General features: G+C 66.1%; 45 protein-coding genes, 1 pseudogene and 1 riboswitch (1 of these 47 running past the window's edge). Of the genes and pseudogenes, 30 read left to right on the forward strand and 16 right to left on the reverse strand.

Translation table 11 applies throughout. The annotated features are described in order from the left end of the window. Positions 1–159: 159 nt before the first annotated feature. The gene (locus tag HF885_RS07655) at positions 160–1,005 is read right to left on the reverse strand and encodes a hypothetical protein (RefSeq protein ID WP_170104355.1); all 846 of its coding nucleotides are present in this window, start codon (positions 1,003–1,005) and stop codon (positions 160–162) included. Positions 1,006–1,047: 42 nt separating this feature from the next. Next, positions 1,048–1,584: a MerR family transcriptional regulator gene (locus HF885_RS07660; protein ID WP_170104356.1), complete on the reverse strand. Its 537-nt coding sequence runs from the start codon at positions 1,582–1,584 to the stop codon at positions 1,048–1,050. A 328-nt stretch (positions 1,585–1,912) separates the two neighbouring features. On the opposite strand from HF885_RS07660, the gene HF885_RS07665 reads away from it, so the two are divergent. Beyond that, positions 1,913–3,178 (forward strand): CapA family protein, encoded by a 1,266-nt coding sequence (locus HF885_RS07665; RefSeq protein ID WP_170104357.1) that lies wholly within the window; start codon positions 1,913–1,915, stop codon positions 3,176–3,178. A gap of 62 nt (positions 3,179–3,240) precedes the next feature. Here HF885_RS07665 and HF885_RS07670 read toward each other — a convergent pair whose 3' ends face one another. From HF885_RS07670 to HF885_RS07690, 5 genes are all read right to left on the reverse strand, one after another. Further along, a complete protein-coding gene (locus HF885_RS07670; RefSeq protein ID WP_170104358.1) occupies positions 3,241–4,470 on the reverse strand; it encodes a chloride channel protein in 1,230 nt (409 codons plus the stop codon). An 85-nt stretch (positions 4,471–4,555) separates the two neighbouring features. Continuing rightward, positions 4,556–4,630: riboswitch (Fluoride riboswitch) on the reverse strand. 39 nt (positions 4,631–4,669) lie between these two features. Next, entirely contained in the window at positions 4,670–6,451 is a 1,782-nt protein-coding gene (locus HF885_RS07675) for a hypothetical protein (protein WP_170104359.1), read from the reverse strand. Then, positions 6,441–7,328, reverse strand: a complete 888-nt coding sequence (locus HF885_RS07680; protein ID WP_170104360.1) for an ATP-binding cassette domain-containing protein — start codon at positions 7,326–7,328, stop codon at positions 6,441–6,443. Before HF885_RS07680 ends, HF885_RS07675 begins: the two co-directional genes overlap by 11 nt. Beyond that, a complete protein-coding gene (locus HF885_RS07685; RefSeq protein WP_170104446.1) occupies positions 7,325–7,684 on the reverse strand; it encodes a GntR family transcriptional regulator in 360 nt (119 codons plus the stop codon). The genes HF885_RS07680 and HF885_RS07685 overlap by 4 nt, the downstream gene beginning before the upstream one ends. Before the next feature lie 166 nt (positions 7,685–7,850). Next, positions 7,851–9,308, reverse strand: a complete 1,458-nt coding sequence (locus HF885_RS07690) for a lipopolysaccharide biosynthesis protein (RefSeq protein WP_206109852.1) — start codon at positions 9,306–9,308, stop codon at positions 7,851–7,853. A 513-nt stretch (positions 9,309–9,821) separates the two neighbouring features. Between HF885_RS07690 and HF885_RS07695 the strand changes: the two genes are divergently transcribed. The 14 genes from HF885_RS07695 to HF885_RS07760 all read left to right on the forward strand — a co-directional run bounded on the left by HF885_RS07695 (position 9,822) and on the right by HF885_RS07760 (position 26,832). Then, on the forward strand, positions 9,822–12,545 hold the full coding sequence (locus tag HF885_RS07695; RefSeq protein ID WP_328804358.1) for a phosphoenolpyruvate carboxylase: 2,724 nt from the start codon (positions 9,822–9,824) through the stop codon (positions 12,543–12,545). 177 nt (positions 12,546–12,722) lie between these two features. Continuing rightward, positions 12,723–13,319 carry a TetR/AcrR family transcriptional regulator gene (locus HF885_RS07700; protein WP_170104361.1) on the forward strand — a complete coding sequence of 199 codons (597 nt, stop codon included), beginning with the start codon at positions 12,723–12,725 and terminating at the stop codon, positions 13,317–13,319. A 1,128-nt stretch (positions 13,320–14,447) separates the two neighbouring features. After that, on the forward strand, positions 14,448–15,734 hold the full coding sequence (locus HF885_RS07705; RefSeq protein WP_170104362.1) for a thiolase family protein: 1,287 nt from the start codon (positions 14,448–14,450) through the stop codon (positions 15,732–15,734). Between the two features lie 34 nt (positions 15,735–15,768). After that, positions 15,769–16,236 (forward strand): Zn-ribbon domain-containing OB-fold protein, encoded by a 468-nt coding sequence (locus HF885_RS07710; protein ID WP_170104363.1) that lies wholly within the window; start codon positions 15,769–15,771, stop codon positions 16,234–16,236. 53 nt (positions 16,237–16,289) lie between these two features. Continuing rightward, a complete protein-coding gene (locus tag HF885_RS07715; protein ID WP_170104364.1) occupies positions 16,290–16,529 on the forward strand; it encodes an acyl carrier protein in 240 nt (79 codons plus the stop codon). A 174-nt stretch (positions 16,530–16,703) separates the two neighbouring features. Continuing rightward, positions 16,704–17,711: a phosphate acyltransferase gene (locus HF885_RS07720; RefSeq protein WP_170104365.1), complete on the forward strand. Its 1,008-nt coding sequence runs from the start codon at positions 16,704–16,706 to the stop codon at positions 17,709–17,711. Positions 17,712–17,713: 2 nt separating this feature from the next. Then, positions 17,714–18,832, forward strand: a complete 1,119-nt coding sequence (buk, locus tag HF885_RS07725) for a butyrate kinase (protein ID WP_170104366.1) — start codon at positions 17,714–17,716, stop codon at positions 18,830–18,832. 78 nt (positions 18,833–18,910) lie between these two features. After that, positions 18,911–20,116 (forward strand): MFS transporter, encoded by a 1,206-nt coding sequence (locus HF885_RS07730; protein WP_170104367.1) that lies wholly within the window; start codon positions 18,911–18,913, stop codon positions 20,114–20,116. Between the two features lie 125 nt (positions 20,117–20,241). Further along, the gene (locus tag HF885_RS07735) at positions 20,242–21,606 is read left to right on the forward strand and encodes a PucR family transcriptional regulator (RefSeq protein ID WP_170104368.1); all 1,365 of its coding nucleotides are present in this window, start codon (positions 20,242–20,244) and stop codon (positions 21,604–21,606) included. A 187-nt stretch (positions 21,607–21,793) separates the two neighbouring features. Beyond that, positions 21,794–22,768, forward strand: a complete 975-nt coding sequence (locus tag HF885_RS07740) for a flavodoxin family protein (RefSeq protein ID WP_170104369.1) — start codon at positions 21,794–21,796, stop codon at positions 22,766–22,768. A 181-nt stretch (positions 22,769–22,949) separates the two neighbouring features. Beyond that, positions 22,950–23,198, forward strand: coding sequence for an acyl carrier protein (locus HF885_RS07745; RefSeq protein WP_170104370.1), 249 nt, complete (start codon positions 22,950–22,952; stop codon positions 23,196–23,198). A gap of 11 nt (positions 23,199–23,209) precedes the next feature. Beyond that, positions 23,210–25,129, forward strand: a complete 1,920-nt coding sequence (locus HF885_RS07750) for a CocE/NonD family hydrolase (protein ID WP_170104371.1) — start codon at positions 23,210–23,212, stop codon at positions 25,127–25,129. A 166-nt stretch (positions 25,130–25,295) separates the two neighbouring features. Further along, complete coding sequence (locus tag HF885_RS07755; RefSeq protein ID WP_170104372.1) at positions 25,296–25,805, forward strand: hypothetical protein; 510 nt, start codon at positions 25,296–25,298, stop codon at positions 25,803–25,805. Between the two features lie 154 nt (positions 25,806–25,959). Then, positions 25,960–26,832: an MBL fold metallo-hydrolase gene (locus tag HF885_RS07760; protein ID WP_170104373.1), complete on the forward strand. Its 873-nt coding sequence runs from the start codon at positions 25,960–25,962 to the stop codon at positions 26,830–26,832. A gap of 557 nt (positions 26,833–27,389) precedes the next feature. Here the strand turns inward: HF885_RS07760 and HF885_RS07765 are convergent. From HF885_RS07765 to HF885_RS07775, 3 genes are read right to left on the reverse strand one after another with little or no spacing between them, the layout of a single operon-like run. Then, positions 27,390–28,658, reverse strand: a complete 1,269-nt coding sequence (locus HF885_RS07765) for an MFS transporter (protein WP_170104374.1) — start codon at positions 28,656–28,658, stop codon at positions 27,390–27,392. Further along, entirely contained in the window at positions 28,659–29,783 is a 1,125-nt protein-coding gene (buk, locus tag HF885_RS07770; RefSeq protein ID WP_170104375.1) for a butyrate kinase, read from the reverse strand. Positions 29,784–29,803: 20 nt separating this feature from the next. Further along, a complete protein-coding gene (locus HF885_RS07775; protein ID WP_170104376.1) occupies positions 29,804–30,817 on the reverse strand; it encodes a phosphate acyltransferase in 1,014 nt (337 codons plus the stop codon). A 166-nt stretch (positions 30,818–30,983) separates the two neighbouring features. Between HF885_RS07775 and HF885_RS07780 the strand changes: the two genes are divergently transcribed. The 5 genes from HF885_RS07780 (at position 30,984) to HF885_RS07800 (ending at position 38,735) form a co-directional block, all read left to right on the forward strand. After that, a complete protein-coding gene (locus HF885_RS07780) occupies positions 30,984–32,555 on the forward strand; it encodes a PucR family transcriptional regulator (RefSeq protein WP_170104377.1) in 1,572 nt (523 codons plus the stop codon). A 148-nt stretch (positions 32,556–32,703) separates the two neighbouring features. After that, positions 32,704–33,678 (forward strand): flavodoxin family protein, encoded by a 975-nt coding sequence (locus HF885_RS07785; protein ID WP_170104378.1) that lies wholly within the window; start codon positions 32,704–32,706, stop codon positions 33,676–33,678. Positions 33,679–33,903: 225 nt separating this feature from the next. Continuing rightward, positions 33,904–35,427: an FAD-dependent oxidoreductase gene (locus HF885_RS07790; RefSeq protein WP_170104379.1), complete on the forward strand. Its 1,524-nt coding sequence runs from the start codon at positions 33,904–33,906 to the stop codon at positions 35,425–35,427. 102 nt (positions 35,428–35,529) lie between these two features. Beyond that, positions 35,530–37,653, forward strand: coding sequence for an FAD-dependent oxidoreductase (locus HF885_RS07795; RefSeq protein ID WP_170104380.1), 2,124 nt, complete (start codon positions 35,530–35,532; stop codon positions 37,651–37,653). 11 nt (positions 37,654–37,664) lie between these two features. Beyond that, positions 37,665–38,735: an NADH-ubiquinone oxidoreductase-F iron-sulfur binding region domain-containing protein gene (locus tag HF885_RS07800; RefSeq protein WP_170104381.1), complete on the forward strand. Its 1,071-nt coding sequence runs from the start codon at positions 37,665–37,667 to the stop codon at positions 38,733–38,735. A 1,053-nt stretch (positions 38,736–39,788) separates the two neighbouring features. Here the strand turns inward: HF885_RS07800 and HF885_RS07805 are convergent. Beyond that, positions 39,789–40,598, reverse strand: a pseudogene (locus HF885_RS07805) (IS3 family transposase); the annotation flags it as partial. Between the two features lie 37 nt (positions 40,599–40,635). Continuing rightward, positions 40,636–41,346: a hypothetical protein gene (locus tag HF885_RS07810; RefSeq protein ID WP_170104382.1), complete on the reverse strand. Its 711-nt coding sequence runs from the start codon at positions 41,344–41,346 to the stop codon at positions 40,636–40,638. Positions 41,347–41,971: 625 nt separating this feature from the next. On the opposite strand from HF885_RS07810, the gene HF885_RS07815 reads away from it, so the two are divergent. The 3 genes from HF885_RS07815 to feoB all read left to right on the forward strand — a co-directional run bounded on the left by HF885_RS07815 (position 41,972) and on the right by feoB (position 45,384). Next, the gene (locus HF885_RS07815) at positions 41,972–42,247 is read left to right on the forward strand and encodes a FeoA family protein (RefSeq protein WP_170104383.1); all 276 of its coding nucleotides are present in this window, start codon (positions 41,972–41,974) and stop codon (positions 42,245–42,247) included. A 123-nt stretch (positions 42,248–42,370) separates the two neighbouring features. Next, a complete protein-coding gene (locus HF885_RS07820) occupies positions 42,371–42,607 on the forward strand; it encodes a FeoA family protein (protein ID WP_170104384.1) in 237 nt (78 codons plus the stop codon). 116 nt (positions 42,608–42,723) lie between these two features. Then, the gene (feoB, locus tag HF885_RS07825) at positions 42,724–45,384 is read left to right on the forward strand and encodes a ferrous iron transporter B (RefSeq protein ID WP_170104385.1); all 2,661 of its coding nucleotides are present in this window, start codon (positions 42,724–42,726) and stop codon (positions 45,382–45,384) included. A gap of 252 nt (positions 45,385–45,636) precedes the next feature. Here the strand turns inward: feoB and HF885_RS07830 are convergent, their stop codons facing one another. Then, positions 45,637–46,032: a Fur family transcriptional regulator gene (locus HF885_RS07830; protein WP_170104386.1), complete on the reverse strand. Its 396-nt coding sequence runs from the start codon at positions 46,030–46,032 to the stop codon at positions 45,637–45,639. Positions 46,033–46,309: 277 nt separating this feature from the next. On the opposite strand from HF885_RS07830, the gene HF885_RS07835 reads away from it, so the two are divergent. Continuing rightward, positions 46,310–47,035 carry a ZIP family metal transporter gene (locus HF885_RS07835; RefSeq protein WP_170104449.1) on the forward strand — a complete coding sequence of 242 codons (726 nt, stop codon included), beginning with the start codon at positions 46,310–46,312 and terminating at the stop codon, positions 47,033–47,035. A gap of 113 nt (positions 47,036–47,148) precedes the next feature. Here the strand turns inward: HF885_RS07835 and gpmA are convergent, their stop codons facing one another. From gpmA to HF885_RS07850, 3 genes are all read right to left on the reverse strand, one after another. Further along, positions 47,149–47,910 (reverse strand): 2,3-diphosphoglycerate-dependent phosphoglycerate mutase, encoded by a 762-nt coding sequence (gpmA, locus tag HF885_RS07840; RefSeq protein WP_170104387.1) that lies wholly within the window; start codon positions 47,908–47,910, stop codon positions 47,149–47,151. A 226-nt stretch (positions 47,911–48,136) separates the two neighbouring features. Beyond that, positions 48,137–49,357 (reverse strand): cation diffusion facilitator family transporter, encoded by a 1,221-nt coding sequence (locus HF885_RS07845; RefSeq protein WP_170104450.1) that lies wholly within the window; start codon positions 49,355–49,357, stop codon positions 48,137–48,139. A gap of 136 nt (positions 49,358–49,493) precedes the next feature. Then, on the reverse strand, positions 49,494–50,036 hold the full coding sequence (locus tag HF885_RS07850) for a glutathione peroxidase (RefSeq protein ID WP_170104388.1): 543 nt from the start codon (positions 50,034–50,036) through the stop codon (positions 49,494–49,496). 299 nt (positions 50,037–50,335) lie between these two features. On the opposite strand from HF885_RS07850, the gene HF885_RS07855 reads away from it, so the two are divergent. From HF885_RS07855 to HF885_RS07880, 6 genes are all read left to right on the forward strand, one after another. After that, on the forward strand, positions 50,336–50,542 hold the full coding sequence (locus HF885_RS07855) for a FeoB-associated Cys-rich membrane protein (protein WP_170104389.1): 207 nt from the start codon (positions 50,336–50,338) through the stop codon (positions 50,540–50,542). Between the two features lie 276 nt (positions 50,543–50,818). Further along, positions 50,819–52,156: a glutamine synthetase family protein gene (locus tag HF885_RS07860; RefSeq protein ID WP_170104390.1), complete on the forward strand. Its 1,338-nt coding sequence runs from the start codon at positions 50,819–50,821 to the stop codon at positions 52,154–52,156. Between the two features lie 346 nt (positions 52,157–52,502). Next, a complete protein-coding gene (locus HF885_RS07865) occupies positions 52,503–54,719 on the forward strand; it encodes an ABC transporter permease subunit (protein WP_170104391.1) in 2,217 nt (738 codons plus the stop codon). Between the two features lie 3 nt (positions 54,720–54,722). Continuing rightward, entirely contained in the window at positions 54,723–55,586 is an 864-nt protein-coding gene (locus tag HF885_RS07870; RefSeq protein ID WP_235927372.1) for an amino acid ABC transporter ATP-binding protein, read from the forward strand. Positions 55,587–55,768: 182 nt separating this feature from the next. After that, complete coding sequence (locus HF885_RS07875; RefSeq protein WP_170104392.1) at positions 55,769–56,443, forward strand: winged helix-turn-helix transcriptional regulator; 675 nt, start codon at positions 55,769–55,771, stop codon at positions 56,441–56,443. Between the two features lie 206 nt (positions 56,444–56,649). After that, positions 56,650–57,671: the 5' portion of a S1C family serine protease gene (locus tag HF885_RS07880; protein WP_170104393.1), read on the forward strand. The gene runs 439 nt beyond the window's last position; 1,022 of the gene's 1,461 nt are visible here — the first part of the coding sequence; its start codon is at positions 56,650–56,652; the stop codon falls past the right edge of the window.

Below are 57,671 nucleotides of genomic sequence, written 5' to 3' on the forward strand. Positions count from 1 at the left end.
CCCCCCCCCCCCCCCCCCCCCCCCCCCCCCCCCCCCCCCCCCCCCCCCCCCCCCCCCCCCCCCCCCCCCCCCCCCCCAAGGACTTTTCAGTTAGTGCGTGCGGAGCCGGTCTATGGTGCGAGCCGGCTCCGCACGCGGATAGCGGGGTTGCGTCAGTCGCTACTTAGAGATCTTCTCGACGGAAAGCGTGATGGAGCTGATCGACTGGTTGATCGCCAGGTTCGAGTACTCCGTGCCGTCTTCGTCCTTCTCGTGCTCGAACGTGAGCTCGGTGTTGGGCTCCACGCTCTGGGCAGTCACCCTGTACTGGCTGAGGGATTTGCTGTCGGACACGTCCACGTAAGAGCCATCGCTCGCGTTGACGTCTAGCTGAACGTAGCTTCCGCCCACGTAGCCGTCGACAAACTTTCCGGTCAGCGACACGTATCCGCAATCGGCGAGGTTTCGACCCACGTAGTCTCGGATGTATGCCGTGGTGTTGTTGGGCGACGCCTTGATCTTGGTCATGTCGGTCGAATTACCGCTCTTGCCAACCTCGTCCACGGCAAGCACGATCTCGTCGATGCTGTTCCATGTGGTCAGGTTGTCATACTCCGTGCCGTCTTCGTCTTTGTCGAAGGTGGACTTGATCTTGGTGTTTGGCGCGACGTTTTGGTTCGACACCCTATACTTTCTCAGCAGCTTGGACTCGGAGTCGCTGGAGTCTATGTGGGTGCCATCCGGGGTCACGAAGACGATTACGGGGTGAACGCCGTTTCCGTACTCATCGTGCCTTCTGCCGTCCATCGCCATGTAGCCAACGTTGGCGGCGTTCATGCCCACGTAGTTCTTAACGTAGTGGGTGTACTTGTCCGGCGACTTCTTTATCTGCACGGTCTTCGTCTGCTGTGCCGGCGCGCTCGCCGTGGCCTTGCCCTGGCTTCCGGCTGGCGCATTGCCGCAGGCGCACAGCGCCACGAGGACGGCTCCGGTCGCAACCGCCGCCGTCAGTTTCGTCCTAAGCATTCGCTTTCCTTTCGCTCGTCTTCCCGCGTCGAAACGGACCTGCTACAGAAGTCCGCGTATGCCCTCGTAGCTGCCGGGTCCGTACATCAGCTCCACCAGCAGCTCCATCTCGGGGAGGTCCAGCGCGGAGTCCGTCCCGGCGTCCTCCGCAAACGTCAGCTCGAACGCGACGATGTGCCTGAACAGCCGCTCCAGTGCGCGGCGGTCCTTCGCGTGGCCAAGCGCGAGCGCCTTGTGGTACCTGCTCACGCTCTTCTCGATCTCCTCGCGCAGGAGCTCGACCTGCTCGTCCAGAATCGCGTCGACGTCCGAGTGCACCCTCTCGAACTCCCTCTTCACCTGGGGGAGGGTCTTGCCGCGCTCCCTCAGCAGGGACACCGCGTACAGCACCTTCAGGTCCTGCGCCGAGTACACGCGGTATCCCCACTTCGTCTCCTTTGGCGACAGAAGCCCAATGCCGCCTTCGCCCTGGTAGCAGACGCGCTGAATGTCCCTGCGGCTCAGCCCCGTCAGCCTCTCGACCTCAGAGATCTTCCAGCCGGCCTGACCCAGCTTCTTGCGTTGGCGCCTTGACTTCATGCTGCTTTCCCCCTGAGACCAATAAATCTGTTCAAGGGTTGAACAGCAATGCCCATTTGAATCGAATCTGCCCTTGGGGCCCTGTGCGTGGCTCATGCCAGCCTCCTCGCTCTTAGAAGCGACCGAACGCGCTTCTCCTATGAGGGGGCGTGTTTTTTTCGCGAGGTGGCGGACCGCATGGCGCCGCGGCAGACAGGGCAAAGGTATCGGCTCAAATCCTCAGGTGACATGCGGTTTGCGCCGCCGCCCGAAAGACAGCTGAAAGAGAGCTCCGCTGCGCCGCCCTTCGCCTACCATGTGGAAAAGACTTCTGACACAGGGGGTGCGCATGCGAGAAACGCAGGCCACGGGCACGGGGGCGGGCCATGGGCCCGGGCGCTACCCAAGCGTGCTTCTGCAGGCGGCCTGCGCCATCGTGATCGTGGTGGCGCTCGGAGCTGCGTCGATGGTGCTGCACGTGCTGGGTGCGCCGCGCAAGGTTTCCGTCGCGTCCGCGGCAGAGCTCGCGCCCCTGGGCACGGTGAGCGACCGGCCGTACGTGGCACAGCCCGGCGTGGACGTGGACCTGGTGATGGTGGGGGACGTCCTCATGCACGAGGGCGTGTACCAAAGCGGTGCCACCTCAGATGGCAACTACGACTTCGACCACGTGTTTGCGCACGTCAAGGGCGAGCTTAGCGGGGCGGACCTCAAGATCTTGAACCAAGAGACGCCCCTCGGCGGGGACGTCGCGCCCTTCTCGGGCTATCCGCAGTTCAACGGGCCGCAGCAGATGGGCGACGCGGAGGCGAAGGCCGGCTTCAACGTGGTGCTGAAGGCGTCGAACCACGCGATGGACGCGGGGTATCCCGCCATTGGGAGCGAGCTCAGCTTCTGGCACCGGCGCCATCCCGGCGTCGCCGTCGTGGGCATGCGCGACCCGGACGCGCCCGCGACGGACGTGCCAAACGGCGTGTACATATACGAGAAGGACGGCTTCCGCGTGGCGGTGCTCAACTTCACGTTCAGCCTGAACGGGCTTGCGGACCCTAAAGGTGCCGTCTCGATGCTTATGGAGGAGCACGTGCGCGATGCCATGGCGTACGCCCGCACGCACGCGGACATGCTGGTGGTGTGCCCGCACTGGGGCGCGGAGTACGTGAGCGAGCCCACCGCGTCGCAGCGGCAGTGGGCCCAGCTCCTTGCGGACGGCGGGGCGGACGTGATCGTGGGTGGGCACCCGCACGTGATAGGACCGGTGGAGACGTTCCAAACCGCCCGCGGCGGCACGGGCGTGTGCTTCTGGTCCGTGGGGAACTTCGTGTCCACGCAGCGCGACGACCCCACGATGGTGGGCGGCATGGCCAAGGTCACGCTGCACAAGGACCCGGACGGCGGCTGTCGCGTGGTGCGCTACGCGCTCGAGCCCGTCGTCACGCACAAGGGCAACGGGCACGACATGACCACGTATATGCTCCGCGACTACACGCCTGCCCTCGCGGCGACGTCGGGCAGCCCCGGCTGCACGCCACAGTGGGCTCAGGGCTACGTCGCCTGCGTGCTGGGACAGGGCTACGACCCGCTCACGAGCCGCCTTGCCGCAGAGCTTGGCTAGGCGCACCCCCGCCGGGGCGCAGGGGCGTCACCACGTGCGTCCCGCCGGTTTGGACCAGGAGGCTACCTGCTGCGGTAGCCAACCTCCTGCAGCGCATAGATCGACTTGTCCATGTTGAACAGGTACGCCACGGCGCACACCACAAAGAAGTGCGGCAGGTAGGCAAAGCCAAACACCTCCGCGCCTATGAACGTGGGCGCAAGCAGCGTGTTCGTGGCAGAGCCAAACACGGCGGCGTATCCCAGCGCCGCCACCAGCGGCACGGGAAGGCCCGTGAGGCCGCCCAGCACCACGCCGAGGCTCGCCCCGATGGAGAAGAGCGGCGTGACCTCGCCCCCCTGGAACCCCGCGGACAGCGTGAGCACCGTGAGCGCGAACTTGAGCGCCCAGTCCCACGGCCGGATGCCGGCGGCACCGTCCACGAAGCTCGCGGAGATGAGGTTGGTGCCAAGCCCGGAGTAGCGACCCTGCCACAGCAGCAGGAACACGACGGAGAGCGCCGCGCCCATGATGGCGATGCGCTTGACGGGATGCTCGATGCGCGCGGCGGCGATCTTCTTGCCCCACTTCAGGCACCAGGCAAACAGGCCTCCCACCACGCCAAAGCACACACCCAGCACGGCGAGAAGGGCGAGCGTCCTTGGATCCAAGGTCGTGCTCACGGCCAGGGGTACCTCGAACTTCTCGAACCCAAGGGCGCCCGACGTGGCGCTTGCCGCGATGGACGCCGTGAGCGCGGGGAAGAGTGCCTGCAGCTCCAGCCTGCCGGCCACCAGCACCTCGAGAGCAAACAGCGTCGCGGCGAGCGGCGTGCGGAACAGCCCCGCGAAGCCGGCGGCCATGCCCACCAGAAGGAAGGTGTTGCCGGGGTGCCTGAACGGCAGCTTGGAGCCGATCCAGTGCGAGAGCGTCGCACCGATCTGCACGGCGACGCCCTCTCGGCCGGCGCTGCCGCCAAACAGGTGCGTGATCCACGTGCCGCCCATGATGAGCGGGATGAGGCGCAGCGGTATCACGTTCTCGCGCCCGAGGCCCACGTCGAACACCAGGCTCATGCCACGGCCGGTGTTCTTGCCAAAGCGCAGGTAGGACCAGGCAATAAGCGCGCCCGCCGCCGCAAGGAACGGTATGAACCAGAACGGGTGCGCGTCGCGGATAGCTCCAATCGCTATGAGCACGCGGCCGAACACGGCGTCTATGGCGCCCACCGCAATACCGATGGGGATACCCACGGCACCCAGCACGATAACGCCCCCATAGCTTTGCCAAACCCTGCGAAGTCTCTCTTCCATGCACGTTCGCTTTCCGTCGCGGCCGTCCGGCCCGGGCTCGGGCGGCCTTGTCCTCGCGGCAAAAGAAAAGACCTCTGCCGCCGTAACAGTGGCAGAGGTCATCATCCCGAAGGCGGTTTGGGGCTTCTGCCCCACGGAGAACCTCATTCCGCGCGGAACATGGTAGAGCAAAAGGCGCTGGCGTGCGAGTGAGACGCGGCTATTCACGTAAAGCGGGCATCGTGGTTGCATAGCGCTCGCGTAGCCATGCCAAGGTCGACGGGGTAGTTTTCTCACTAAGGACCATGGTGATCGTCAGGTCTCCCTTGGAAGGAGAGGCGTAGCTCATAGAGAGGCTCAGGGCGGACTCATTCGGAACCGAGGTAATGCGAGCGGCACCGTTCTTGTTGATATCGGCGTCGAGCTTTTCCTGAAGGCTGGAGTAATCGGCTGACGAGACCCTGTACGACGTATCGGTGCTGTTGGAGGAGTCTTGGCAGTCCACGGACACCCATACCTCTTCCTTACCGGCGAGCATGCTGGAGACGGTTTGCCTCAGGTTGGCATCGAGGGCGCCCTTGGCTTTGAAGCGGCGCACCGCGATTGCTGCGTCGGTGTCCAGAATGGTTCCGTCTTCGGTGCAGGGCAACGAGTAGCTGCGGATGACGCTCGATCCATCCTTCATCTGGTATGCGATACCGAAGGAACTGTAGGCCTTCCACGTTGCGCCGTATGAGGATGTACGGGCCTCATTGAGCTTTGCGTGCAGGTTGCGAAGGGACTTGATGGCGCTCTTGCTGGTGATTGGCATGGAGAGTTCGGACATGGTCGCGCTCTTTATCTCGCTGGCGGGAGGGATGTACGAGGCATTGCTCGTGCCTGCCCAACCCAGCGCGACGCTGGCGACGAGCGCGATGGATGCCGTTGCGGCAAGGACGGGGATGTGTCCGCGTACCGAGCGCACGCTCCTTTTCGCCACCGCCGTGACCGTTGCGTAGGAGAGTGCGGTGAACGCCGTCGTTACCAGACAGATTAGGGGTGCCGGGACGCCCGAGAGCTGCCATTTGGCCGCCCCTATCACCATGAAGAAGAGTACGCATGCGAGGCCTGCCCCCATCGCAAGGCTGAGCAGTGCGACTACCAGCTCCTGTGCCGCCAAGTACACGAAGCCGTCTCCGGCGCGCTCGAGGTCGCGCCGTCCGAACAGCCACGCCGCAACGCCCATGCAGAGCGTGCTCGCAAGGGCGTACATACCAAGGGCGTGCCAAAGCTGCGACATCCATGGAACCTGGCTTTCAGCCGCGCCCGTAATGTGCAGGGAGAGCTGGTGCAGGCGCGCAAGTGGGCTCAGCCAGGTTGCGTTTGCGTGCACGCCCTGGAGAAAGAGCCCGAAGGTAGGGTCGACCAAGAAGTAGAGCGCATGTCCCAGCTGGCGCACGGCCTCGGCATAGATTCCTACCATCATGAAGCAGAGGAACGCAGTCCCCGCGCGTCCGGCGGCTTGCGTGCACAGCACCGAAAGACCGCTGAACGTGACGACGAGAAGAAGCTGCACCCCCAGCCAAGGGACCATCGGGGCGACATTCGGGCCGAATCCAAGAATCGCGCAGGAAACGAGCCATGCCACCAACAGGCCGACAAGGGGAGCCGAGACCGAAGAGAGCAGCAGCGCGAGGAACTGGGTCCTCCTGCGTACGGGTAGCGCCCCGTAGAGATCTGTTGCCTGGCGGTCGAACGTCCACGAGAAGGCCGTCGCGACGCTGTAGAACGAGAGGAGCGCCGTTAGGGGAACGAGTGGGTGTATGGTGGCGCTGAGCGCGGTCTCGAGGTTGGCCATCGAGTCAGGCTTCGTTTCGGACAGCGCCAAGGGAACGAGAAGTACAAGGTAGACGAGCAGACTCCCGAGCATGACGTGTGGCATCCTCGGGCACGTGTCCGCGAAGAGCCCAAGGCCGCATGATGCGTGCGTGCGGCGGATGGTACCCGTGTCCTTAAGCCTCATGATCATCGCCTCCAAGCTCGCAGACGAACCTTTCCTCAAGAGATAGCGGCACGATATCGAGGTACGTTGGGTGGACGGCGTCTAGCTCTTCTCGCACCCCGCCCGCATTGCCGCGCACCAGGAGGGTGAGCAGCCTTCCCTCGGGTCTCGCGTGGACGACCTCGAGTCCTGTGGGCAGTTCGGCACCCTCCGGCAGCATGACCTGAACCTTCACGATATCTGATGCGGGCTCGTTGAGATCAGCCTCGTCCCGCACGACGCCCCTGTCCAGAATCGCAAGGTGGTCGCACACGCCTTCCAGCTCGCGCAGGTTGTGGGTGGCCGCGACGACGGTGAGCCCTCGCGATGAGACCTGGTCCAGCACGACGCTCCACATCCGTTTGCGGGCGATGGGGTCTACGAGGTCCATGGCCTCGTCCAGCAGGAGCAGGTCGGCGGTGCAGGAGAGGGCGAGCAGGAGCGCGGCCTTCGCACGGGCACCGCGACTGAGCTTCCTGAGCGGACGGGTGCGGTCGACCTCGAAGAGCGGTGCGAGCTCCAGGTAACGGTCCACGTCGAAGATCGGCAGCACGGAGCGGTAGAACCGTGCCATGCCGTCCGCGCTTTCCGGCTTGAGGAAGTAGGGGTTTCCGGACGCGAGGGCGATGCGGCCCTTGACCGCGGGGTCGTCAAGCGGGGGCCTGCCAAAGACGAGGGCCTCTCCCGAGGTTGGGCGTACGACACCGCGCACGATGGACAAAAGCGTCGTCTTTCCAGAGGCATTTGGCCCCACGAGGCCGTACACGGAGCCTGCGGGCACGGTGAGGCTCGCGCCGTCCAACGCTCTGACGTCGCCAAATGCCTTGCGGAGCTCGTGCACCTCGATTGCGTTCGTCATGTCGTGCCTCCCTCAAGTCTCTGGCGGAGCTGCTCGGGCGTGACGCCCAGAGCCTGCAGCTCCTGGACGAGCGAGTCGAACCGCCCGAGGAGCTCCGCCTGGTGCGCCCGAGCGGCGTCCGACGCGTCCGCCACGAAGCTACCCTTGCCCCGAACGGAGTAGACGCAGCCCTCTTGCTCCAGCTCGCGATACGCCCGCTGCACGGTGTTGGGGTTCACCGCAAGCCTTGTTGACAGCTCGCGGACCGAGGGCAGCTGGTCGCCAGGGCGTAGCACGCCCCCCAGGATCTGCCGCCTGAAGCCATCGTGAACCTGCTGGTAGATGGGGCGAGAGTCTTGGTAGTTGACCTGGATCACGTCGTCTCCGATCCGACGTCGTGGCATATGCCAAAGGTAGCCGTGCGTCTCTGCGTCTTAAGTGTACTAGTGAAACTAATACAGTTAAGACTGTATGCGCTTCTCGCCCGCGAACGGGGCCAAGTGGGCGGTGGGAGGCGGGATGGGGGCGCCGCGCCCGGCGCTCCTAGAACTCCTTGGGGTTCAGGCGCACGCGCACGTACTGGAAGATCATGAGGCCCAGCAGCACGATCATCACCACCAGGTACGCCCACACTGCGCCATAGAAGCCCATCGTGCGCACGAGCACGATGGAGAGGATCGTGACCACGGCGAGCGCGATGCCGTAGGCGCTGGTGGCCTTCTCCTGCTGGCGCAGGACCGTCACGATCTGGTACAGGAAGTCGATGGCGGCGGTCATGCCGCCGGCCACGATCATCATGTACTGCGCCGTGCGGTACGGCTCGAAGTCGAGCCCATAGAGGAAGCTGGTGATGGGGATGCCGATCCACGCGGCAAAGCCCAGGTACACCACGGTGACGAGCGCGGTGAGCGCCAGCACCGCCACGATGATGAGGTCAAAGCGCCTGCGGCGGCTGGGGTCCGACCAGATGTTTGCCAGCCGCACCAGCTGCGGCTTGTACACCAGGCCGATCACCATGAGGATGCTCTGCGCGGGAAAGTAGATCGCGTTGAAGTACAGCTGGCTCTGGTAGGCGAGCGTGCCCTCCATCACGAACTTGGGGATGGACTCCACCAGCGTGAAGATGAACTGGGCGAGAAACGCCGGGAGGCACTCCTGGAAGATCTCCTTCACCTCCTGCAGCTCCCAGCCGCGGGACTTTGGCGTCTCGAACAGGGCGAGCGGTATGGTGACGACGACGAGCGACGCCAGCGCGACCACGGCGAGCGCGATGGACGCCACGGGGATGGAGCGCGTCACAAACAGCACCACGGAAAACACCACCACGCCGGCGACGCAGCGCACTGCCTGCGATACGCCCGCAAGGTACAGCTTGTCCATCTGCTGAAGCCTGCCCTCGTACACGTCCGCGAACGCGTCTATCACCCTGAAGGCAAACGTTCCCCAGCAGATGGTGAGCATTTCTCCCGCATAGCCCCTGACCAGGCAGAACAGCCATCCGGCAAGAATCATGAGCACGCATGCGATCACGCGGTGGATCTGGTAGGCCAGAAACGACTCGGTCTCGTCGATGTCGGACACCTGGTAGGTGCGCACGCCGTAGTTGCCGATGAAGATGAGCAGGTTCGCGATCACGAACGCCATGGAGAACATGCCGGCCTGCTCCGCGCCGGCCAGGCGCGACGCCACGATGGTGAGGATGGGGAAGAGCGCGCCCCAGACGCCCATGCCGATGGAGTTCATGACGTAGTCGAGCCGCGAGTCGTGTGCCGCGTAGCGCGCGGTCTGGCTCGAGAGCGAGCCCGAGTACACGGCGCCGATGAGACGGTCCCACCAGTGGTCGACCACGCGGCGAAGGAACCCTGGCTCCTGCGAGCCTGCCTTCGCCTGAGAGGGGGCGGCCGCGCGCGCACGTGCGTCGCGGAGGCGGGTGGAGACGCCGTCCGGCTGGTCGGCCGGCTGCGGGGCGGGACGTCTGAGGTTGCGGATGGGGTTGGTCATTGGTGGCACCTTCGTGTGGTGGTGGGCTGCTGTTGGCGGCGGGCATCTGCCTGGGGCGCGCGATCTTCTTGCCCGTGCGCCCGCGCCTGTCCGCGTGACACAAGCATAGCGGTTGCGGGGCGCTGCCGCGCGTCATGCGATAGTGGCTGAACTAGCGAGAAGGGCCGCCCATGTTGTCCAGAATTCGGCCAGAGGCGCGGTTTCTGCCTTGGGTGTCACGTATTTCTCGCCCGATAGGTGAATATTGAGTTTCGCGCGCGTGCCAAAGTGGTGGCGCGGGCCTCGCCGCGGTAATGTGTACTTGCAATATTCCTGCGAGCTAATGCGTTGGCGACTATCGTCGGACGGCAGAGGAGGAACGCAGTGTCAGAAGTCACGGGTGCAGGCGGCCAGGCGGCCGGCTGCGCGGGGGAGAAGGGCGCCGACCTCAAGAGCGCGGCCGAGGACTTTGCCCTGAAGAACCCCAAGACGATCGAGGAGCTCCTTAACTTCAAGCGCGAGGATCGCCCCACCATCTACCCGACGGCGGAGGAGGCGGCCGAGCTCGCGCAGGCGGCCACGATGCTCACCGGCGTGGACGTTCCCGATTCCATCAGGGCGAACATGACGCTGTTCCTGCGTCTGGTGCGCAAGGTGCTGAAGGAGTACGACCCGAGCCTGCGCGACGAGTTCGACCACATCCTGCACGACTCGCTGATCGCGACGCGCAGCGAGACCGAGGGCGACGACGGCCAGGAGGGCAAGGACGCGTTCGACGACTGCGTGAGCACCATCGACGAGATGTCCCTCGAGGACGAGACCCTAATCGTGCGCGCGCTGACCGCCTACTTCCACCTTGCAAACATCTGCGAGGAGAACTACCGCGTGCACGCGCTGCGCGCCCGCGAGGCCAGCGTGGACACGCAGTCCCGCGAGGATCCCGTGAACGAGATCACCGTTGCCTACGACAGGCTGGTTGACGAGTGCGGCCGCGCGAAGGCCCACGCGCTGCTGGAGCGCCTGGAGTTCCATCCCGTGTTCACCGCCCACCCCACCGAGGCGCGCCGCAAGGCGACCGAGGGCAAGATCCGCCGCATCGCGGACCTGCTGGAGCAGCGCCCGTTCCTGGGGCCGACCGAGCGCGCGGAGAACGAGCGCCGCATGCTGCAGGAGATCGAGGCCCTGCTGCGCACCAGCCCCATCGCCATCAAGAAGCCGACGCCGGTCCAGGAGGCCGACACGGTCATCTCGATCTTCGACAACACGCTGTTTGACACCGTGCCCGACGTGTACCGCCGCTTCGACGACTGGGAGCTGGGCGACAAGGCCGGCACCGTGCCGCCCGTGTGCCCCGCGTTCTTCCACCCCGGCAGCTGGATCGGATCGGACCGCGACGGCAACCCCAACGTCACCGCGAAGGTGAGCCGCGAGGTGTCCGAGAAGTACCGCGTCCACGTGCTGGAGGCGCTGCGTGACCGCACCGCGTGGGTGGGCCGCAACCTCACGCTCGACGCGCGCACCACGAAGCCGTCGAAGGAGCTCATGAACCTCTGGAGCCACCAGGTGGAGATGAGCGAGGCGCTGTCTGCCTCCGCGCTGCGCGTGTCCGCGTCCGAGCTGCACCGCGCCGCCATGATCGTGATCTCCAACCGCCTGGACGCGACGATCCAGCGCACGGCCGACATCATGTACCAGACGGCGGAGGACTACATCCGCGACCTCAAGACCGTCCAGGCGTCCCTCGCGAAGGCCGGCGCCGTCCGCACGGCGTACGGCCCGGTCCAGAAGGTCATCTGGCAGGCCGAGACCTTTGGCTTCCACCTGGTCGAGATGGAGTTCCGTCAGCACTCGCTCGTGCACAGCCGTGCGCTCGAGGACATCCGCGAGCACGGCCGCTGGGGCGAGCGCGGCGAGCTGGCGCCCATGACCAAGGAGGTGCTTGACACCTTCCGCGCCATCGGCTCGATTCAGCGCCGCAATGGCGTGAAGGCCGCGCGCCGCTACATCATCAGCTTCACGAAGAGCGCCCAGAACGTGGCCGACGTGTACGAGCTCGCCCGCCTTGCCTTCGCGCACCAGGAGGACGTGCCCGTGCTCGACGTCATCCCCCTGTTCGAGCAGGTGGAGGACCTCGAGAACGCCGTCGACACCCTGAACCAGATGCTTGAGCTCCCCGACGTCCAGCGCCGCCTGTCCCAGACCGGCCGCAAGATGGAGGTCATGCTGGGCTACTCCGACTCCTCTAAGGACGAGGGCCCGACCACCGCGACGTTCGTGCTGCACAAGGCGCAGGCGGCCATCGCGAAGTGGGCAAACGAGAACGACATCGACCTCACGCTGATGCACGGCCGTGGCGGCGCCGTCGGCCGCGGCGGCGGCCCGGCCAACCGTGCGGTCCTGGCGCAGCCCAAGGGCTCCGTGAACTGCCGCTTCAAGCTCACCGAGCAGGGAGAGGTCATCTTCGCGCGCTACGGCAACCAGACGCTGGCCCGTCGCCACATCGAGGAGGTCGCCGGCGCAACGCTGCTGCAGAGCGCGCCCTCGACCGAGCTCACCAACACGGAGTCGACCAAGGAGTACGAGGACGTCTCGGAGGCGCTGAGCGAGGCGAGCCGCGACCGCTACCTCGACCTGCTGAACACGGACGGCTTCGCGGAGTGGTTCAGCACCGTCACGCCGCTCACCGAGGTCGGCCTCATGCCCATCGGCAGCCGTCCCGCCAAGCGTGGCCTGGGCGCGAAGTCCCTGGACGACCTGCGCACCATCCCGTGGATCTTCTCGTGGTCGCAGGCGCGCATCAACCTGGCCGCCTGGTACGGCCTGGGCACGGCGTGCGAGAAGTTCAACAACCTGGAGCGACTGCAGAGTGCCTACCGCGAATGGCCGCTCTTCTCGACGTTCATCGACAACATCGAGATGTCGCTGTCGAAGACGGACGAGCGCATCGGCAAGCTGTACCTGTCGCTGGGCGACCGCGACGACCTGAGCCGGAAGGTCCTGGACGAGATGCGCCTGACGCGCAAGTGGGTGCTCGCGATCGTCGGCGACGACTGGCCGCTGCAGCACCGTCGCGTGCTTGGCCCCGTCATCCGAATGCGCCTGCCGTACGTGAACGCGCTGTCCATCGCGCAGGTCATGTCGCTTGCGCGCATGAGGCTGCGTGGCCAGGTGCTCACCGCGGACGAGAAGGAGCGCCTGATCTACCTCATCCTTTGCACGGTGTCCGGAGTCTCTGCCGGCCTGCAGAACACGGGGTGATGCTCGTGCGCGCACGGTGGCGCACGTTGGTCTGACATGCACGAGGCCCGTCGCGGAATCGACCGCGGCGGGCCTTTTCTTTGGGCGCGCCCGCGGGGTCCAGGGCCTCGTTGGGTGGGATCTTGCGGACGCTCGTCCGATATTGCAATATCCTAGGGTGGGGCGAGAGGGGTGAGCATGCCAGACGACATTGACGAAAAGATTGAGGCGGCGGTCTTCAAGCTGATGGAGACGACCGACATTCCCGACATCCGGGTGGCAGACGTCATTAGGCTGGCCAAGGTCTCGCGGTCTACGTTCTACCGGCACTTCGACTCCGTGGACGACGTCGTGAAGCGCTTCGAGAGCGAGCTTCTGCAGAACATGCGGCGCATAAACAACATGGCGCTCAAGGCACGGTTTGGTATTTCCGAGCTTGACCCCACGATTTCGATGGTGAGTCGCATGGAGCTGCTGCGGGGAAACCGCGACAAGGTCGTGGCGCTGAACGGTCCGCATGGCGACCCCTCGTTCGTGCACAAGGCGACCATTTTCATGCATGACTACTTTCGTGACAGGATAGCCTCGATCGGAGGGGACCCCGTTACGCGAGACCTGTATCTGTCCTTTGTGATTGCGGGTCACAACAACCTCATCCAGTACTGGCTCGAGGTGCATCCCGAGATCGAGCCGCAGAAGATCGCGGCCGTACTGAACAGGCTCTACTATGCCCCGTTCTTCCTTTCCGAGGAGAGCGTACGCCAGACCCCGAAAGCGCCGCAGGGCTGGGACTAGGCCAGCTTTAGCTGGCGGGCTCGAGCTCCATCTGACTTGCGCTCAAGTTCACGTTTGGGCCCGGGGCCGCGTGCGCAACCGTGGCTGATGACACCCGTTGACATGCCTGGAGCCTGTGTCTAGAACGCGTGAGGGCGCGCTGCACACACCTTGGGCGACCTTGCGAGCATATGCAAACTGGGGTCGGGTGTGTATCCGTATCTGGGGCGCTGCCGCACACACCCGGCCTGACCTTGCAAGATGGTGCAAACTCATGGCCGGTGCGTACCTACGGAAGAGGTCGCACCGCACACACCAGGGGCGACCTTGCAAAATCGTGCAAACTCGTGGCGGTTGTGTTGCGCCAGAGGGCGTCCTGTGGCGGAAATCGCGAGGTGTGTACCGGGCGCATAAATGATTTAGTATTATCGCTTAGCGTCTAGCTGCGATTATGTTTGATTGAATCAATAGGGCATGTCTCACACCCGGGGGTTTCTCTCATTTTGCGCAACACACCTGAGACTTCTTGACACTGGGGCCTGGTTCTCGCAACACACCGTGGGTGAGTTTACGGTGCTCTGCAAACTGGGTCCGCATGTGTGCGGCGCCCCGTACGCACCTTGGGCGACCTTGCGAAATCGTGCAAGGTGGGCTTGGGTGTGTACCCGCGAGTGGAGTGGCGCCGTACACACCGGGGGCGACTTTGCACAATCTCGCAAACATCTCTCGGGTGAGTGCCCGTGGGGCAAGATGGCTTCGCGCGCGCCTGCCTTGAGCTTGCAAGACCGTTGTTCCGTGGCTCCCTCGGTCCGCTGCGGCGGCTCGTCCCGTGGCGTCCGTTCGTGCGAGGCCGCATGGTCAAGGCAAGGTCGGTCGCATGCGAGGCCGGTGGGACTCTCTGTGGCCACTTCGTTTTGCAACATACCGCTCGCCTTGAATATCCTACCGCTCAGAAATGCTTCTTTTTATATCGACTGCCTGGAAAGCCGCATTGTGTTGAATCGTCTACCTGCAGAGAGAAACAAATTTCTACAGTTTTGTCTCGCAGACTGAAACGCATGTTGCGCCGTTGTTCTTAAGCTCCCGAGGGGCCGTCCATACGATACGTACTGTCAGGTGAAGGACAGCAAGCGCAAAGGACGTGAGCTAATGGTCAAGCTGGGCAAGCAGGCACGCAGCGTCTCCATCGTCGGTGTGGGCTGCACACCGTTCAAGAACTTCGAGGACCATCCAGAGACGAAGGGCATGAGCGAGGGCGACGCCTTCGGCTACGCCGCGCTCGAGGCCATCAAGGACGCGGGCCTTCGGCCGCGCGACATCCAGTACTTCTACCATGGCGCGGCCAACCCGTTCATGATTGGCGACTCCCTCACGCCCAACATGCAGGTCGCAGATTGGTTCGGCGTCCGCGGCATCGGCTCCGTCCACCACTCCGAGGCGTGCTGCACCGGCTACGTCGCCCTGCAGGAGGCCGTCCAGGCCGTCGCATGCGGAACGTACGACATCGTGCTCTCCGGTGCGGTCGACCTCGCGGCATCGCTTCCCGTCGTGGGCGCTCCCGGCTGCTACCGCCGCGACTTCCCGCTGGAGGAGATGCTTCCCTCCATCCCCATGGTGTACGACCGCGCCTACGGCCGTCCCCTGGATTCCGCCTTTGGCATCAGCTTCGACAACTGGATCAACAAGTACCGCTGGGAGTACGACCTCACGGCCGAGCAGATCGACGCGGCGCTCAACGGCATGTCCAAGAGCCTTCGCAGGAACGCCGTGCTCAACCCGCTCGCGTTCTACGAGTCCGACTTCGACGACGCCGCGAAGGCGAACGGCATGAAGACCGCGGACGAGTTCCTCTCCTCCATGTTCAACCCCAAGGTCACCCAGTACCTGCGCGTGACCGGCTTCGAGACCAAGTGCGACGGTGCCGCCGCGCTCGTCGTCATGCCCACCGACATGGCCGTCGCCCGCGGGCTTGACCACAAGATCATCGACGTCCTTGGCACCGGTGCCGCCGCGTACGAGGGCGCGACCCCAGACAACGAGTACAACGGCACGAAGGACGGCGCCAAGCAGGTGTACGAGTGCACCGGCGTGAAGCCCGACGAGCTCGACCTGCTGTTCGTGAACGACTTCTTCCTGGCCGGCGACATCGTCAGCGCCGAGGAGGTCGGCTACATCCCGCGCGGCGAGGCTTGGCAGTACGCAATCGACGGCCGCTGCGGCTTCGACGGCGACAAGCCCATCAACACCCACGGCGGACGCTGCAACTTTGGCCACGCCCACGGCGCGTCGGGCGTCGCGGACATCTACGAGGCCGTCAAGCAGATGCGCGGCGAGGCGGGCGCGACGCAGATGCCCAAGGTCCCGAGGACCACGTTCCTCCGCGGCTTCGGCGGTGGCCAGAACATCCGCTGCCAGATTCTGCGCACGCACGAGTAACGTCACGAAGACTTCCACGAGGAGGAACCAGACAATGCTTCTTGAAGACATGGAGCCGATCGTTAAGAAGTTCTACGACGGCGTCGCCCAGGGCAAGTACTACGGCCGCAAGTGCGTGGAGTGCGGCGCGATTGAGTTCCCGCCCCACCTGGGATGCAACACTTGCGGCTGCGCCGACACCGAGTGGGTCGAGCTCAGCGGCAAGGGCACCCTCGAGTCCTTTACCATTCCGGGCATCCAGAACGACAAGCCCTACCTCAAGGCCGTCGAGCCCTACGGCTACGGCAAGGTGAAGCTGGACGAGGGTCCGGAGTACACGTTCGTGATCTTCTGCGGCAAGAAGAAGGTCGTGAAGGGGCTGCAGGAGCGCCTGTACAAGAACCACGAGCAGATTCGCGTTCACGCCAAGCCCATCGAGCGCGTGACGCCGCTCAAGCCAGGCTCTGACAAGACCGTTACGTGGAGCGAGCTCTGCTTCGAGCTCGACGAGGTCGAGGCATAGCGCCCGGTCATAAAACAAGCAACTAGACAAGAGTTTGACGGAAAGGAACCACGATGGATAACAAGGAGCTCTTCGACAAGCTTGCGGGGTTCGCAAAGACCGCCTACCAGTACAACGGCGACATCACCGCCGACACCACCTTCGACGAGCTGGGCAAGGAGTCCATGAAGATGATCGCCCTCACCTCCCTCATCGAGGACGAGCTCGACGTCGAGGTCACGATCCACGAGGTCATGAAGATGAAGACCTTCGGCGAGCTCGTCGACCGCGTCGCGGAGGAGTACGAGGAGTAGCCGGCCGAGAAGGACGGCCGTCCGCGGCCCATGCGCGTGCGGACGGCGGGTCCGCCTTGGCCCGTGCACGGGGAATGACCCCGCCCGCACGGACAGACAACGAGAGATCAGACCCAGGGACGGGGCGACCCGCGCGGTCGCCCCGTCCCTTACCGAAGTGAGGGGAGAAAAGGCATGGGCCTTATGGATGACGTGCGTCGCAAGGCGGCGCAGAACCCCCAGCGGGTTGCGTTCTACGAGGGCGAGAACCCAAAGATCCTGGAGGTGGCAGCAGAGCTCACGAAGGGTGGCCTCGCACGGTGCGCCATCGTCGGCGACGCGGAGGCCGTTCGCGCAAAGGCGAAGGAGGTGGGCGTCGACCTCGCCGGGGTCGAGCTCGTGGACATCACCGACGAGGAAGGCAACGAGTCCTTCTCGAAGCGCTTCGAGGTCATTCCCAACTGCCCGTACAAGTCCAAGGGGGTCCGCCGCCACGCGGCTCGTGCCATGGACCGCGCGTTCATGATGCAGCGCATCGGGGACGTGGACGTGAGCTTCGGCGGCATCGACTGCTCCACGGGCGACGTCATCCTCGCCGGTCAGAAGATCATCGGCCTGGCGGACGGCGTCACCACGGTGAGCTCCGCCGGCATCTTCGACATCCCCGGCTGGGAGGGGAGCGAGGGCAACCTGCTGGGGTTCGCGGACTCCGCCGTGTGCGTGAACCCGGACTCGCAGAAGCTCGCGCAGATCGCCGTCACCTCCGCGCGCACCGTTGCCGCGCTCACGGGCTGGGAGCCGCGCGTCGCGATGCTGAGCTACTCCACCGACGGCTCCGGCGAGGGCGAGATGGTCGATAAGGTGCGTGACGCCGTCAAGGCTGCCCACGAGCTCGCGCCCGAGCTCAAGATCGACGGCGAGTTCCAGCTCGACGCGGCCATCCGTCCGGACGTCGCCGCAAAGAAGGTGCACCGTCCCTCCGAGGTCGCGGGCCGCGCGAACGTTATCGTCTGGCCGGACATCAACGTGGGCAACATCGGCGTCAAGCTCGTGCAGAACTTCGGTCACGCGAACGCATATGGCCCGTTCCTCCAGGGCTTCAAGAAGATCGTGTGCGACTGCTCGCGCTCTTCTCCCGTTCCCGAGCTTGTCGGGAACGTCGTGATGAGCTGCGTCCGCGCGCAGGCGCTGAAGGAGGACTAGGCATGGCAGACAACGAGAAGAGGGACTACCGGATCCTCGTGATCAACCCCGGGTCCACTTCGACGAAGGTGGGCGTGTTCGAGGGCGAGCGCCCCCTCATGGAGAGGACCGTGGACCACGACGCCGCGACGCTCGCCGGCTTCGAGGGCGTGAGCGACCAGCTGCCGTACCGCCGCGAGACCATCATGGCGGCGCTCGGCGAGGCGGGCATAGACCCCGCGACGATGGACGCGTTCGTCGGCCGCGGCGGCGGGCTCATGCCCGTCGAGGGCGGCACGTACGAGGTGAACGACGTCCTGCTGGACCACGCCCGCCGCGGCGCGAACGGCGTGCAGCATCCCGCGCAGCTCGGCCCGCAGCTCGCGGCGGCCCTGGCGCATGAGTGCGGAAGGCCCGCGTTCGTGGTGAACCCGCCCGACACCGACGAGCTCTGCGACCTCGCCCGCGTCACGGGCGTGAGGGGCGTCTACCGCCACGTGCACCTGCACGCGCTGAACCTGAAGGAGACGGCCATCCGCCACGCGGCGTCGATGGGGCGTCGCTACGAGGACCTCGACCTCGTGGTCTGCCACGTGGGCGGCGGCATCTCCGTGAGCGCGCACCACCTGGGCCGCATGGTCGACGGCTTCGACATCGTCGGCGGCGAGGGCATGATGGCCCCCACCCGCTGCGGGGCCCTTCCCGTGGCGGAGGTGCTCGACTACCTCGAGGCCGGCCACACCACGGCGGAGGTCCGCCGCCTGTGCATGAAGACGGGCGGCTTCGTGGACCTGCTGGGGACCTCCGACGCGCGCGAGGTCACGGCCCGCGCGAAGGCGGGGGACGCCGCGGCCGCGCGCGCGTGGGACGCGATGCTCTACCAGCTCACCAAGTGCGTCTGCGCCATGGCGGGCGTCCTCGGCGGCCACGTGGACGGTATCCTGCTCGGCGGCGGCATGGCCCACAGCGCCGAGCTCGTGGGCCACGTGAGGGAGACGTGCGGCTGGGTCGCGCCCGTCACGGCCTACCCCGGCGAGTTCGAGCTCGAGGCCATGGCCGCGGGCGCCCGCCGCGTGCTGTCCGGCCAGGAGCAGGCCAAGGTCTACACGGGCGTCCCCGTGTTCCAGGGCTTCGACGACTAGGTAATCGCTGCCAGCGGTATCAGGACGAGGGCGGGTCGCACGCCTCTCGTCCGTGCGATGCGAAGAAAGGTGTGAATCATGAACAAGACTCAGGTCAAGTACATCGTAGGCATATACTCCGCCGCGATGTGCATCATGGGGATGCTCGTTCCCGTGCCCATCCTGTCCTCTATCGCGAGGAGCTTTCCAGATGCCAACATCGCGGCGGTCCAGATGTGTATCGGCATCATTCCGCTGTGCATGGCGCTCTCGGCCATGTTCGTGTCGTCCGTGCTCGCGACGCGCGTGCAGAAGCGCTATACCGTGCTTGCGTGCCACGTGCTGATTATGGTCGCGGGTCTCTCCGTCGTGGCGTTCCATGCGGAGCTGTGGCAGGTGCTTGTGGCCTCCGTGTTCATCGGAATCGGCATCGGCGGCATCCAGAACGGGACGGATGCCCTGATTGCCGACTACTTCGAGGGCCAGCAGCGCGGCAGCATCATGGGCGTGTACTCCACGTTCGTCGCGCTGGGCGGCATCCTCTGGACCACGCTCTCTGGCATCCTTGGCGCGCACGAGTGGTACATGGCCTATGCCGCCTATGCCGCTGAGCTGCCGTTCATCATCATCGAGGCGATTTGCCTCCCCATGGGTCACCTTGAGCCAAAGCGCAAGAGCAACGTCTTCAAGAACATGCCCAAGGAGGTCGCGCTCATCACGCTGATCAGCTTCGTCTTCGTGCTGTGCTTCCAGCTCTTCTCGACCAACGTGTCACTGATCGTGTCCGAGCGCGGCTTTGGCGGAACGGGCGAGAGCGCCATGGCGTCCACCATCATGACCGTGGCGGGCATCTTCGCGGGGCTTCTGGTGGGGCCGCTGTTCAAGCGCTTCAAGAACCGCGCGATGCCGCTTGCCTGGTGCGTGACGATCGTCGGTCTCGCGCTCACGCTCGTGGCTCCGTCGCTTGGCGTACTGTGCGCCGCAGGCTTCGTCACCTCGCTCGGCAAGGAGACGTACGTGCCGCTGCAGGGCAACTTCGCGGCTGGCAACAGCGCGAACGAGGGACGTGCGTTCAACCTCGCCATCGGCATGGCCGGGACCAACTTCGGCATGGCGTTGTCACCCTTGTTCTTCGAGGCGGCCACGGCACCGTTCGGTGCGCAGATAGGCCAGAAGTTCGTCCTGGGCATCGTAATCATCGTGGCGCTGGTGGTGTTCGGCATGATTCACTACGCCAAGCTGACGCCCGCCCAGGAGGCGGAGGAGGCCGCTCGGGCTGTCGCACGCGAAGACGCCACAAGGTAGCAGGCGAACCGATGCGGCGCGACGCGCCTGTCGCAGCTGGTATGTTGTTGTAGTACATGCCCGGCGGGAGGGTGCGGGGAGCCCCGCCCCTCTCGCCGGCGCACGTTTGTGAACGGAGGCCACGGATGAACGAGCGCATGCCGGCGCACGAGGACGCGGGCGAGAAGAGCGAGGCCCTTCGGCTGGAGGATGAGTGGTGGCAGGAGGATGCCGGCAAGCTCATAGTCAGGGCGCTCTTCTCGGACATGGGGCTCCAGCACATCGTGGACGTGGCCGCGCGGGTGCTGGGAAACCCCGTCGCCGTGATCGACGCGAACTATCGCTACGTGGCGCGCAAGATGGACGTGGCGCCGGACGACGACTCGGAGTTCGCCCGCGTGATGCGGGACGAGCTGCGCAGCGGCTTCGTGAGCGAGGAGGGCATCGCCTACATCCACGAGCGCGGGCTGGACGAGCGCCTTGCGCAGCGCGTGTGCCCGTGCGTGCACTTCAACGACCGGCTTCAGGCGAACACCCTGGTGGGCGCGGCCATGGTGCACGGCATCTGCATAGCCCACGTGATGCTGGTGGAGCGCGGCCGCGCCATCACGCCCGAGGACGAGGGGTGCTTCGACCTGCTGGTGGGGATCGTGGCGCAGGAGCTGCAGAAGAACCCCGTGTACCTGAGCACGCGCGGGCAGATGGGGTCGTACTTCCTGGCGTCGCTCCTGGAGAACGACCATCCGGACGCCACCTCGCTGGAGCGTCGCGCCGCCGCCATCAACTTCAGGCCGTCCGCGCGCATGCGCGTGGTGGTCGCCGTGCCCAGGAACCCCTTCGCGCAGGTGGGGAACATGCAGAACGTCGCGGGCCAGCTGCAGCCGCTCCTGGCGCACGGCCTGTACACCCTGCACAAGAACCAGCTTGTGATGCTGGTCTGCAAGGGCGAGGGGAAGGACGTGACGGACTTCGAGCTTGGGCGCATGCGCGACGTGGCCGAGCTGAACGACCTCCTGCTTGGCATCTCGAACCGGTTCGACTCGCTTACGGGCGTGCACAGCAGCTACGAGCAGGCGCACGACGCCATACGCTACGGGCAGACGGTGTCGAACGCGCTTGAGGTGGGGCGCATCATGCGCTACGACTACCTGAGCTACGTGAAGCTGCTGGAGCGCACGAACCAGACGGACGACCTGCTGGACATCTGCCCGCCCACGCTGGTGGCGCTCATGGAGCACGACCGCACCCACGACTCGGACCTCATGAACACGCTGTTTGGCTACCTGCAGAACGGCCAGTCCACCGCGCGGGCCTCCGCGCAGCTGAGCCTGCACAAGAACACGCTGCTGTACCGCCTGGGCACCATCCGCAAGATCCTGGGCTGCGACCTGTCCAGCGGGGAGGACGTGTTCCAGCTGCAGGTGGGGTTTCGCGTCCTGATGTACCTGGGGCTGTTCTGCCCGCGCTTTCGCCACACCCGCGAGCAGCTGCGCGAGCACCCGCGCGCGTAGGAGCGCCGCGCCGCCCGTGGCCATTGTGCGCGCCGCACGCCGTGGGGGATTGGCATTGTGCGCGCACACAAAGCCCCGCCGTGCCTGCGGCCCAGGCTTGTGTGCGCGCAGATGGCGCCGCGTCGGCCAAAGCCCGATGATTTTCTCGACGAAAGGCGCAAGGGGCGCCTGTTGAGAGGAGCGAGCTATGGCAGAAGAGACCGCACGCAAGCACAAGGTCATGGGCATCTGCGCGGGCATGCACAACGGCAACGGCGAGATAGCGCTGAAGGCGGCGCTCGCCCGCCTGCAGGAGAAGGGCGCGGACGTCGAGCTGGTGAACCTCTTCGACTACAACATCCTGCCGTGCACGGGCTGCGAGGGCTGCACCATGCAGATGGGCGCCATCGCGCAGGACCCCACGAAGGAGTACAAGGGCTGCGTCCTGAAGGACAAGGACGACGTGGACAGGCTCGTGGCCGAGATGCACACCTGCAACGGCGTAATCATCGCGGTGCCGAGCTACGACCTGCAGCCCAGCTCGCTGTACACCCGCTTTGCGCAGCGCTTCCTGGCGTACGAGCTCAGCTTCCTGCTGTCCATCGGCGTGGTGAAGGAGAACCCGCACACGGTGGCGGGCCTCATCGCGGTGGGCGGCTCGAAGCACGACTGGCAGACCCTCACGCTCGAGAGCCTGCAGGCCACGATGTTCACCATGTCGCTCACGGTCGTGGACCGCTACATGATAACGCGCTCCGCGCGCCCCGGCTCCGTCCTCACGTTCCCGGATCAGATGGAGCGCGTGGTCAAGATGGCCGACAACGTGTGGCAGGCCATGGAGACGCCGGTGGAGGAGCGCACGTGGCTGGGCGACCCGGACGACGGCGTGTGCCCGAACTGCCACTCCAGCCTGGTGTACCCCGGCGACCCGCACTGGGACGGCGTCGAGTTCCCGTGGGAGTGCGCGGTGTGCGGCGCCGGCGGCGACCTGGTAACCGACGAGAACGGCAAGCCCCGCCTGAAGATCGCCGAGAACGGCCTCATCCGCGACCGCAACGACGACAAGGCGCGCGCCGAGCACCTGAACGAGATCATCAAGACCCGCATCGAGTTCATGCAGAAGCGCGACTCCATCCAGGACGAGTACAAGCGCTACTGCAAGATGGAGTTCCCCACGGTGTAGCCCGGGCGACGCGGCGCGTGGCACGGCGTGCCGAGAAGGGCGGCGGTCCTTCTCGGCACTTGCACTGGTGCACAAACGGGCCCGCGCCCGCGGCTCCAGTTTTGAACCCGATGCCATGGCGGGCGCGGCTCGCATTGGCGAGACTCGTTCATGACGGAACAAACGTTGAAAGGGGTTCGTCATGGACGAGGATCGTCAGGAAGTGTGGGACGCGCTCACCACGCGCGCAAGCCAGCTGTTTGGCAAGGACGCCTCCGAGTTTACGGAGGACACGAAGTTCGTGGACCTGGGAATCAAGAGCGTCCAGGTGTCTCAGCTGACCACCTACCTCGAGGACGAGCTTGACATCGAGGTGCCGTTTATGAAGTTCCGCCGTTGCGAGACGTTTGGCGCCGCGACGGACTTCGTGTGCGAGCTGCTGGACGAGTAGGGGGTGCGAGGATGTTCCTGGAGCCGAAGATTCCGGCCGAGTGGGTGCCGGTAAAGGACAAGAAGCTGCACGACCTGATCCAGATGAGCGGCGAGTGCGCGAGCTTTGACGAGGACGCGTGCCCCATCTACTGGGACCCGGACACGCAGGGATACATCTTCCTGCACCGCGAGAGCTTTGGCGAGGACGAGGTGATGGCCGCGTACCGCGTGGCGAGGCAGCCGAACGACAACCAGGCCGAGGTTGACCTGAGCGCGTCCGACGACCCGATGGCCCGCATGGGCCAGGGCTTCTGCCCGCCGTTCAACCCGCACACCTACGAGGCGGCCGACGGCGTGATCTGCATGCAGGACCAGGAGGTCGTCCTGCGCGACGGCACGAAGATCTACTGCGACATCTATCGCCCGAAGGACGTGGAGAAGGTCCCGACCATCGTGTCGTGGTCCTGGTTTGGCAAGCGCCCGGGCGACGGCATGAGCGAGTGGCAGATCATGGGCGTGCCGCCGATGACGGTTTCCAAGTGCGCGAAGTTCGAGAGCCCGGACCCGCTGTACTGGTGCTACCAGGGCTACGCCGTCGCCAACGTGGACGTGCGCGGCGCGGGCCACTCCGAGGGCTCCGTGCACATGTTCACGCACCAGGACCGCGAGGACGGCTACGACTTCGTGGAGTGGGTCGCGGCGCAGCCGTGGTCCAACGGCAAGGTGGGCATGAGCGGCAACTCCGGCGTCGCCATGCACCAGTGGGGCATCGCCGCCGAGCAGCCGCCCCACCTGGCGTGCATCGCCCCGTGGGAGTGCACGACGGACCTGTACCGCGAGAGCTTCTTCGAGGGCGGCGTGCCCGCGCTTTCGTTCAACAAGTTCATCGCCGCGCAGGTGACGGGCCCGAACGGCGTGGACGACCAGGTCGCCATGGCTAAGATGTACCCGGACATGAACGCGTACTGGAACGACAAGCGCGCGGACTTCCGCAAGGTGAAGGTGCCCGTGTACCAGACGGGCGGATGGTCCCACTTCCACCTGCCGGGGTCGATCAACGCGTGGCGCCGCTGCCGCAGCCACCAGAAGTGGCTGCGCATCCACCGCGACTTCGAGTGGCCTGACACGTACAACCCGTACAACCTGGACGAGCTGCGCCGCTACTACGACCGCTACCTGAAGGGCATCCACAACGGCTGGGAGATGATGCCGCGAGTGCGCCTGGACGTGATGGACGGCTATGACATCGACTACCAGGAGAAGCGCCCCGAGAAGGCATGGCCCATCAAGCGCACCGTGTACAAGAAGCTGTACCTGGATGCCTCGAGGGAGAAGGACTGCGTGGAGCTTGCGCACCCGGCGAAGTGCTTCGAGCTTAGCGAGGAGGCGCCCGAAAACGAGGCGAAGGCGTCGTACGACCCCGCGACCGAGGAGCTGGACTTCGACCTCACGCTGCCAGAGGACGTCGAGGTGACGGGCTACATGAGCCTGCACCTGTTCGTGAGCTGCGACGGCTACGACGACATGGACCTCTTCGTGAACGTCCAGAAGGCGACCGAGGACGGCACGTGGGTGCCGTGGCTCACGCTCGACGAGCCGCACTCCGGCGCATGGGGCAAGTGCCGCGTTTCTCGCGCGACCGTGGACGCGGGCCTCACGAAGAAGCACACACCCGTCTACACCATGACGGACACGCACAAGCTGGAGGACGGAGAGGTGCGCGCCGTGGACATCGCCATCGTCCCGACCTCGCGCGTGTACCACAAGGGCGAGAGGTTCCGCGTGCAGGTATCTGGCCGCTACATCCGCGACGGCTGGTTCGAGCCGCTGTCGTGGGACACGGACAACCGCGGCACCCACAACGTCCACACGGGTGGCGAGCACGCCTCCTGGATCGAGATTCCGGTTGTTCCCCCTCGCTACCAGGCGGGGAGCTACATCCACCGATAGCACGTGGCGGGCACATGCTCGCCGGCCCCCAGGGGCCGCGAGGTGCGCGAAGGCTCGCTTGCGCACCTCGCACAACGCGGCTTTGGGCCGCAGAGCAGGCAATATGCGCAGGCCTTGCGTCTGTGCAGGTAAGCGGGAAGCTTAGCATCTAGAGAGAGGAAACATCATGCCCATGAAGACATCCACGAGGTTCGCCAAGGCCGCGATCCTGAACCTCTTTACCGCACTCGTGCAGTGCGTCATGTGCGAGTGGCTGGCGCTCTACGTGTTCCACACGGCGGAGCTGCCTGCTGGTCAGTCTTGGGTCTGGCCGCTGTTCTTCATCAACTTCGTGTTCGCCTGGTGCGTCGCGACGATCATCGGCATGGTTCCCTCCCTCCCGGAGAAGAGCGTGAAGTGGGCCATGAAGCACGCGAAGCCGTCCGACGGCGTGAAGTTTGGCGCGCTTGTTAACGTGCCCATCAACACCGTGTACGCAGTCGTCCTGTGCTACTTGGTGGGGACGCTGGACGCGTGCGTGCTTGGCGGTGCCCCGCTCATCGCGTCCGTGTTTGGCTTCCTGCAGAACATCATCCCGGTGTGGGTGGTGTGCTACATCGTGACGTTCATCCTGCAGGGGCCGATCGAGAACCTCGCGAGGAAGCTGACGAACGACCCGGCGCCCCAGATGGCGTAGGGACCACGGGGACGGCCGCGAGTGTTGCTGGCTGCAGCCTGTTGAAGAGGTGCGCGCCGCGCCGCATGGCGGGCGCGCGGGACGGGGCGACCACGCGTGATGGCGTGGCCGCCCCTTGCATGAGCGGCGCACATGTGCGCCGACGGGGAGGGACATGGAAGCAAGGATCGAATCGGCCCAGGTGAGGCCGCATATCTGGAGGCTTGCCGACATCGCGGGAAACCGCTGCTACTTGGTGGTGGGAGACGAGCGCGCGGCACTGGTGGACACGATGGAGGGCGTGGGCGACCTGCGCGCCGAGGTCGAGCGCATCACGAGCCTGCCCGTGACCGTGCTGCTGACGCACCATCACCACGACCACGTGGGCGGCGCGTGCTCGTTCGAGTCGGTCGGCATCAGCGCCGTCGACGACGGCTTCTGGGAGCGTGAGGAAGACGCTGAGGCAAGGATCCGTGAGCAGCTGAGGGAGGGCTTTGGGCTTCCCGAGGGCACGTTCTTCTCGACCGTGGAGGGCAGGAGGCCGACGACGTGGCACGTCGACGAGGGCTACGAGCTTGACCTGGGCGGAGAGACGGTGCGTGCGGTTGCGCTTCCGGGCCACACGCGCGGGTCGATGGGCTACGTGGTGTCGGGGGAGCGCGTGCTGCTGTCCGGGGACGCCGTCACGCCGTGCATGACGCTGTTCTACGACGACTCGACGACGGTGGACGAGTGGGTGGCGACGCTGGACAAGATGGCCGCGCTGCCCGTGGACGCCATCATGACCGGTCACTACGACCACGAGTTCGTGCCGGGAGACCTGGCCGGGTGGCGCGAGATGGCGCTGTGGTCCAAGGGCGACCGCGGCATGCGTTGGCAGAACATTAGCCTTCCCGAGCTGCGCGGATGCCTGCACGTGATGAGCGACGACGGGGTCGACCCGGACTCGCCGGAGTTCAGGGCCCTGATCGAGAAGCCGAAGCCGCGTGTGAGGTCTGGCCGCGGCAGGCGCAGGCGCGGGCGGGACGTCGGTCCGGCGGAGGGCTGAGCGCAGGGGCGAGGTCCCGGGGTGGACGCGCGTGCCTGAGGCGGCCGCCGCGCCGCGCGGTCGGCGGGTACGCATGCGTGCCCAGATCGCACGATTTCGAAAGGTCGCGGCGGGTGTGTACCCGCCGCCGTACGCACCAGGGGTGAGTTTGCAGGACTTGGCAAACTCGCCCCTGGTGTGTTGCGATAGGTGGAACCCGCTGCCACGAAGCCGCGGGTGTGTTGCGCGATTTGCAAGAAACCCCCGGGTGTGTGACGTCTCCTTTTGGTTTCATTCCAAATGACCGCAGGTAGATGGGTTGTGGCATAAATCTGAAAACCAAATACGCGGTACGCACCTGGCGGTTCCTGACACGCGGCCCCTCCTGGCGCAACACACCCGACCCGACCTTGCGCGACTTCGCAACCTCGCCTTGGGTGTGTGACCCAACCCACGACGGCTCCGTGCCGATTCGCCCGCAGGGAGGCCCGTGCGGGGCCCGTACAAGAGGAAGGCGGCGAGCCCGTTTGGGGCGCGCCGCCTTCTGCAATGCATATGTGGCCGGGAGCGCCCTTACGCTATCCCCGCGCCTTGTGCGCGATGGCAAACAGCGCGGACGCCAGGCAGATCGCCATGCAGACGATGCCAAGCACGAACATGAGGGGGAACCCGCCCGCGGAGTCGATCACCAGGCTCCAGAACACCGCGGCGACGGCGCTCATGAGCGAGCCAGCCATCGACACGCGCGAGTAGATGGCGGGGTAGTCCGCCGACCCAAACGCGTAGCGCACCAGAAGCGGGGTCTGCACCACGGTCTGGGCGTACACGATGCCAAACAGGAACGCGCCCAAGAGCAGCAGCGCGAGCGAGGACGGCAGCAGCCACATCACGAGCACGCCCGCGACGCCGCAGCCCATGCCCACGAACACGCCGGCGCGCAGCGACCGGTCGTTCACGATGCCCAGAAGGACCTTGCCGATCGCCTGCCCGGCCATCGCGGCAGACGCGACGACGCCGGACGCGGCCGCGACCTGGGGAAGGCTGGATGAGAAGGACTGGGCATAGCTGGGCAGGAACTGGTAGATGGTCTGGTTCAGGGTGATGATGCCGCAGAACACCACGAGCGCCCAGAACGCAGGCATGTGCATGGCCTTCGCGGCACTCACGCCGCCGGCCGCGGCAGCGGGCTCGGACCCGTCGGCGGCTTCGCCCGCGCCCAGGGGAAGGAGCCCCTTGTCCTCGGGCTTCGAGCGCACCACGAACAGCGTGAACGGCAGCGTTCCCACCAGGGTGATGACGCCGAAGACGGTGTATGCCAGGCGCCAGCCCTCGCTTCCGGACTGGATGAGGGCGGTGCCCACGGGGTTGAAGATGACGCCGCCGATGCCGGTGAACGCCATGCAGAGCCCCATGAAGAATCCGACGCGCTTTGCGCACCACGCGTTTATGAGCGTGGGGACGGCAAGGTAGATGAGCGGTTCCACGCCTACGCCCATGACGGCGCCGCACAGGTAGAACTGCCACAGGGCGCCGCAGCGGCCCATGAGCACAAGGCCCGCGCCCGTCAGCGCGACGCTTGCGGAAAGGACGACCCTCAGGTCGGATTTGCCCATGACCTTGCCGGCGACAGGCAGCGTGAGCATCATCGCGATGTTCAGTATCGAGAAGTACAGGGTGAACTGGGCGCGAGCCACTCCCAGGTACTCGCTCACCGGGGTGAAGAAGATGCCCGCGCAGCTGAGCGCGAGCGCGCACGGCAGGCACGTGATCATGATGCACGAGAGCACGATGAGGTAGGCGTAGTGGAAGCCCCCGTTCCTCCTCTGCTCGCTTGTGGTGGCCGCCATCTACTCCTCCACATCCTTCGGTGCGCCGGAGAGCTTGAACCCGTTCCACGACGGCTCGCCGGTGTAGGTCATGACGGACTCGGTTCCGTCGAGCGCGCGGACGGCGCCTGCGGCGGCTCCCTCCATCTCGAAGTCGCCGGCGTACACGGCTACCGGCGCGATCCACTGCACGCGACGGCGCACGGCGTTCACGAAGATCGGGTCGTGCGAGACGCCGCCCGTGAGCACGATGCCGTCGACCGCGCCCTCGAGCGCGGCCGCGAAGCCGCCGATGGCCTTCGCGGTCTGGTAGGCCATCGCGTCGTACACGACGGTCGCCCATGGGTCGCCGTCCGCGATCATCTGGTCGATTGCGCGGGCGTCGTCCGTGCCCAGAAGCCCCTTCAGGCCGCCGGTCTTGCCAATGCGTGCCATGGCCTCCGCCTTGGACTGCGCGCCGTCCGCCACGAGCGCCACGACGGGCTTCAGCGGAACGTCGCCGGAGCGGTTCGGTGCGAACGGGCCGGAGCCCTCCAGCACGTCGTTCGTGTCGACCATCCAGCCGTGGCGGTGCGCCGCGACGGAAAGCCCGCCGCCCACGTGGGCCACGATCACGTTCACCTCGTCGTACGCCTTGCCGATGCTCTGGGCAAAGCGGATGGCGCACTCCTTCTGGTTCAGGCAGTGCACGTGACTCTTGCGATACACGCCGGGGTACCCCGTGATGCGCGCGACGTCGTCCAGCTCGTCGGTGTCCGGCTGGTTCACGGCAAACGCCGGCTTGCCCGTGTCCTGCGCAAACCTGTACAGGATAGGCGCGCCAAGGATGGCGGGGTGGTTCATGCCGCAGTTCAGCACGTGGTCGCACACGGTCTGGTCGATCGCGAAGATGCCGCCGCGCGTGGGGCCCATGCCGCCGCAGTAGCCGCTGAACGCGTCCATGTCGCTGGGCGAGAAGTGCGCCTTGCCAAGCTCGTCGAGCACGGTCCGTACGCGGTAGTCAAGCTGGTCGACGGCCCGGTCGAAGCGGGCGAGCTCCTCCGCCGGATGCGTTACGTTCGCCCTCATGAGGCACTTCTCGCCCTCGAAGACCGCCACCTTCGTAGAGGTCGATCCGGGGGAGAGCGTAAGGATGCGATATGCCATGGTGATTTCCCCTCTCTTCGCTACTCTGTCGCCGCGAGCACGAGCATCGCGATGTCGCCGACTATCTCCTCGACGGACGCGCCGCGCGAGCTGTCCGCCACGGGACGGCGGAAGCCGCTGAGCGTGTGACCGTAGCCCTTGCCTCCCGCAAAGAGCTGGATGGTCTTGATCATGGTGTTCGCGCAGTTGAGGTCGGGCAGCACCAGCACGTTGGCGCGGCCGGCCACGTCGCTTGCGCGGTGGACCTTCTTCGCGGCCACGGCCGGCACGATGGCGGCGTCCAGCTGGAACTCGCCGTCCATGCTCAGGTCCGCGCGGCGTTCGCGCGCGATGTCGACGGCCTTGCGCACGCGCTCGATCGAGGGGCTCTTCGAGGGGCTCTCGCCGGAGCCGTCCGTGGAGTACGAAACGAACGCGGCCCGCGGCTCCCATCCCATGATCGACCTCACGTTGTCGCACGCGGCGATCGCGATGGAGGCGAGCTCCTCCTCCGTGGGCTCCGGGTTCAGCCCGCAGTCCGTGAGCGCGATGACGTCGCCCTCCGGGCCCTCGAAGCCGGGCACCTGCGCCAGCGCGAGGATGGACGGCACGTCCACGCCCTCGGCGAGGCCGATCAACATCTGCGCGGCCATCAGCACGTCGCCCGTGGTGTTGACGTGGCCGCAGAACGTGCAGTCAACGTCGCCCAGGTCCTCCAGGACCATGGCGTAGTACAGCGGCTTCTTCACCTTGCGGCGCGCGCCCTTCGCAGAGACGAGCCTCTCGCGGCCCGCGTGCATGTAGCGCTCGGCGAGAGCGTCCGCCGCCTCCTCGTCGGAGGTGTCCACAAGATCCATGCCCTCGATGTCGACGCCGGCCTCCGCGGCCGCGGCGCGCACCTCGTCTGCCGGTCCAACGAGCACGGGGTGCGCGATGCCCTCGTCCAGCACGGTGCGGGCGGCGCGCAGCGTGTCCGCGTCCGTCGCCTCGGGCAGCGCCACGCGGCGCGGCGCCCCCTTCGCCTTTGCGATGAGCTCGTCAATGAGTCGTGCCATGCGAATCTCCTCTCACTCGCAGGGGCGCGATGCGTGGGCGCCCCGTGAAATCCGTAGCAAAGCGTATGTTCGGCTCGCGACAAAACCCATGGCAGCAGCCCCAAAATGTGCGGAGCGCGCGCGTGTTAGACTTGTGCACGCGTACAACGGGAGAAGAACGGGATGCATGAAGCTGAGAACGGTGCTGAGCGAGTTGCCCATACGGGGCTTTGACGTTGCCGATGACGTCCAGCTGGGATGGGACATGGTCGTGTCTCCCGAGTGGGGCGTCGGAGAGCGCGCGGAGGGCGTCATCCGCCTGGGGTCCCGCGCCGACCTGGCCCAGGAGGGCGCCCCGGGCCAGGGCGAGGGCCTTCTCCTTGTGTACGCCCAGGGCGCCGAGGAAGACGCCATGGGCGCGGACGCGCGGGCGCCGCGGGAGCCCGGCGTCGTGTACTGCTGGGGCGACCTCGCGCCCAGCGAGTTCCAGGACGCGTTCCTGGGCCTCGTGCGCCGCAGCGGCGAGCTGGGCGCGCGGCGGAACCAGCTGTTCGACTGCTTCCTGGAGTCCTACGACATGCGGCAGTTTGCCCAGCGGGCGGCCGCGGTGCTCGAGAACCCGGTCATCATCTCGAACACGGAGCACAAGATCCTGGCGACGGCCGGCGCGCTGCCCACCTCGGACGACGTGCGTTCCTCTCTGGAGGCTGGCTACATCACGCCCGAGGTGGAGCGCCGCATGCGCGAGGACGGCGTCATCAGCTCGGTGCGCAACGCGCGCCACTCCGTCCTGTCGGAGCGCGCGGGCGAGAAGAACCGCGCCGTGACCTCGATAATCTACCATCACCGGCTCGAGATGGGCCGCTTCGACGTGTTCGAGGTCACGCACGCCATGACGGGCCTCGACCTGGAGCTCGTCGACTTCGCGAGCGACCTGGCGGGCATCATGATCGACAGGCTCGGCGCGGCGGGCGGGCGCCTTGGCAAGGGCTCGTCCATCCTGAAGGACGTGCTCGAGGGCACGTTCGTGAGCGAGGACGCGCTGCGCGCGCACCTGGACCTCCTGGGCCTTGCCGCGGACGACACCTACGTGCTGCTGTGCGTGCGCGGCCCCGCGGACGCGAACGAGGAGTACTACGCCCGCGCAGGCGCCATCGTTCAGAGGGGCATGCCGGGCGTCGTGTGGTGCGTCTCCGGCGATGCCCTCGTGCTGCTGGTGGCGGTGGGCTCCGCCGGCGAGGTGGGCTTCGATGCGTACGAGCGCTGCGAGCGGCGGCTCTCGCGCGACCGCGGCCTCACGCAGATGCTTGCCAACAACGACATGCGCGCGTTCACGAGCGAGCCGTTTGACGACCTGCTGGACATGAGGCGCGCGCTGCGCGAGTGCCGCGAGCTGTCCGCGGCCGTGCATGCGCGCGGCAGCGCCAGGATCGTGTACCTGTGGCGGCACCGCTTCGAGGTCATCGCGCACAACGCGGAGCTAGCGGGCGTCCACGACATGCTGCTTGACAAGCGCGTCGTGGCGATGGAAGCCTACGACCGCGCCCACGGCACCTCGTACCTGCAGACGGCCGTGGCGTCCGTCCGCTTCCCGGGAAGCCCCGCAGACGCCGCGGAGGCCCTGTCGGTTCATCGCAACACGTACTTCTACCGCGTGAACAAGATCGACGAGCTGTTCCACCTCGACCTGAAGGACGGGGACGACCGCCTTGCCGTGAGCTTCGCCTCCGCCGTCATGGAGGGGCTCTCCGGCATGTAGCGGCGCCTCCTGCGCTCTGGTACGTAGCACCAAAGCTAGGTTGTTGCGTCTTTCATCTTTGGTGCTATAGCACAACGCCTGTCAACCTACGCTATCCGCATAGGGTAGGGGCCGCCGGATGCGGCCCCATGTCGTGGGAAGGACCGGCATGGCTAAGGTACTTGGAATCTCGTTTGGCACCAAGAACGGCAACAACGACTCCATCTGCAAGGAGGCGCTCATGGGCGCGGTGGAGGAGGGCTGCGAGGTGGAGTTCATCCGCGCGCAGGACCTCGACATCCGCCACTGCACCGGCTGCATCGCGTGCGTGAAGTCGCTCATGGGCGGCCGCGGCAACCGCTGCATACACAAGGACGACTTCGACTGGCTGTTCTTCAAGATGGCCGAGGCCGACGCCATCGTCATGTGCGACCCCATCTTCGAGACGGGCGCGTCCGGCCTGTTCCACACGATCATGGACCGCTTCGGGCCGCGCATGGACACGGGCAACAACGTGCTCTCCACCAGGATCGCCAAGGGCCTTGCCGCCGAGGGCAAGCCGTCCAAGGAGCCGGACCCGCGCGTGATCTGCCCGGGCAAGCCCGTGAGCTACATCGCGATCTGCGGCTCCGACTGGGGCACGCACGCCCAGTCCGACCACGCGATCCAGTCCATGACGCCCACGTGGAAGGTCATCGACAACGAGTGGGTGCCCTGGAGCAAGCGCGCCCTGATGGACGACGCCGTTGTGTCCCGCGCCCACCAGATCGGCGTTAACCTCGCCCGCGCCGCGAAGGACCCCGAGCACGCCGAGTACCAGGGCGAGAAGGGCGTGTGCCCCCACTGCAACGCCAACGACTTCTATCTGGTTCCCGGCACCGACAAGGCCATCTGCTCCGTGTGCGGCCTCGAGGGTCATGTGCACGTGAACGAAGGCAAGGTCGAGGTGGAGTACCGCGACGAGGAGTGCTACGACGAGCGCGGCCTGTTCCGCGCGCACGACACCGCCGAGGGCAAGCAGATCCACGGCGAGGACATCGCGCGCATGGAGGGCGAGCTCGCAAAGCTGCAGCGTGGCGACGAGTACAAGCAGCGCGTCGCGCGCTACAAGGAGTTCATCCAGCCGACGATGCCCGAGCGCTAGGGGACGAGCGGCCCGCGCGCAAGGCGGACTCGACGGGCGAGAAGGACGCGTCCTTCTCGCCCGCGGGCGCGTTCTGACTCCACGCCTGCACAGTGCGGGACGCCGCGGCGGGCCAAAAGTTGTTCGTTTGCACATATGCGAGGCGTTGCCTCGCGAACAGAATGAGATAAGAATCTGACCGCGCCCGAGCGCGGGAAAGCAGGGTTTCGTCCGAGGAGGAGTCCCATGGCACAAGAGCTCGAGACAGACGTCGTCGTAGTGGCCGCAGGCCTTTCCGGTCTGGCGGCATCCATCGCCGCAGCGGAGGGAGGCGCGCGCGTCATCACGCTCGAGAAGGCGTCCAACACCGGCGGCGCGGCCAACATGGGCATGGGTCCCTGCGCGGCGGGCTCGCCCGTCCAGCGCGCCTCGATGATCGAGGTCACGCCCGGCGAGCTGTTCCGCCGCCACATGTTCTACACCCACTACCAGGTCGACCCGCGCCTCGTCCGCGCGTACTACTTCAAGAGCGGCGACACCATCAAGTGGCTGCAGGACATGGGCGTCGTGTTCAACTCCGTGCGCCCGGCGTTCCGCGCCCGCGAGCGCACCCGCGCCTACGCCGACGGCGAGTACACCTGGCACGTGGTGCAGCCGGAGGACGGCTCCGAGCCGGGCCCGCGCGCCGCGACCACGATGATCAAGCGCATGACCGAGCGCGCGAACGACCTGGGCGTCGAGTTCATGTTCGAGTGCCCCGGCAAGAAGCTCCTGGTGAACGACGAGGGCGCCGTGTGCGGCGTCGTCGCCACGAACAAGGACGGCGAGGAGGTCACCATCTCGTGCCAGGAGGTCATTGTGGCCACCGGCGGCTTCGGCAACAACGCGAAGATGATCCACGACAAGATCGGCCTGGACTGGGGCAAGAACCTGTACTCCTTCGCGGTGCCCGGCATGGACGGCGACGGCTACAACATGTGCCACGAGGTTGGCGCCGGCCACACGCCCGTCACCATGGAGATGATGTACCAGCTGCCGGACAACATGAACCACTTCTACGTGGAGGGCGCGTTCCGCCAGCCGTGCTACTGGTGCGACAAGACCGGCGAGCGCTTCATGCCCGAGGACGACATCTTCAACACCACCTTCGTCGGCAACGCCATCAACCACCTGCCCGGCAAGGTCGCGTTCTCGATCTTCGACTCCAAGATGCTGCGCCACTGGAAGAAGGACGGACCCGACATCGTGAGCCACGTCCACCCGCACGACCTGTACCAGGGCTTCGACGAGCAGTGGCAGCGCGATCTCGACACGTACATGGACGGCGCCGGCAACCACGTCATCGCTCAGGCCGACACCCTGGAGGAGCTGGCCGAGAAGATCGGCATCGACCCCGAGGGCCTCGTCCAGAACGTCGAGCAGTACAACGAGATGTGCGCCGAGGGCTACGACGAGCTCTTCGAGAAGGAGCGCGAGTTCATGATGCCGCTCGAGGAGGGGCCGTTCTACGTGTGCCGCCAGTACGTGGGCGCCTACGGAACCCTGGGCGGAGTGCTCATCAACCACAACATGGAGGTCATGACCGACGACTACAAGGTCATCGACGGCCTGTACTGCGTGGGCACGGACGCCTGCACCATCTACGGCGACTCCTACAACTACTCCATCCCCGGCAACACCATGGGCTTCTGCCTGAACTCCGGCCGCATCGCCGGCGAGAACGCCGCCGAGCGCGTTGCGGAGTCCGCGGGTGACGAGGACTGGGACTAGTGCCTAAGCGCTAGAACACTGACTGCCGCGGGGCCCTTCATGCGAGGGTCCCGCGGTCGTATGGATGATGGGCGCGCGTGCGCCCAGGCGAGAGGAACACACGTGAAGCTAACGATTGACGGTACGGAGGTCGAGGCCCGCGAGGGGACGTCGGTGCTTGATGCCGCGCTCGACGCGGGCGTCTTCATCCCGCACATCTGCAAGCACCCCGACCTCGAGGCCGTGGGCGGCTGCAGGCTCTGCTCCATCGTGGTCGACGGCGAGGGCCCCGCGGTCCCCGCGTGCAAGACCCCGGTGCGCGAGGGCATGGTGGTCGACTCCCACGCGAAGGCGGCGGAGGACGTGCGCCGCACGGCCATGGAGCTCATCCTGGCGACGCACCCGTCCGACTGCACGGGCTGCCCGAAGTACGGCGTGTGCGAGCTGCAGAGTATGTACCAGTACCTGGGCGTGTCCCCGGCGCGCTGGCGCTGCCGCGCCCGCACCGTCGCGACGGACGACTCCAACCCGCTCATCACGCACATGTTCACGCGCTGCATCCGCTGCGGCCGCTGCGTGCGCGCGTGCCGCGAGCTCCGCGGCGTGGGCGTACTGGACTACCAGCGCACGCCGGAGGGCATTCGCATCGGCATCGATGGCGGCGTCTCGCTCGAGGAGGCCGGCTGCCGCTTCTGCGGCGCGTGCGTCGAGGTGTGCCCCACGGGCTCGATCGTCGACACGCTGGGACTGGCGAAGGAGGGCCGCTCGCGCGAGGACAACGTGGTGCCCTGCAGGTCCGGCTGCCCGGCGCACATCGACATCCCGCGCTACCTGCGCCACGTCAAGAACGGAGAGTGGGAGAAGGCCACGGCCGTCGTCCGCGAGCGCGTGCCGTTCCCAGAGACGCTCGGCTCCATCTGCACCCATAACTGCCAGGGCGAGTGCAAGCGCAACCACCTGGAGGGGCCGCTGTCCATCTGCCGCCTGAAGCGCGCGGCAGCCGTGCGCGACACCGGCGAGTGGCGCCGGCGCACGCGCCACGACGCCCCGACCGGCAAGAGGGTGGCCATCCTGGGCGCCGGTCCCGCGGGCCTCACCGCTGCCTACTACCTGGCCGAGAAGGGCCACCACGTCGTCGTGTTCGAGGCGGAGCAGAAGGCCGGCGGCCAGCTGCGCTACGGCATCCCCGCGTACCGACTTCCCGACGAGGTGCTCGACCGCGAGATCCAGGCGATCCTGGACGTGACGCAGGGCGACGACGCGGAGCCTCGCGTCGAGATCCGCTGCGGCGAGCGCGTGCGCGACCCGAAGGCACTCAAGTCCGAGTTCGACGCTGTCCTGGTGTCCGTGGGCACGTTCGACGGCACCGTCCTTCCCACCCCGGGCCACGAGCTCGAGGGCGTCATCCGCAACACTGACTTCCTGAAGGCGGCCCGCAAGGGCGAGCCGATGGACGTGCGCGGCCGCGTCGTCGTGCTTGGCGGCGGCAACGTCGCCTACGACTGCGCCCGCACGGCCGTCCGCCTGGGCGCCACGAGCGTCGACGTGTGCTGCCTCGAGGCCGAGGCGGTCATGACCTCAACGCCGGAGGAGCGCGAGGAGGCCGCTGAGGAGGGCGTCACGCTGCACGACGCCTACGCGTTCACCTCCATCGACGAGAGCGCGGACAGACCCGGCCACGTGGGTGCCATGACCGTGCACAAGATCGCGAAGTTCTACTTCGACGAGCAGCACCGCCCGGTGACGGAGCTCGTCGAGGGCGGCGAGCTCACGATTCCGGCGGACTACGTGATCTTCGCCGTGGGCCAGAAGCCCGAGGACACGCGCGACATGGGCCTGGAGCTCACGCACGGCCCGTACGTGGTGGCCGACGCAGAGCACCGCACGAGCGAGGACGGCGTGTTCGCGGCCGGCGACGCCGTGACGGGCACGAAGTCCGTCATCGGCGCGATCGAGGGCGGACGCGAGTCTGCGCAGGCGATTGACCGCTTCCTGGGCGGCGACGGCGACATCTCTGAGGTTCTTCTCGACGCGGACGCGCCGGTCCAGCGCATCGGCAAGGTGCCCGCGGGCTTCTACGACGGGCCGACGGAGCCCAAGATGGAGCCCGCGCAGGAGCGCAAGGCGGACTTCCGCCCGTACGAGTGCCCGTTCTCGGAGTCCGAGGCCGAGCACGAGGCGTCGCGCTGCCTGCAGTGCGACCTCAGGCTGACCCTGACGCGCCCGCGCCTGTGGAACGAGTACTAGGAGGGACCCCCATGGCATTGACTATCAACTTCATGCCCGCGTACGCGCAGGCACCCGCGGCGCTCGCGGCCCTGAGGGCCGACGTGGACGCGGCCGTCGCGAAGGCGGCGGCCGAGGGGGCCCGCGTGGTCCTTCCGGCGGGCGAGCCCGAGCTCTGTGACGCGTTCGAGGCGGCGGGCGTCGCCGTTGCGCGCGCCGACGCGTCGTTTGGCTACGTGTACGGCAACGACACCGCCGCCGCCCGCCTGTTTGCGGGCGAGAAGCCCATCCCCTCGGCCGTGACCGGCTCGGCCGCGGACGCGCTGGTGGGCGGCGAGGCGTGGCTTCGCGGCAAGGACGCGCCGAAGCTCGTGTACGTGAACGGCGCGACCGAGCCGGTGGAGCTGCCGGCGAAGGTGAGCGTGGCCGAGCTGGCCAAGGCAGCCGGCATCGAGGACGCCAAGGCCGTGCACCTGGGATTTCCGCAGGGTGACATGGTCGCGGCCTCTAGCGAGGGGGACGTTCTTCTCGCCAGCGACGTGGTGCGCGTGTTTGGCGCGGACTGCTGCATGGCCGACGAGCTGCTGAGGATCTGCCGCGAGTACCGCCACGAGACGTGCGGGCGCTGCGTGTTTGGCCACGAGGGCTCGTACCAGATGGCCACGATCCTGGAGGACGTCTGCCACAAGCGCGGCAAGTCCGGCGACCTGGAGCTTCTGCAGGACCTTGCCCCGATGATGGAGGAGCAGTCGCTGTGCGAGGTTGGTCGCGTGCTGGCGAAGACGGTGCGCGAGACCTGCGCGCTGTTTGGCGACGAGATCTCTGCCCACTATGCGCGCAAGGTGTGCCCGGCCGGCGCGTGCGACGCGTACAAGACGTTCCACATCCTGGTGTCCAAGTGCACCGGCTGCGGCGACTGCCTGGACGCGTGCGAGGACGGCGCCATCATGGGCAAGGCGAACTTTGTGCACGTGATCGACCAGCGCAAGTGCACGCAGTGCGGCCGCTGCCTGGACGCGTGCGGCGAGGGCGCCGTCGTGAAGGCCGGCGCGAAGAAGCCGAAGACGCCGCCGCGGCCCATTCCCGTGCGCAGGAAGAAGTAGGCGTGCTTCCGAGTGTGCGTTGCGATTGCGGTAGGTGCCGCGATTGCGGGCGATAGCGATTCGGGCTGAAGACGGGCGAGGGGAGTGGTTCCTCTTGCCCGTCTTTTTTGTGCGTGTACGGGCGGCGTGGGTACGGGTGGCGCGGTGGTGTTGTGGCGTGAGCGGTGGCGTTGTGGCGTGAGCGGTGGCGTTGTGGCGTGAGCGGTGCCCACCTTGGGCTGCGGGACACGTTAGGAAGGCAGCGGAAAGCTGGACCGTGCGGGCTGGCGGCACACGTTGGCCACGGTTCGCACGATCTTGCAAGCTCGGTCCCGGTGTGTGCAGGGGCGCTAGTAGTGCGGGTACACACCCGGCCCCAGTTCGCACGACCCTGCAAGGTCGTGGCGGGTGCGTACCCGCCGCCGCACACACCCGGCCTCAGTTTGCGCGACCCCGCAATCTCGACCCCGGTGCGTTGCGCAAAGAGGGGTCCCGTGCCACGAAGTCGCGGGTGCGCTTCGCGAAATGCGAGAATCCCCCGGGTGTGCTACGCGCGCGCTTGGTTCGATAACACATGATCGCAGGTAGGTTGGCCGAGCCATAACTCGTTTAACCATCATGGGGTCACACACCACGGGGTTCCTGCCACGGCGGCCCCAGGGGCGCAACGCGCCCGGCCTGAGCTTGCACGATTCCGCAAGGTCGGCCCGGGTGTGTGCGGGCGGAGCCGGGCCCCGGGCACGCACCCGCGCCGAGTTTGCACGCCCGCACGAAACTCGGGCCGGACGAGTGCCGGGAGGCGGCCATGCCGGTACACTCCTGCCGCGAGTTTGCACGCCCGCACGAAACTCGGGGCAGGTGAGTGCCGGGGGGGCGCCCCCGCGGTACACGCCTGCCCCCAGTTCGCGGGCGGCCTGCAAACTCGGGCCTCACGTGTACGGGGGGCACGCCCCGCCGGTACACGTGTGGCAGAAACGTACGGGGTCCCGCAAACTCGCGGCCGACGTGTGCCATAAGAATTCTTACCATGGCAGGAACCCGCTGATGGGGAGTGCGGCAGCAATCCTGTACCTGTTACGCAACGATACCACAGCGCTCCGGCGGCACCGCGACCCCGAGGCGGCGCCTCCTGGCCGCCGGCGCCTCGTAGCGCGTGCGCCCGCCCTGGCGGAAGCCCTTCGGCCTGCCCCGGACGTACCAGCGCATGTAGTCGTCGAGCTGGGCGCAGAACTCGTCGCGCGTGACGCCCGCCCACTCGCGGGAGTAGAGGAACTCCTGCTTGAGGGTGCCGAAGAAGCCCTCGGCGCGCGCGTTGTCCGGGCACGTCCCCTTGCGCGACATCGACCTCGTGGCGCCCGCCGCGTCGCAGAGCCCCCTCCACGCGCCCGAGCGGTAGCAGGCGCCGCCGTCGGTGTGGACGACGGGCCGGGCGCCCTCGGGCTCGAGCGCGAGGGCGGCGGCGAGCGAGGAGTCGCAGAGCTCCTGGTCGGGGTGGGGGGAGATCGACCAGGAGGCCGGGCAGCCGTCCCAGCAGTCGATCACGGGGCTCAGGTAGACCCTGAACCCGTTCAGCCTGATCTCGGTGACGTCGGTGACGAGCAGGGCGCCGGGGCGGTCGGCGGAGAAGTCGTGCGCGAGCCTGTAGTCCTCGCCCGACGCCCTCCTGGCCCTGGCGCGCTCCCTGGGGACGTTGGCCGGCCTGTCGCCGACCTCGCCGGCGTAGGAGCTGTACGCGCGGCGCGGCCTCCTGCCCCTGCGGGCGCGCAGCCCCTGCCTCCGCATGGACTCGCGCACGCGCCTCTCGGGGGCGGGGCCGGCCTCGACGCCGTCGGCGCCGTCCCTCATGCACGCGGCGACCCTCCTGTAGCCCGCGGTGCCCCTGAGGAGCTCGAACGCGGCCCTGACGCGCGCGTCGAAGGCCTCATCGTCCCCCCCTCGGCCTCGCGAGAGCGCGCCTCGCGTACTCGTAGGAGCTCTTCGATATCCGAAAGTAGGTCAGGATCCATCGGAGGGGGAACCCGTAGTCCCGCCGCAACCTCTCTCCCAACTCGGCCTTCCGCCTGTTCGAGAGTCTCGCCGGGTCTCCTGCTTTTGGGTCGCTGAGCATCTCCCTCAGCGTCGCCACCTCGAGCCTGAGCCTGTCGAGCTCGCCGGGGGCGGCCCCGGCCCCCTCGGGCGCGCCCGCCCCCGCGGGCGCCCCGCCCCTCCGCGCTCGCGTCCTCTTCCCCGCTGGCATCTTCCTCCCGCCCCCGTCCCCGGCGTCCGCGGCCATGCTAGCGCGCTCGCGCTCCTCCCGCGCCCAGCGGCCCACGAGCGAGCCGTTCGGGAGCCCCAGCGAGCGCGCGACCTCCCCGCTGCGCCTGCCGAGCCGCAGCAGCCTGAGCGCCTCCTCCCTGGTGTCCGCCGGGTAGCGCTTGTGCGGGAGGTGCCTGCCCGCGCAGGAGTGCGGGACGCGCACCGGCTCGACCTCGAGCGCGCCCTCCCTCGCCTCGCGCTGCCGCCTCGTCAGCGTGTGCCTGTTCGGGTGGTTCCCCCAGAGCCTGGCGGCGGTCGCCGGCACGAGCCCCTCCGCCCACATCGTCCTCAGGTAGTGCGCCCTCTCCTCGTCGGTGTACCTCGGCGTCCCGTCCATGGCGGCCTCCGTCCCGACCGCGCCCCGCGCGGTCCAACTTTCTGCCGCATTTCCGATGTGTACCGGAAAATGCAAACTCGGGTCAGACGTGTACCATGTGAAATTAGTCTAATTCCACATAGCATGAGGTAGATGAGCTGCGCGATCAAAGTCTTAACGAACGACCCGGTACACGTCTGACAGTTCCTGACATGGCTCGACTTTCGATGGTACTCGCCTGACCCGAGTTTACGGCCTCTTGCCAAAAGCGCGCCCATGTGTACAGACCCGGTACACGTCTGACGCAAGCTTGCGCGCCCCCCCTGCAAACTGGGCTTCGAAGTGTACCCGGCCCGGTACACGTCTGACGCGAGCTTGCGCGGACCCGCGAAACTCGGCCTCGACGTGTACGGGCGCGACAACTCGGGGCTCACGTGTACCGACGACCGGGGTGTGACGGCAGTCGCAATCGGATGTCGCATGAGTGGGGTGCCGTCTTTCCAGGGCATTGGCCGGTGGGTTGGGCTGGTGGTCCAATTCGCAAAAAGCTAGCAAATTGGGTTTACAAAGTTAACCTGTGTATACTATTCTTCACTAGGTAAGTTCACTGCGGTTAACAATTGGAGATGGGGCTATGGAGGGCGTCATGGGGTACCGACGCGTGGCCGGCGCGAGCTCTGCCGCGTCGAAGTTGAGGTCTGGCTCCCAGCTGCCGCTCGCGATGGTGGGCGAGGGGCAGACGGTGACGGTCGCGCGCGTGCGTGGAGCGCAGGACCTGCGTCAGCACATGTCCGAGATGGGCTTCGTGCAGGGGGCAGAGGTAAAGGTGGTCTCGCGCGTCAACGGCGACGTGGTCGTGAGCGTCAAGGGCGCGACGCTCGCGCTGAACCGCGACATGGCGATGAGGATCGTGACCTGCTAGGGAAGACCGCGGAAGGCAGCCTGCCAAAGGCGGCGCGCCACCATGACAACGCGACGTCACGTGCACAGACCGAGGGCGCCGGGGCGCGACGCAACTTGGCAAAACGATACGGAGGAGAAGAGCATGGCAACTTTGAGGGACGTGAAGGTGGGGCAGGAGTGCACCGTCGAGAAGCTCACCGGCGCGGGCGCGGTCAAGCGCCGCATCATGGACATGGGAGTGACGAAGAACACTCGGGTCCTGGTGCACAAGGTGGCGCCGCTGGGAGACCCCATCGAGGTCACGGTCCGCGGGTACGAGCTGACGCTTCGCAAAGACGAGGCGCAGTGCATCGAGGTCGCGGACATCGTCACGGCATAGCTCCATCGCATTTTTTTGCGCAAGAAGTTAAGTATGGCTAACAATAGCGGCGGAGCGGCGAGAAGGCCGCGCAGGCGGCCACGGCGCGTCCGCGCGAACGAGAGCAGGGAAGGCACATGGCAGAAACGACGTACATTGCGCTCGCAGGCAACCCAAACTGCGGCAAGACGACGCTCTTCAACGAGCTGACCGGGTCAAACGGCTACGTGGGCAACTGGCCCGGCGTCACGGTCGAGAAGAAGCAGGCCCCGTGGAAGAAGGACCGGGACGTTGAGCTCGTGGACCTTCCGGGCATCTACTCGCTCTCCCCGTACTCGCCGGAGGAGGTCGTGTCCCGCGACTTCCTCGTGAACGACAGGCCGGACGCCGTGGTCGATCTCATCGACGTCACGAATCTCGAGCGCAACCTCTACCTCACCACGCAGGTGCTGGAGGCCGGTCGCCCCGTGGCCGTCGGCCTCAACATGTGCGACCTGCTGAAGGAGCGCGGCGACGTCATCGACGCGAAGAAGCTCTCCTCCATGCTCGGCGCGCCCGTCGTCGAGGTCTCGGCGCTGCGCAGCAGGAACCTTGACAAGCTCATGCAGCAGACCGTGGACGCGGCCAGGGACGGGGTCGCGACCAAGGGCGTCAGGTGCTTCTCGCCCGAGGTGGAGTCCGCCCTGCAGAAGGTGCAGGCCATCGTGGGTGACACCGCGCCCGCAGACCTTGCCCGCTGGTACGCGATCAAGGTGTTCGAGCGCGACGCGGACGCGATCGAGCCGCTGGGCCTCTCGACGGAGCAGCTCGACGCGGCGGAGGAGGTCATCGCGGCAGTCGAGAAGAGCCGCGACGATGACGCCGAGTCCATCGTCACGGGCGAGCGCTACGACTGGATCGCGACCGTTATGGACGCGTGCGTGAAGAAGGCGCCCAGGCAGCTGACCACCTCGCAGAAGATCGATCGCGTCGTGACGAACCGCGTGCTTGGCCTTCCCATCTTCGCGGCCGTCATGATCGCCGTGTACTGGGTGGCGCTCGTGGCGGTGGGCACGCCTGCGACTGACTGGGTGAACGACAACCTGTTCTCGGACGGCTTCTTCGTGAACTCCGCCTCGCAGCAGAAGTACGACGCCGACACGGCAGCCTATGAGGACGGACACTACGCGGACAAGATCGACGGCTTCCTGGCGGCGGCGGACGAGAAGGGCATAGATACCTCGGCCGCGAGCAAGGCGCTGGCGGCAGACGATCGCAGCGCCGCGGACGAGCGCGCCATCAAGGCGTTCGAGGCGGAGGCGGCAGGCGTCGTCGCGCGGGACGTGCCGCAGCACGACGGCGACGGCAACCTTACCCACGACGGCGGAAAGGTCGTGACGAAGCTCGACTCCAACGGCAACGCGATCCTCTCGTCCGGGCAGAAGCTCGACGTCGTGAAGACCGTCACCCTGGCAGACTTCAAGAAAGCCGTCAACGCGCAGGAGCCTAACCCGCACGACTACGCTGGCTTCGTGGACTCCGTGCCAAGCGCCGTCACCGGCTGGCTCCAGGGCGCCGGCGCGTCTGACGCGGTGGTGTCGCTCGTGGTCGACGGCGTCATCGGCGGCGTGGGCTCCGTGCTCGGCTTCATCCCGCAGATCTTCGTGCTGTTCGTCCTGCTGTGCTTCCTGGAGGACTGCGGCTACATGAGTCGCGTTGCGTTCGTGATGGACCGCGTGTTCCGTCGCTTCGGGCTCTCCGGCAAGTCGTTCATCCCCATGATCGTCTCCTCCGGCTGCGGCGTCCCCGGCGTGCTCGCCACCAAGACGATCGAGAACGAGCGCGACCGTCGCATGACGGCCATGCTCACCACCATGATCCCGTGCTCCGCCAAGCTGCCGATCATCTCGCTCGTGATGGGCGTCCTCATCGGCGCGGACAACGGCGCGTGGTGGGTCGCCCCCATGTTCTACTTCCTCGGCATCGTCGCCATCGTGGTCTCGGCCGTCATGCTCAAGAAGACCAAGCCGTTCCAGGGCGAGCCCATGCCGTTCGTGATGGAGCTTCCCGACTACCACTTCCCCAGCATCCGCTCGTGGGCGCTGCACGTGTGGGAGCGCGTCGCCTCCTACATCAGGAAGGCCGGTACCATCATCTTCGCGGCCGCGGTCGCCATCTGGTTCCTCTCCAACTTCGGCATCGCCGGCTGGAAGGGCGGCGACGGCTCCTTCGGCTTCCTGCAGGGCATGGCCGGCGCGCCCGACACCTACATGGACTACTCCATCCTCGCCGGCGTCGGCGGCGCGCTGAGCTTCGTCTTCATGCCCCTCGGCTTCGGCAACTGGCAGGCGACCGCCTCCACGATTTCCGCGCTCATCGCAAAGGAGAACCTCGTCTCCACGTTCGGCGTCCTCTACGGCCTCGGCGGCGCAACGGAGAACTCCGTCTCCATGTGGCAGGGCTTCGCCGGCATGTTCACGGTTGCTGGCACGCTCCACGTTGGCGCCATGTGCGCGTTCGTCGCGTTCAACATGCTGTGCGCGCCGTGCTTCGCGGCCATGGGCACCATCCGCAGGCAGATGGACGACCCCAAGTGGTTCTGGTTCGCCATCGGCTACGAGTGCGGCTTCGGCTGGGTCGTGGGACTCCTCATCAACCAGCTGTACGAGCTCATCGCCTTCGGCAGCTTCGGGTTCTGGACCGTCGTGGCGTTCGCGCTGTTCGCGGCCATCCTCTTCCAGCTCTTCCGTCCCATGCCCAAGTGGGACGAGAAGGACGACCACATCCTCCAGAGCCTCTCGGAGGAGCCGGTCGCATAGCAGGGTTCGATCCCCGCGGCCCGCAGGCGGTCTCGCCCCGACCCCCAACGGGGCGGGACCGCAGGGTCGCCCGGCAACGGACGCAGGCTCTTCTCGCCACCGAAAGGGGTGATCACATGGATGTTGGCTCGATGGCCGCCGCCGTACTCCTCTCCGCGGCCGTGGCCGGATCCTGCGTCGAGGTGCGGCATGCGTGCAGGGGAAAGTCTTTCTAGCTGCGGCGAAGGTCGCGCTTCCTTGGGAGCCAGGGGCCTACTCGGCCGCCTGGCTCTTTTTCTGGCACGAGGGGCAGATGCCGTAAAATATCGTGCTCGCGCGGACGTCGGTAAAGCCCCACGTGCGCTCCACCTCGTGCTCGCCGGCGCTCACGTCTGGCGCCGGCACGTCCGTCACGCTGCCGCACTCCGTGCACACCAGGTGCGCGTGGCAGTCGCTCCTCCGGTCGAAGCGCTCGCCGCCAAACGCCTTTACAGAGATGATGTCGCCGGACTCCACCAGTATGTGCAGGTTGCGGTACACCGTGCCGCGGCTCACGTGCCCGTCCTTCTCGCGCACGCGAAGGTACACCTCGTCGGCAGTGGGGTGGTCGTCCAGCTCCCGCACCGCGTCGAGCACCAGCTGGCGCTGGCGCGTGTTGCGTCTCTCCATGGGACCTCCCTTCTGCGCCGCCTTTTCGTGCGTCACCCGTCGTGCAATGCGAGTGCGCTCCCATGCAGATTATATCCTATATTATTAGGACAATGTATTGCTAACATGATGTGGCGCAGGGTAGAATCTGTGCTGGCAACCACTCGGCGGGCCCGATGCCCGCTGACGTCGAACTGTATACACAAAAGAGAGAGGGGAGGTCCCCTTGGACGCATCCGTCACACGCACGATCATCGGCCTTGCGATACCACTCGCGGGCACCACGGCCGGCGCGGCCATGGTTTTCCTCATGCGCGGCCGGCTCAACCACGCCGTCGACCGCGCGCTCACGGGGTTTGCCGCCGGCGTGATGGTCGCGGCATCCGTCTGGAGCCTCATCGTCCCGGCGATAGAGGAGTCTTCCGCCATGGGGCGCCTGGCCTGGGTCCCGGCGTTCGTGGGCTTCTGGCTGGGAATCCTGTTCCTGCTGCTGCTGGATAGCCTGCTGCCCCACCTCCACCTGGGCGAGAAGGACACGCATCCCGAGGGCCTGAGGTCAAACCTCCAGCGCAAGACGCTCATGCTCCTGGCCGTGACCATCCACAACATTCCCGAGGGCATGGCCGTGGGAGTGGTGTACGCGGGTCTGCTCTCTGGTGGCACGGGGCTCACGGCGGCCGGCGCCCTCGCGCTGTCCGTGGGCATCGCGATCCAGAACTTCCCAGAGGGTGCGATCATATCCATGCCGCTTCGCGCAGAGGGGTCAAGCCGCAGGCGCGCGTTTCTCGGCGGCTTCCTTTCCGGCGTGGTGGAGCCCGTGGGCGCCGTCCTCACGATCCTGGCCGCGCGCCAGCTGGTGCCGCTCATGCCGTACCTGTTGAGCTTCGCCGCCGGCGCCATGGTCTACGTGGTGGTAGAGGAGCTCATCCCCGAGATGAGCGAAGGGGAGCACTCCAACGTGGGCGTGCTCGCGTTCGCGCTCGGCTTCACGCTCATGATGGCGCTCGACGTGGGCCTGGGCTAGGACTGCCGGCGCGCACGGTATAGGTCCACGCGCACGAAATCACGGTCGCACAAGAAGGGCCCCGCGCGCACCGGTGTGCGACGCGGGGCCCCGTCATGCCATGTGGGGTGTGGCTACTTCTTGGCCTTGCCCTGGTTGGCGACGGCGTTGATCTTCTTCTCGATCGTCTCGGGGTCGCCGATGTAGTGCTTGTCGATGATGTTCCAGTCCTTGTCGAAGGTGTAGGAGCAGGGGACGCCGGTGGGGATGTTGACCTTCAGGATCTCCTCCGGGGTCAGGTGCTCAAGCTGCATCACCAGGGCGCGCAGGCTGTTGCCGTGTGCGGCGATGAGCACGCGCTTGCCGGCCTCCATCTGCGGCTTGATCTCCTTCTCGAAGTACGGCCACGCGCGGGCGATGGTGTCCTTCAGGCACTCGGTGTACGGCAGGTCCTCCTGCGGCACGTCGCGGAACTGGTCCTGGATGTGCGGGTCGCGGGGGTCGCCGGGCTTCAGTGCGGGCGGCTGCACGTCAAAGGAGCGACGCCAGATGAGGACCTGCTCCTCGCCGTGCTCCGCGGCGGCGTCGGCCTTGTTCAGGCCCTGCAGCGCGCCGTAGTGGCGCTCGTTCAGGCGCCACGTCTTGTGGACGGGCAGCCACGCGCGGTCCATCTGGTCCAGAACGATGTTCAGGGTGTGGATGGCGCGCTTCAAAAGCGACGTGTAGCAGACGTCGAAGTCATAGCCCTGCTCCTTGAGGGCCTTGCCACCCGCGGCGGCCTCCGCGCGGCCGGTGTCCGTCAGGTCGACGTCGGTCCAACCGGTGAAGAGGTTCTTCAGGTTCCACTCGGACTCACCGTGACGGATGATGACGAGCTTCATCGTGTCTTCTGCCATGCCAGTTCCTTTCCGTAGAAACGCCTGCATACCACACAAACAAACTGTCCCTATTCTACGGCAGGTGCGTGCGTCGCATGTGGAGGAACTTGCCCGTGCGCCCGTCCGTGCCAACTTGACGGCGAATCGTGGCCAATTCGCGCCGCGGCGCCGTGCGTCTGCCCTGCCCGGCACGCGCACAGCCGCTCTCCGGCATCCGCGCGCCGGGCGAGAAGGACGCGGCGCATTAGTCCGCGGCGTCCACGTCCAGCGTGACGCTCACCTTGTAGTCGGGGTAGGCCGCCTGAACCTCGCCCACGATCTGACGGTAGGTGGCCTGGCGGTCGGGGAGGGCGAAGTCCAGGATCACGTCGAAGTCCAGCAGGCGGTTCTTCTCGTCCACGTGGAAGCCGTGCATCTGGATGACGCCGTCGTGCGCCATGACCATGCGCGTTACCTCGGAGCGCATGCGCATGGCAACGTCGTCGGAGGTGTTGCGCGAGTAGATGCCCACGGCGGCCAGGATGACCCTGCCGTTCGTGCCCGCGTACACGGCGTGCTGGATGCGGCGGGTCATCTCGTCTATGCAGTCCGCGCGCAGGGTGTCCGCGACCTCCGTGTGGACGGAGCCCACGAGCTGCTCGGGGCCATAGGAGTGAAGCACCAGGTCATATGCGCCGTTTGCGTCTGGGTCCGCGCTGACTATGCGGCGCACCTCCTGCGCGAGGTCCGCGTCCGCGCGCTCGCCCAGGATCTGGCTCAGGGTATCGCGCAGCATGTCCAGGCCGCTCTTCACGATCACGACGCTGATGGCGGCGCCCACCCACGCCTCGATGGCAAATCCGGTCGTGATGAACACGGCCGCGGCCGCGAGGGTCGAGGCGGAGAGCACCGCGTCGAACAGGGCATCCGCGCCGGAGGCCACGAGGGAGTCCGATCCCACGCGCTCGCCCGTCGCCTTCACGTGGCGGCCCAGGACGAGCTTCACGACGACGGCCGCGGCGATGATCGCGAGCGACGTGGGCGTGTAGCTGGGCGTCTGCGGGGACACGATGCCCTTTACGGACTCGATGAGCGAAGAGACGCCCGCGTACAGCACGATGACCGATATGACGGTGGCCGAGAGGTACTCCACGCGACCGTAGCCGAGCGGGTGGTTCCTGTCCGGCGCCTTGCCGGCAAGCTTCGTGCCCACGATGGTGATGACGGAGCTCATGGCGTCGGACAGGTTGTTCACGGCGTCCATCGTGACGGCGATGGAGTGGGTCAGCATACCCACGACCGCCTTGAAGGCGGCGAGAAGGACGTTCGCCCCGATGCCGAGGACGCTCGTCCTCACGATGGTGGCCTCGCGACTGCGGGTGCCTGGGTCCGCGCCCGCAGCCGTGGCCACCGGGGCCGCGTCCTTCTCGCCTGTGGGCGCCTGCTGGCGCGCCTGCGTCTGATGCTCGTCGTCGCGTGTTGACATGATGTCTGATCCCTCTTCCATGCTCTGCGTACCTGCGACAAGGGCGTGCCGGCAGGTGCGGGCTTCCGCGGCCTGCCGGCACGTGCGTACATGCATTGTGGCCCTTTCGGGGCGGCGCCGCAACGCGGCGGCCGGGCTACAGCTGCTGGGCCACGGCCTTCTCGACCTCGGCCATGTCGACCGTCGGCTCGAAGCGCTCCACGAGGTTGCCCTCGCGGTCCACCAGGAACTTGGTGAAGTTCCACATGATGTAGGCCTTGTCGCCGAACTTCTTGTTGTTGGCGTCCGCGAACTTCTTGAGCGCGAGGGCCTTCACCGTGCGGCCGAAGCCCTGGAACGGCTTCTCGGTCGCGAGGTCGGCAAACAGCGGGTCCGCGTTGTCGCCGTTGACGTCGATCTTCTTGAACTGCGGGAACTCGGTGCCAAACTTCATGGTGCAGAAGCTATGGATATCGTCGTCGGACTCGGGTGCCTGGCCGGCAAACTGGTTGCACGGGAAGTCGAGCACCTCGAAGCCTTGGTCGCGGTACTTCTTGTAGATGGCCTCCAGGTCGTCGTACTGGGGCGTGAATCCGCAGCCGGTTGCGGTGTTCACGATCAGGAGCACCTTGCCGGCGTACTGCCTGAGATTCGTGGTGCTGCCGTCCCTGTTGGTGACGGTGTAGTCAAAGTAACTCATGGACTGTCCTTTCCACGTGGTGCGGAGGGCCCGCGCCTTCCTGTCAAGCAATATAGTAGACAACAAAATAGCGCACGATTAAAAATACACGCGAGAAACACGTCGCGTTCCGGTCGCGGCCCCCTCGGCACGCCGGCGCCGTCGCTTGCGGCGCGTGCCCGGGAGCGCGTGCCCGGGGGCGCGTCATGCGGGGGCGAGGCGTGACCGTGGGCGTGGTGTGTAGACGCCGCCAGGATGGGTACGAATTGAGTTAGCCATGGGTTACATTTGTGACGTACGATACGACATGGAGGTACATCATGCTCGACTTCATCATCGTGGCGGCCGTCGCCGTTGCGTTTGCGCTTTGCGTCCGCAGCCTGCGGAAGGGCTCCGGCGAATGCTCCGGGTGCGCCCAGGAGGCAACGTGCGCCGCCCACGCCACCGGGGCGGGGAAGTGCCCCGTGGCGCAGGACATGGTCGCGAAGGCAAACGAGGCGCTCGGGGATCCAACAAGCCGCGGATAGCGCGCCCGGCGCACGTGGGAGAGCGCATCGTGCAAGACGCGTGGCGACCCGCGCGCAGCGACACATATATGTGTGGTGCTGGCGCATGGCGCTGCGCGGCTGCGGCCGATGTATTAGTATTCTAACGGCTTACGACACCCTCGACCGCTTGCGAGCGCAAGGCGGCGACTCGGCGGGCGTACCTGCTTACGAAACACTTGCGTAACCTCGGTATGCCACAGTAAGACCGATATGTGCGCAGGTACGCCGCCTTGCATCGCGATGGAAGGATCTGACATGAGTGATAGGAATGTCGACTTTGTCCTAAGGACGGTAGAGAAGCGTGACATCCGCTTCGTGCGTCTTTGGTTCACGGACGTCATGGGCAAGCTCAAGAGCTTCTCGATCTCCTCCGAGGACCTGGAGGAGGCGTTCGAGGAGGGCGTCGGCTTCGACGGCTCGTCCGTGGAGGGCTTCGTCTCGTCCGAGGAGTCGGACATGCTTGCCTTCCCGGACCCTGCAACCTTCCAGATCCTGCCGTGGAGGCCACAGCAGAAGGGCGTCGCGCGCGTGTTCTGCGACATCAAGACGCCCTCGCGCGAGCCGTTCGAGGGCGACTCGCGCTCCTGCCTCGAGCGCGTCTTCCGCGCGGCGGACGCGAAGGGCTACGTCCTGAACGTCGGCCCGCGCATCGAGTACTTCTACTTCGACAACGACCTCAACCCCATCCCGCAGGACCAGGGCGGCTACTTCGAGCTCACGACGTCGGACGTCGCGACGGACCTCCGCCGCTCCACCACGCTCATGCTCGAGCGTATGTCCATTCCCGTCACGTACTCCTTCCACTCCTCGTCCCCGTCGCAGAACGCGGTCGAGCTGCGCTACACGGAGGCTCGCAGCTGCGCGGACAACATCATGACTGCGCGCGTGGTGATAAGGCAGGAGGCGTACCAGAACGGCCTGTTCGCGTCGTTCATGCCAAAGCCCATCAACGGCTGCCTCGGGTCGGGAATGTTCCTGTACGAGTCCCTGTTCGACCACGAGGGCAACAACCTGTTCTGGGCGCCTAAGACCCAGAACGAGGCGCACCTGAGCGAGCTCGCGCAGCACTACATGGCCGGCCTCCTGAAGTACGCGCCGGAGATGTCCCTCGTCTCGAACCCCACGGTGAACTCCTACAAGCGGCTCGTCGAGAACGGCGAGGTCCCCATCTACACCACGTGGGGCCGCAAGAACCGCTCCACGCTCGTCCGCGTTCCCACGCACAAGCCCGGCAAGCACCAGTCCACCCGCATCGAGCTGCGCAACCCCGATCCCACGGCGAACCCGTACCTCACGATCGCGCTCACCCTCGCAGCGGGCATCCGCGGCATCGAGGAGGGGCTCACGCTCCCGCCGGAGTCGACGGTCGATCCCACGAGCCTCTCGGATGCGGAGCGCAAGGAAAGCGGCATCGAGCGCCTTCCGCGCAACCTCGGCGAGGCCATCGAGCTCTTCGAGTCGAGCTCGTTCGTGCGCGAGGTGCTTGGCGAGCACATCGCGGACTTCTATGCGAAGGAGAAGCGCAAGGAGTGGGACGAGTACTGCTCTACCGTGACCGACTGGGAGCGTGCGAAGTACTACGCGGGCGTCTAGCAATGACCCGCTTCGGTAATATGGCATAAACGCACCCGTAATATTTATGCTGGATACTGTTCACAGGTACAAGGCGACCGTTCGCGTAATGCGACGGTCGCTTTTGTACGTCTTGCTTCACCAGTTGGGTAAGGTTAATCACGTCTGGCAGATATTTGACAACTTCATTTCCATATTCGAAATTACGATATATAGAACTTTCATATTCACAAATCAACAGTATTATGGTTTGCAATCTCCATGTGGCCGCGACCGACGGGTCCGTGGGGTGGGCGTGTTCGTGCGTTGGGACGACGGCGTGCGCCGCGCCCGTGGACTTCAGCGGAAGCTTGAAGGGGAGATAGGAATGAAGAAGAACAACTGCGTCCGATTGCGTAGGCTGCCGGCCATCCTGGTGGCGTCCATCGTGCTCGTGCTGGCGCTCGGCATCTCCGGATGCGGCACGTCGGCGAGCGGAGGCTCTGCCAAGAAGGCCGAGTCCCAGAAGATGACCCTCGTGCACAAGGGCAAGCTCACGGTCGTTTCCGACCTCGCGAACCCGCCGTTCGACTACATGGAGGGCCAGACGAAGAAGGGCTTCGAGGTCGAGCTCATGCAGGAGCTCGCCAAGAAGATGGGGCTGGAGTGCGAGTATCTCAACCCCATGAAGTTCGACTCCATCATCCCCACCATCAAGCAGGGCGGCAAGGCCGACGTCGGCGCCTCCAACTTCACCATCACGGAGGAGCGCCAGAAGGAGATTGACTTCACCAACGCGTACATCGACTCCAACCAGGGGCTCGTCACCGCGAAGGGAGCGGCCGACCAGGTTGGCGCCGACACCAAGACGCTCGACAACGCCAGCTCAACGATCGCGGTCCAGGCGGGCACCACGGGCGAGTCCTGGGTGAAGGAGAACCTGCCCAACGCCACGGTCGTCGCGCTCGACGACCCGATCGCCGCGCTGTCCGGCGTGTCGACGGGTCTGTACAAGGCCGCCGTCGCAGACCTGCCCGTCATGCAGTACGAGTGCAAGAACTCCTACACGGACCTCGCGGTCGCGAAGGAGATTCCCACCGGCGAGCAGTACGGCATCGTCGTGAGCAAGGAGAATCCCGCGCTCACGAAGGCCCTGAACAAGGCGCTGAAGCAGTGCCGCAAGGACGGCACGCTCTCGAAGCTCGAGCTGAAGTGGTTCGGCGTCGACTACGAGGAGAAGAGCGCGACCACCTCGACCGCAAGCGTGTCCTCGCTCTCCGGCGACGCCGGCTCCGTGAGCGTGAGCAAGGCGACCGCGCGTCCTAACGAGGACGGCGGCGACAAGGTCATCGGCGGCATCAACACCCGCCTCACCTGGGAGGCGACCACCAAGGTGAAGGACGGCGTCTCGTCCGTCACCCTGAAGCTCCCCAAGGGCGCGAGCTTTGACGGCTCCACGACGAAGGTCACCGTGCTCGAGGGCCTCAAGCGCGTCAGCATCGACGGCTCCGCTAAGGCGAGCGGCAACACCATCACCGTCAAGTTCGAGACCCCGATTCCCACGGGCTCGCTCCTCCGCCTCGAGATCACGGACATGAAGTTCCCCAGCGAGGGCGGCAAGAACAAGGTCACCGGCAGCTACACCACCGCGGCTGGCGTCAAGGGCAACCTGCCCGCGTCGCCGTCCATCAAGACCAGCGCCAACACCCCCGTGCAGCAGATCGTCATGTGGCTCGACGGCCAGGCATGGGTGAGCGCATGGAACTCCGTGCCGTTCCTCAACATGTTCTTCAAGCCGCAGCTCCTCGTGACCTCGTTCGTCTCGCTGTTCGGTGGCTGGCTTCTCTGCCTGCTCATCGTGGTCGTCGCGTACCCGTTCGCCATCGCGCTCGGCCTGCTGTTCGCCATGATGAGGATCTCCAAGTTCAGGGTGCTTCGGGGCATCGCCTCGGTCTACATCAACATCCTGCGCGGCACGCCGCTCTTCCTGCAGATCTACATCATGTTCTTCGGCCTGCCCATGGTCGGCATCAACATCGACAACAACATCCTGGGCATAATCGTGATGGCCATCAACTCCTCCGCCTACCAGGCCGAGATTTACCGCGCCGGCATCCAGTCCATCCCGAGGGGCCAGTACGAGGCTGCATCCTCCCTCGGCATGAACGGCAGGCAGACCATGTTCACGGTCATCCTGCCCCAGATGGTCCGCCGCGTCATCCCCACCGTCACGAGCGACTTCATCACCTCCTACAAGGACACCTCGCTCCTGTCCTCCGTCGGCGTCATGGAGCTCATGATGTTCTCGAAGAACCTCACCACCGTCTCCGGCAACATCACCCCGTACATGGCCGCGGCCATCTACTACCTCATCGTCACGCTGCCGCTCATCAAGGTCGTCGGCATCGTCGAGATGCGCCTCGCCGACGCGGAGAACGGCGGAGGCCCCAGGCCTGGCGGCAAGAGGGCCACGAAGTCCGCGGAGGGCGCCGAGGAAGGCGAGAAGAACTTCTCGGCCGACGGCAAGGCATCCGCTGGCAAGAGCTTCAGCGCGCTTGACGCGCTTGCCGCCCCGTTCAGGTCCCACGCAGGTCAGGAGGCATAGCCGATGTTTGGAAAGAACGGACACAGGATCGACGCCGTCGAGGTGCCTCCCGCGATGGACGCACAGGAGGCCGCCCGCGTTGCCTACGAGCGCGACAAGAACCTGACGAGGCACCACTTCAAGAAGGGCGAGCACCCGATCGTCCGCATCGAGCACCTGAACAAGACGTTCACGGACACGCCGGTCCTGCGCGACGTGAACCTGGACGTGTGGAACGGCGAGATCGTCGTGGTGCTGGGACCGTCCGGCTCTGGCAAGTCAACGATGCTGCGCTGCATCAACCTGCTCGAGACGCCGACCGCCGGCCACATCCTCATCGAGGACAAGGAGATCACCGGCACGAAAAAGACCGACGTGAACATGCTGCGCCGCGACCTTGGCATGGTGTTCCAGGGCTTCAACCTCTTCCCGCACATGACCGCGCTCGAGAACGTGATGGTGGGCCAGGTGAAGGTCCTGAAGAAGCCGAAGGAGGAGGCCCGCGTCGAGGCCATGAAGCAGCTGGAGGCTGTGGGGCTCGCGGACCGCGCGGACTACAAGCCGCCCCAGCTTTCCGGCGGCCAGCAGCAGCGCGTCGCCATCGCGCGCGCCGTCGCCATGCACCCGAAGGTCATCCTCTTTGACGAGCCGACCTCCGCGCTCGACCCCGAGCTGGTGCGCGACGTCCTGAACGTCATGAGGGACCTCGCCCTGCACAGCGGCATGACCATGATCGTGGTCACGCACGAGATGGGCTTCGCCCGCGACGTCGCGGACCGCGTCGTGTTCATGGAGGGCGGAGTCGTGGTTGAGCAGGGCCTGCCCGAGGAGGTGTTCGACCACCCGAAGACGCAGCGCACGAAGGAGTTCCTGGGCAACATACGATAGGCGTACGTGCCTTGATAGGCTCTCGTAGCTTCTGGCAGGCGTTACGTACGTGAAAATGCAGATTTTTGCTTCAGCGCACGAGAGTTTACATTGCAACTTGTAATGTATGATAATGTAAGCCGAGAGCACCTTAGGGTGCCCTCGGTTTTTGCGTGGCGAGCATTGTGGGTTGGGGGCCGTGGATGCACCACAAGAACATCCTGTTAGTCGCAAAGACCTCTCGCTACATCGAGCGTATGCGAGAGCTAAAGCATGCCCTGGACGTGTCGATCCTACCGACGACGCCCGAGACCTTCTCGCAGGCGATTTCCTCTGGGCACGACTTCGACCTGGTGGTGCTTGACTCCAACGGGCTCGAGCAGGACACGCTCAACGCCGTCGACTCCTACGTCACTGACAACGGGTTTATCCCCACGCTCGTCATCCAGGATGAGTCGAAGCTCGGCTCGCTCCACCTTCCCGCGCAGGGCAGGAACGACTTCATCACCTCCACGGCGAGCGAGGCGGAGTTCGAGGTGCGCTGCGCGCTGCTCTTGTGGCCCGGCGAGGAGAGCGCCCCGGCGGACATCGTCACCGTGGACAACATGACCATCAACCTTGCGACCTACCAGGTCTACATCGACGAGAAGCCCGTCGACCTGACGCTGATGGAGTACTCGCTCCTCTCGTTTCTGGCGACGCACCCCTCGCGCGCGTACTCGCGCGAGACGCTGCTGCACCGCGTGTGGGGCTTCGAGTACTGTGGCGGCACCCGCACGGTCGACGTGCACATCAGGCGCGTCCGCTCGAAGGTGGGCCCGCAGGTGGCGTCGCACATCGTGACGGTGCGCGGCGTTGGCTACCTGTTCAAGATCTAGGCGACATCGTCAGGCCGCACGCCAGATTGCAGACCGAGCCCTCGCGGGTCGGTCTTTTTGTTACTCAGACTTTCAGCTAACCAAAAGCGTTGTTCTGGTGACGTGTCAAGGGCGAGAAGAGCGTCTGCCGCGACATGCGACGGGTACAGTGAGGGTGTACACAGAGGTCGGACGGGTGCGAGGCGCCCGACGGAAGAGGGGTCATCATGAGCGAGAACGACAACGGCCGTCCACCCATTCCGGGCGTGGACCAGACGGTTGCGCAGCCCACGGTCAGCGTGAGCCCGGCGCAGCCTGGCGCGCAGGGCGCGCAGGGTCAGACGGGCGCGAACGGTGCAGGTGCGCCGGATGCGGGCAAGGGGCCGGACGGCGGCAAGCGCCACGGCGGCCATACGCTCAGGAACGCGCTGGTGGGGCTGTGCGGCGGCATCGTCGGTGCGCTGCTCGTGACGCTTGCGCTGTTTGGCACGGGCTACCTGGGAGGTGCGGCGGCGTCGTCCTCCGCCACCACCTCGCAGTCGACCGCAGGCAAGACCATCAAGATCGACAACACCGACGAGGCGACGACGGCCCAGGCGGCCGCGGCTAAGTCGCTCCCGTCCGTCGTGGTGGTGAACGTCACGACGAGCGACGGCTCTGGCCTGGGCTCCGGCGTCGTGTACGACAAGAAGGGCGACATCATCACGAACTACCACGTGATTGACGGCGCGACTTCCATCTCCGTCACCATCAACAACAAGAGCTACGACGCGAAGGTCGTGGGCTCGGATGCCTCGAGCGACATCGCGGTAATCAAGGCGGACATCGGCGACGACGAGGTGACGCCAATCGAGGTGGGCAACTCCGACAAGCTCGTCGTGGGCGACTGGGTCATGTCCGTGGGCAGCCCGTTTGGCCTGGACCAGTCCGTCTCGGCCGGCATCGTGAGCTCGCTTTCGCGCAACCAGACGATGCAGTCGTCCTCCGGCGAGACCATCTACACGAACCTCATCCAGACGGACGCGGCCATCAACCCGGGCAACTCCGGTGGCGCCCTCGTGAACTCCAAGGGCAAGCTCGTTGGCATCTGCACGCTCTTCTCGTCTGACACGGAGTCCTTCGCGGGCATAGGGTTTGCGATCCCGGGCAACTACGCAACGAAGATCGCGGACACCATCATCGCGGGCAAGACGGTCACGCACGCCTACATAGGCCTGACGATGCAGACGGTGAACGCCCAGAATGCCAC

Source organism: Parafannyhessea umbonata (genome assembly GCF_012844235.1).
In the GTDB taxonomy this organism is placed as follows: Bacteria; Actinomycetota; Coriobacteriia; order Coriobacteriales; family Atopobiaceae; genus Parafannyhessea.

Excerpts from the sequence above, each read along its gene's own strand:
- HF885_RS07700 (WP_170104361.1), top strand. The coding sequence starts at position 12,723 with ATGCCAGACGACATTGACGAAAAGATTGAGGCGGCGGTCTTCAAGCTG.
- HF885_RS07745 (WP_170104370.1), top strand. The coding sequence starts at position 22,950 with ATGGACGAGGATCGTCAGGAAGTGTGGGACGCGCTCACCACGCGCGCA.
- HF885_RS07830 (WP_170104386.1), bottom strand. The coding sequence starts at position 46,032 with ATGGAGAGACGCAACACGCGCCAGCGCCAGCTGGTGCTCGACGCGGTG.
- HF885_RS07855 (WP_170104389.1), top strand. The coding sequence starts at position 50,336 with ATGCTCGACTTCATCATCGTGGCGGCCGTCGCCGTTGCGTTTGCGCTT.
- HF885_RS07660 (WP_170104356.1), bottom strand. The coding sequence starts at position 1,584 with ATGAAGTCAAGGCGCCAACGCAAGAAGCTGGGTCAGGCCGGCTGGAAG.
- HF885_RS07710 (WP_170104363.1), top strand. The coding sequence starts at position 15,769 with ATGCTTCTTGAAGACATGGAGCCGATCGTTAAGAAGTTCTACGACGGC.
- HF885_RS07665 (WP_170104357.1), top strand. The coding sequence starts at position 1,913 with ATGCGAGAAACGCAGGCCACGGGCACGGGGGCGGGCCATGGGCCCGGG.
- buk (WP_170104375.1), bottom strand. The coding sequence starts at position 29,783 with ATGGCATATCGCATCCTTACGCTCTCCCCCGGATCGACCTCTACGAAG.
- buk (WP_170104366.1), top strand. The coding sequence starts at position 17,714 with ATGGCAGACAACGAGAAGAGGGACTACCGGATCCTCGTGATCAACCCC.
- HF885_RS07860 (WP_170104390.1), top strand. The coding sequence starts at position 50,819 with ATGAGTGATAGGAATGTCGACTTTGTCCTAAGGACGGTAGAGAAGCGT.
- HF885_RS07865 (WP_170104391.1), top strand. The coding sequence starts at position 52,503 with ATGAAGAAGAACAACTGCGTCCGATTGCGTAGGCTGCCGGCCATCCTG.
- gpmA (WP_170104387.1), bottom strand. The coding sequence starts at position 47,910 with ATGGCAGAAGACACGATGAAGCTCGTCATCATCCGTCACGGTGAGTCC.
- HF885_RS07760 (WP_170104373.1), top strand. The coding sequence starts at position 25,960 with ATGGAAGCAAGGATCGAATCGGCCCAGGTGAGGCCGCATATCTGGAGG.
- HF885_RS07800 (WP_170104381.1), top strand. The coding sequence starts at position 37,665 with ATGGCATTGACTATCAACTTCATGCCCGCGTACGCGCAGGCACCCGCG.
- HF885_RS07705 (WP_170104362.1), top strand. The coding sequence starts at position 14,448 with ATGGTCAAGCTGGGCAAGCAGGCACGCAGCGTCTCCATCGTCGGTGTG.
- HF885_RS07845 (WP_170104450.1), bottom strand. The coding sequence starts at position 49,357 with ATGTCAACACGCGACGACGAGCATCAGACGCAGGCGCGCCAGCAGGCG.
- HF885_RS07815 (WP_170104383.1), top strand. The coding sequence starts at position 41,972 with ATGGGGTACCGACGCGTGGCCGGCGCGAGCTCTGCCGCGTCGAAGTTG.
- HF885_RS07775 (WP_170104376.1), bottom strand. The coding sequence starts at position 30,817 with ATGGCACGACTCATTGACGAGCTCATCGCAAAGGCGAAGGGGGCGCCG.
- HF885_RS07810 (WP_170104382.1), bottom strand. The coding sequence starts at position 41,346 with ATGGACGGGACGCCGAGGTACACCGACGAGGAGAGGGCGCACTACCTG.
- HF885_RS07790 (WP_170104379.1), top strand. The coding sequence starts at position 33,904 with ATGGCACAAGAGCTCGAGACAGACGTCGTCGTAGTGGCCGCAGGCCTT.
- HF885_RS07730 (WP_170104367.1), top strand. The coding sequence starts at position 18,911 with ATGAACAAGACTCAGGTCAAGTACATCGTAGGCATATACTCCGCCGCG.
- HF885_RS07720 (WP_170104365.1), top strand. The coding sequence starts at position 16,704 with ATGGGCCTTATGGATGACGTGCGTCGCAAGGCGGCGCAGAACCCCCAG.
- HF885_RS07780 (WP_170104377.1), top strand. The coding sequence starts at position 30,984 with ATGAAGCTGAGAACGGTGCTGAGCGAGTTGCCCATACGGGGCTTTGAC.
- HF885_RS07870 (WP_235927372.1), top strand. The coding sequence starts at position 54,723 with ATGTTTGGAAAGAACGGACACAGGATCGACGCCGTCGAGGTGCCTCCC.
- HF885_RS07715 (WP_170104364.1), top strand. The coding sequence starts at position 16,290 with ATGGATAACAAGGAGCTCTTCGACAAGCTTGCGGGGTTCGCAAAGACC.
- HF885_RS07675 (WP_170104359.1), bottom strand. The coding sequence starts at position 6,451 with ATGAGGCTTAAGGACACGGGTACCATCCGCCGCACGCACGCATCATGC.
- HF885_RS07750 (WP_170104371.1), top strand. The coding sequence starts at position 23,210 with ATGTTCCTGGAGCCGAAGATTCCGGCCGAGTGGGTGCCGGTAAAGGAC.
- HF885_RS07680 (WP_170104360.1), bottom strand. The coding sequence starts at position 7,328 with ATGACGAACGCAATCGAGGTGCACGAGCTCCGCAAGGCATTTGGCGAC.
- HF885_RS07670 (WP_170104358.1), bottom strand. The coding sequence starts at position 4,470 with ATGGAAGAGAGACTTCGCAGGGTTTGGCAAAGCTATGGGGGCGTTATC.
- HF885_RS07655 (WP_170104355.1), bottom strand. The coding sequence starts at position 1,005 with ATGCTTAGGACGAAACTGACGGCGGCGGTTGCGACCGGAGCCGTCCTC.
- HF885_RS07740 (WP_170104369.1), top strand. The coding sequence starts at position 21,794 with ATGGCAGAAGAGACCGCACGCAAGCACAAGGTCATGGGCATCTGCGCG.
- HF885_RS07875 (WP_170104392.1), top strand. The coding sequence starts at position 55,769 with ATGCACCACAAGAACATCCTGTTAGTCGCAAAGACCTCTCGCTACATC.
- HF885_RS07785 (WP_170104378.1), top strand. The coding sequence starts at position 32,704 with ATGGCTAAGGTACTTGGAATCTCGTTTGGCACCAAGAACGGCAACAAC.
- HF885_RS07835 (WP_170104449.1), top strand. The coding sequence starts at position 46,310 with ATGGTTTTCCTCATGCGCGGCCGGCTCAACCACGCCGTCGACCGCGCG.
- feoB (WP_170104385.1), top strand. The coding sequence starts at position 42,724 with ATGGCAGAAACGACGTACATTGCGCTCGCAGGCAACCCAAACTGCGGC.
- HF885_RS07690 (WP_206109852.1), bottom strand. The coding sequence starts at position 9,308 with ATGACCAACCCCATCCGCAACCTCAGACGTCCCGCCCCGCAGCCGGCC.
- HF885_RS07820 (WP_170104384.1), top strand. The coding sequence starts at position 42,371 with ATGGCAACTTTGAGGGACGTGAAGGTGGGGCAGGAGTGCACCGTCGAG.
- HF885_RS07755 (WP_170104372.1), top strand. The coding sequence starts at position 25,296 with ATGCCCATGAAGACATCCACGAGGTTCGCCAAGGCCGCGATCCTGAAC.
- HF885_RS07735 (WP_170104368.1), top strand. The coding sequence starts at position 20,242 with ATGAACGAGCGCATGCCGGCGCACGAGGACGCGGGCGAGAAGAGCGAG.
- HF885_RS07765 (WP_170104374.1), bottom strand. The coding sequence starts at position 28,658 with ATGGCGGCCACCACAAGCGAGCAGAGGAGGAACGGGGGCTTCCACTAC.
- HF885_RS07850 (WP_170104388.1), bottom strand. The coding sequence starts at position 50,036 with ATGAGTTACTTTGACTACACCGTCACCAACAGGGACGGCAGCACCACG.